51 protein-coding genes and 1 riboswitch are annotated in these 57,671 nt (G+C 53.2%); of the genes, 26 read left to right on the top strand and 25 right to left on the bottom strand.

Annotated elements, in window-relative coordinates:
* Positions 1-89: 89 nt before the first annotated feature.
* From ED901_RS20630 to gpmM, 3 genes are all read right to left on the bottom strand, one after another.
* Positions 90-1,070 carry a divergent polysaccharide deacetylase family protein gene (locus tag ED901_RS20630; RefSeq protein ID WP_122097088.1) on the bottom strand — a complete coding sequence of 327 codons (981 nt, stop codon included), beginning with the start codon at positions 1,068-1,070 and terminating at the stop codon, positions 90-92.
* A gap of 2 nt (positions 1,071-1,072) precedes the next feature.
* Positions 1,073-2,338, bottom strand: a complete 1,266-nt coding sequence (gene envC, locus ED901_RS20625; RefSeq protein WP_240994014.1) for a murein hydrolase activator EnvC — start codon at positions 2,336-2,338, stop codon at positions 1,073-1,075.
* Positions 2,339-2,510: 172 nt separating this feature from the next.
* Positions 2,511-4,055 carry a 2,3-bisphosphoglycerate-independent phosphoglycerate mutase gene (gene gpmM / locus ED901_RS20620; protein WP_122097086.1) on the bottom strand — a complete coding sequence of 515 codons (1,545 nt, stop codon included), beginning with the start codon at positions 4,053-4,055 and terminating at the stop codon, positions 2,511-2,513.
* A 303-nt stretch (positions 4,056-4,358) separates the two neighbouring features.
* Here gpmM and ED901_RS20615 point away from each other — a divergent pair, with 303 nt between their 5' ends.
* From ED901_RS20615 to cysE, 5 genes are all read left to right on the top strand, one after another.
* Positions 4,359-4,790: a rhodanese-like domain-containing protein gene (locus ED901_RS20615; RefSeq protein ID WP_056774527.1), complete on the top strand. Its 432-nt coding sequence runs from the start codon at positions 4,359-4,361 to the stop codon at positions 4,788-4,790.
* Positions 4,791-4,843: 53 nt separating this feature from the next.
* Positions 4,844-5,095 carry a glutaredoxin 3 gene (gene grxC, locus ED901_RS20610; protein ID WP_056774530.1) on the top strand — a complete coding sequence of 84 codons (252 nt, stop codon included), beginning with the start codon at positions 4,844-4,846 and terminating at the stop codon, positions 5,093-5,095.
* Positions 5,096-5,153: 58 nt separating this feature from the next.
* A complete protein-coding gene (secB, locus tag ED901_RS20605; protein WP_056774533.1) occupies positions 5,154-5,624 on the top strand; it encodes a protein-export chaperone SecB in 471 nt (156 codons plus the stop codon).
* On the top strand, positions 5,624-6,643 hold the full coding sequence (gpsA, locus tag ED901_RS20600) for an NAD(P)H-dependent glycerol-3-phosphate dehydrogenase (protein WP_056774536.1): 1,020 nt from the start codon (positions 5,624-5,626) through the stop codon (positions 6,641-6,643). The genes secB and gpsA overlap by 1 nt, the downstream gene beginning before the upstream one ends.
* Positions 6,644-6,732: 89 nt before the next feature.
* Entirely contained in the window at positions 6,733-7,554 is an 822-nt protein-coding gene (gene cysE, locus ED901_RS20595) for a serine O-acetyltransferase (protein ID WP_056774538.1), read from the top strand.
* Positions 7,555-7,603: 49 nt separating this feature from the next.
* Here the strand turns inward: cysE and trmL are convergent, their stop codons facing one another.
* Genes trmL through cpxR form a run of 3 tightly spaced genes read right to left on the bottom strand, consistent with a single transcriptional unit; the run spans position 7,604 to position 10,183 of the window.
* Positions 7,604-8,077 (bottom strand): tRNA (uridine(34)/cytosine(34)/5-carboxymethylaminomethyluridine(34)-2'-O)-methyltransferase TrmL, encoded by a 474-nt coding sequence (gene trmL, locus ED901_RS20590; RefSeq protein WP_122097085.1) that lies wholly within the window; start codon positions 8,075-8,077, stop codon positions 7,604-7,606.
* A 37-nt stretch (positions 8,078-8,114) separates the two neighbouring features.
* Positions 8,115-9,485 carry an envelope stress sensor histidine kinase CpxA gene (gene cpxA, locus ED901_RS20585; RefSeq protein ID WP_056774544.1) on the bottom strand — a complete coding sequence of 457 codons (1,371 nt, stop codon included), beginning with the start codon at positions 9,483-9,485 and terminating at the stop codon, positions 8,115-8,117.
* Positions 9,482-10,183, bottom strand: a complete 702-nt coding sequence (gene cpxR, locus ED901_RS20580; RefSeq protein ID WP_056774547.1) for an envelope stress response regulator transcription factor CpxR — start codon at positions 10,181-10,183, stop codon at positions 9,482-9,484. Before cpxR ends, cpxA begins: the two co-directional genes overlap by 4 nt.
* 151 nt (positions 10,184-10,334) lie before the next feature.
* Here cpxR and cpxP point away from each other — a divergent pair, with 151 nt between their 5' ends.
* From cpxP to ED901_RS20565, 3 genes are all read left to right on the top strand, one after another.
* Positions 10,335-10,844: a cell-envelope stress modulator CpxP gene (gene cpxP, locus ED901_RS20575; RefSeq protein ID WP_056774550.1), complete on the top strand. Its 510-nt coding sequence runs from the start codon at positions 10,335-10,337 to the stop codon at positions 10,842-10,844.
* A 345-nt stretch (positions 10,845-11,189) separates the two neighbouring features.
* On the top strand, positions 11,190-12,176 hold the full coding sequence (gene pfkA / locus ED901_RS20570; protein ID WP_056774553.1) for a 6-phosphofructokinase: 987 nt from the start codon (positions 11,190-11,192) through the stop codon (positions 12,174-12,176).
* Between the two features lie 187 nt (positions 12,177-12,363).
* The gene (locus ED901_RS20565; RefSeq protein WP_056774555.1) at positions 12,364-13,353 is read left to right on the top strand and encodes a sulfate ABC transporter substrate-binding protein; all 990 of its coding nucleotides are present in this window, start codon (positions 12,364-12,366) and stop codon (positions 13,351-13,353) included.
* Between the two features lie 72 nt (positions 13,354-13,425).
* Here ED901_RS20565 and tpiA read toward each other — a convergent pair whose 3' ends face one another.
* Both tpiA and ED901_RS20555 read right to left on the bottom strand, forming a co-directional pair.
* Positions 13,426-14,193 (bottom strand): triose-phosphate isomerase, encoded by a 768-nt coding sequence (gene tpiA / locus ED901_RS20560; protein ID WP_122097084.1) that lies wholly within the window; start codon positions 14,191-14,193, stop codon positions 13,426-13,428.
* 127 nt (positions 14,194-14,320) lie between these two features.
* Positions 14,321-14,929 carry a DUF1454 family protein gene (locus tag ED901_RS20555; RefSeq protein WP_056774560.1) on the bottom strand — a complete coding sequence of 203 codons (609 nt, stop codon included), beginning with the start codon at positions 14,927-14,929 and terminating at the stop codon, positions 14,321-14,323.
* A 158-nt stretch (positions 14,930-15,087) separates the two neighbouring features.
* Between ED901_RS20555 and ED901_RS20550 the strand changes: the two genes are divergently transcribed.
* Entirely contained in the window at positions 15,088-15,510 is a 423-nt protein-coding gene (locus ED901_RS20550) for a DUF805 domain-containing protein (RefSeq protein WP_056774563.1), read from the top strand.
* A gap of 14 nt (positions 15,511-15,524) precedes the next feature.
* Here ED901_RS20550 and fpr read toward each other — a convergent pair whose 3' ends face one another.
* Entirely contained in the window at positions 15,525-16,271 is a 747-nt protein-coding gene (gene fpr, locus ED901_RS20545) for a ferredoxin--NADP(+) reductase (protein ID WP_122097083.1), read from the bottom strand.
* A gap of 297 nt (positions 16,272-16,568) precedes the next feature.
* Between fpr and emrD the strand changes: the two genes are divergently transcribed.
* A complete protein-coding gene (emrD, locus tag ED901_RS20540) occupies positions 16,569-17,762 on the top strand; it encodes a multidrug efflux MFS transporter EmrD (protein ID WP_122097082.1) in 1,194 nt (397 codons plus the stop codon).
* Positions 17,763-17,825: 63 nt separating this feature from the next.
* On the opposite strand, the gene glpX is transcribed toward emrD, so the two are convergent.
* The 3 genes from glpX to ED901_RS20525 all read right to left on the bottom strand — a co-directional run bounded on the left by glpX (position 17,826) and on the right by ED901_RS20525 (position 21,396).
* Entirely contained in the window at positions 17,826-18,836 is a 1,011-nt protein-coding gene (gene glpX, locus ED901_RS20535; protein WP_122097081.1) for a class II fructose-bisphosphatase, read from the bottom strand.
* 142 nt (positions 18,837-18,978) lie between these two features.
* Positions 18,979-20,502 (bottom strand): glycerol kinase GlpK, encoded by a 1,524-nt coding sequence (gene glpK / locus ED901_RS20530; RefSeq protein ID WP_056774575.1) that lies wholly within the window; start codon positions 20,500-20,502, stop codon positions 18,979-18,981.
* 45 nt (positions 20,503-20,547) lie between these two features.
* The gene (locus tag ED901_RS20525) at positions 20,548-21,396 is read right to left on the bottom strand and encodes an MIP/aquaporin family protein (protein WP_056774579.1); all 849 of its coding nucleotides are present in this window, start codon (positions 21,394-21,396) and stop codon (positions 20,548-20,550) included.
* Between the two features lie 587 nt (positions 21,397-21,983).
* Here ED901_RS20525 and zapB point away from each other — a divergent pair.
* On the top strand, positions 21,984-22,223 hold the full coding sequence (gene zapB / locus ED901_RS20520) for a cell division protein ZapB (RefSeq protein WP_056774584.1): 240 nt from the start codon (positions 21,984-21,986) through the stop codon (positions 22,221-22,223).
* Positions 22,224-22,286: 63 nt separating this feature from the next.
* On the opposite strand, the gene rraA is transcribed toward zapB, so the two are convergent.
* The 7 genes from rraA to priA form a co-directional block, all read right to left on the bottom strand.
* Positions 22,287-22,772, bottom strand: coding sequence for a ribonuclease E activity regulator RraA (rraA, locus tag ED901_RS20515; RefSeq protein WP_056774588.1), 486 nt, complete (start codon positions 22,770-22,772; stop codon positions 22,287-22,289).
* 120 nt (positions 22,773-22,892) lie between these two features.
* Positions 22,893-23,819, bottom strand: a complete 927-nt coding sequence (locus tag ED901_RS20510) for a 1,4-dihydroxy-2-naphthoate polyprenyltransferase (protein WP_122097080.1) — start codon at positions 23,817-23,819, stop codon at positions 22,893-22,895.
* A 98-nt stretch (positions 23,820-23,917) separates the two neighbouring features.
* Positions 23,918-25,252, bottom strand: coding sequence for an HslU--HslV peptidase ATPase subunit (gene hslU / locus ED901_RS20505; protein WP_056774596.1), 1,335 nt, complete (start codon positions 25,250-25,252; stop codon positions 23,918-23,920).
* Between the two features lie 12 nt (positions 25,253-25,264).
* Complete coding sequence (gene hslV, locus ED901_RS20500; protein ID WP_056774599.1) at positions 25,265-25,795, bottom strand: ATP-dependent protease subunit HslV; 531 nt, start codon at positions 25,793-25,795, stop codon at positions 25,265-25,267.
* A 115-nt stretch (positions 25,796-25,910) separates the two neighbouring features.
* Complete coding sequence (ftsN, locus tag ED901_RS20495) at positions 25,911-26,867, bottom strand: cell division protein FtsN (protein ID WP_122097079.1); 957 nt, start codon at positions 26,865-26,867, stop codon at positions 25,911-25,913.
* Positions 26,868-26,969: 102 nt separating this feature from the next.
* On the bottom strand, positions 26,970-27,998 hold the full coding sequence (gene cytR, locus ED901_RS20490; RefSeq protein ID WP_056774605.1) for a DNA-binding transcriptional regulator CytR: 1,029 nt from the start codon (positions 27,996-27,998) through the stop codon (positions 26,970-26,972).
* 194 nt (positions 27,999-28,192) lie between these two features.
* Positions 28,193-30,388: a primosomal protein N' gene (gene priA / locus ED901_RS20485; RefSeq protein ID WP_122097078.1), complete on the bottom strand. Its 2,196-nt coding sequence runs from the start codon at positions 30,386-30,388 to the stop codon at positions 28,193-28,195.
* Positions 30,389-30,590: 202 nt separating this feature from the next.
* On the opposite strand from priA, the gene rpmE reads away from it, so the two are divergent.
* The gene (gene rpmE / locus ED901_RS20480; protein WP_072158085.1) at positions 30,591-30,803 is read left to right on the top strand and encodes a 50S ribosomal protein L31; all 213 of its coding nucleotides are present in this window, start codon (positions 30,591-30,593) and stop codon (positions 30,801-30,803) included.
* Between the two features lie 168 nt (positions 30,804-30,971).
* On the opposite strand, the gene metJ is transcribed toward rpmE, so the two are convergent.
* Positions 30,972-31,289, bottom strand: a complete 318-nt coding sequence (metJ, locus tag ED901_RS20475; protein WP_004392248.1) for a met regulon transcriptional regulator MetJ — start codon at positions 31,287-31,289, stop codon at positions 30,972-30,974.
* A gap of 339 nt (positions 31,290-31,628) precedes the next feature.
* Between metJ and metB the strand changes: the two genes are divergently transcribed.
* The 3 genes from metB to metF all read left to right on the top strand — a co-directional run bounded on the left by metB (position 31,629) and on the right by metF (position 36,383).
* A complete protein-coding gene (gene metB, locus ED901_RS20465; RefSeq protein ID WP_056774610.1) occupies positions 31,629-32,789 on the top strand; it encodes a cystathionine gamma-synthase in 1,161 nt (386 codons plus the stop codon).
* Between the two features lie 2 nt (positions 32,790-32,791).
* Positions 32,792-35,227, top strand: a complete 2,436-nt coding sequence (locus ED901_RS20460; RefSeq protein ID WP_056774613.1) for a bifunctional aspartate kinase/homoserine dehydrogenase II — start codon at positions 32,792-32,794, stop codon at positions 35,225-35,227.
* A 247-nt stretch (positions 35,228-35,474) separates the two neighbouring features.
* Entirely contained in the window at positions 35,475-36,383 is a 909-nt protein-coding gene (gene metF, locus ED901_RS20455; protein ID WP_056774615.1) for a methylenetetrahydrofolate reductase, read from the top strand.
* 73 nt (positions 36,384-36,456) lie between these two features.
* Here the strand turns inward: metF and ppc are convergent, their stop codons facing one another.
* Both ppc and argE read right to left on the bottom strand, forming a co-directional pair.
* Positions 36,457-39,102: a phosphoenolpyruvate carboxylase gene (ppc, locus tag ED901_RS20450; protein ID WP_122097076.1), complete on the bottom strand. Its 2,646-nt coding sequence runs from the start codon at positions 39,100-39,102 to the stop codon at positions 36,457-36,459.
* Between the two features lie 301 nt (positions 39,103-39,403).
* On the bottom strand, positions 39,404-40,555 hold the full coding sequence (gene argE / locus ED901_RS20445) for an acetylornithine deacetylase (protein WP_122097075.1): 1,152 nt from the start codon (positions 40,553-40,555) through the stop codon (positions 39,404-39,406).
* A 224-nt stretch (positions 40,556-40,779) separates the two neighbouring features.
* On the opposite strand from argE, the gene argC reads away from it, so the two are divergent.
* From argC to argH, 4 genes are all read left to right on the top strand, one after another.
* Positions 40,780-41,784: an N-acetyl-gamma-glutamyl-phosphate reductase gene (gene argC, locus ED901_RS20440; protein WP_056774624.1), complete on the top strand. Its 1,005-nt coding sequence runs from the start codon at positions 40,780-40,782 to the stop codon at positions 41,782-41,784.
* A gap of 131 nt (positions 41,785-41,915) precedes the next feature.
* Entirely contained in the window at positions 41,916-42,689 is a 774-nt protein-coding gene (gene argB, locus ED901_RS20435; RefSeq protein WP_122097074.1) for an acetylglutamate kinase, read from the top strand.
* 59 nt (positions 42,690-42,748) lie between these two features.
* Positions 42,749-43,972, top strand: coding sequence for an argininosuccinate synthase (locus ED901_RS20430; RefSeq protein WP_056774630.1), 1,224 nt, complete (start codon positions 42,749-42,751; stop codon positions 43,970-43,972).
* 74 nt (positions 43,973-44,046) lie between these two features.
* Positions 44,047-45,423, top strand: a complete 1,377-nt coding sequence (argH, locus tag ED901_RS20425; protein ID WP_056774633.1) for an argininosuccinate lyase — start codon at positions 44,047-44,049, stop codon at positions 45,421-45,423.
* 146 nt (positions 45,424-45,569) lie between these two features.
* Here argH and ED901_RS20420 read toward each other — a convergent pair whose 3' ends face one another.
* Positions 45,570-46,331 (bottom strand): glutathione peroxidase, encoded by a 762-nt coding sequence (locus ED901_RS20420; protein ID WP_056774638.1) that lies wholly within the window; start codon positions 46,329-46,331, stop codon positions 45,570-45,572.
* A gap of 160 nt (positions 46,332-46,491) precedes the next feature.
* Between ED901_RS20420 and oxyR the strand changes: the two genes are divergently transcribed.
* Positions 46,492-47,415, top strand: a complete 924-nt coding sequence (oxyR, locus tag ED901_RS20415) for a DNA-binding transcriptional regulator OxyR (RefSeq protein WP_056774641.1) — start codon at positions 46,492-46,494, stop codon at positions 47,413-47,415.
* On the opposite strand, the gene sthA is transcribed toward oxyR, so the two are convergent.
* Positions 47,398-48,798, bottom strand: a complete 1,401-nt coding sequence (gene sthA, locus ED901_RS20410; protein WP_056774645.1) for a Si-specific NAD(P)(+) transhydrogenase — start codon at positions 48,796-48,798, stop codon at positions 47,398-47,400. The genes oxyR and sthA overlap by 18 nt on opposite strands.
* A gap of 212 nt (positions 48,799-49,010) precedes the next feature.
* Between sthA and fabR the strand changes: the two genes are divergently transcribed.
* The 4 genes from fabR to ED901_RS20390 all read left to right on the top strand — a co-directional run bounded on the left by fabR (position 49,011) and on the right by ED901_RS20390 (position 53,087).
* Positions 49,011-49,679: an HTH-type transcriptional repressor FabR gene (fabR, locus tag ED901_RS20405; RefSeq protein ID WP_162997919.1), complete on the top strand. Its 669-nt coding sequence runs from the start codon at positions 49,011-49,013 to the stop codon at positions 49,677-49,679.
* Positions 49,663-50,019 carry a YijD family membrane protein gene (locus ED901_RS20400; protein WP_056774653.1) on the top strand — a complete coding sequence of 119 codons (357 nt, stop codon included), beginning with the start codon at positions 49,663-49,665 and terminating at the stop codon, positions 50,017-50,019. Before fabR ends, ED901_RS20400 begins: the two co-directional genes overlap by 17 nt.
* A gap of 316 nt (positions 50,020-50,335) precedes the next feature.
* Positions 50,336-51,922, top strand: coding sequence for an MFS transporter (locus ED901_RS20395; protein WP_122097072.1), 1,587 nt, complete (start codon positions 50,336-50,338; stop codon positions 51,920-51,922).
* A 25-nt stretch (positions 51,923-51,947) separates the two neighbouring features.
* Positions 51,948-53,087 (top strand): glycoside hydrolase family 105 protein, encoded by a 1,140-nt coding sequence (locus ED901_RS20390; protein WP_056774662.1) that lies wholly within the window; start codon positions 51,948-51,950, stop codon positions 53,085-53,087.
* Between the two features lie 75 nt (positions 53,088-53,162).
* Here the strand turns inward: ED901_RS20390 and trmA are convergent, their stop codons facing one another.
* Positions 53,163-54,263, bottom strand: a complete 1,101-nt coding sequence (gene trmA / locus ED901_RS20385) for a tRNA (uridine(54)-C5)-methyltransferase TrmA (protein ID WP_056774666.1) — start codon at positions 54,261-54,263, stop codon at positions 53,163-53,165.
* A 131-nt stretch (positions 54,264-54,394) separates the two neighbouring features.
* Positions 54,395-54,663, top strand: a riboswitch (cobalamin riboswitch).
* Between the two features lie 70 nt (positions 54,664-54,733).
* Here trmA and btuB point away from each other — a divergent pair.
* Complete coding sequence (gene btuB, locus ED901_RS20380) at positions 54,734-56,614, top strand: TonB-dependent vitamin B12 receptor BtuB (protein WP_122097071.1); 1,881 nt, start codon at positions 54,734-54,736, stop codon at positions 56,612-56,614.
* Positions 56,559-57,440: a glutamate racemase gene (gene murI, locus ED901_RS20375; RefSeq protein WP_056774671.1), complete on the top strand. Its 882-nt coding sequence runs from the start codon at positions 56,559-56,561 to the stop codon at positions 57,438-57,440. The genes btuB and murI overlap by 56 nt, the downstream gene beginning before the upstream one ends.
* Positions 57,441-57,671 lie beyond the last annotated feature (231 nt).

Raw genomic sequence — 57,671 nt, 5'->3', positions numbered from 1 at the left:
GCGCCCATTATAAGGGGCAAATTCTTTAAGCTCTACCTATTTGCTTTTAGGCGCTATGAGCTTGCTTATCAATACGTTGCGTACGTGTTTTATTTCTTCGCCTCGGGTGTGGTGTCGGCATGCGGCTCAACCGGTGCCGATCCCACAGACGTGGTCAAAATATGATACTGACGTTCAACGAATACCACAGCCGGTAATGTTGCCAGGCTTTCACCGATAACTTTAAACATCGTGTCTGCGTAAATTTGCGGAGCAGGCTGTTTCACACGGCACACGCTGATGCCTTTGCTCGCGGATTTTACCGGTGTCGATTTCGGCGGTTTACCCGCTGATGATGAGCTGTGCACCGGCTCGTTAAGTAACTCACTTGGCCGAACCAGAACAATATCGGAAGGCAAATTCGGCAGCATTTGTTGCAGCACTTTTACTGTCGCCGGATGAGGATGCCCGATGGCAATAGCATAGCCATTCTTACGTGCCAGCTGAATGGCGCGTTCAAACTGACGGCGGATCTCGCCCTCATTTTGCACATCATCCAGAAAGACATTGCGCTTGATGACTTTCACGCGCGTTCCCTGAGCCGCATTGACCGACTGGGTATTGCCGATAGTCATGCTATCGAGAAAAAACAGATTGTGGGCGTTCATCGCCTGCATGACATTGTCCATGCCGCTGCGGCTTGAGGTCATCGCGCTGCCCATATGGTTATTGATGCCGATGGCGTAGGGAATATTGCGGATGGCCTGATCAACGATACGTTTGACCTCAGCCGCGCTCATTGACGGCGTGAGGGTATCCTTTTCCAGCGGTTGCTTACTGAGCGGCGCCATCGGCAGGTGAATGAGGATCTCACGTCCCTGCTGATGGGCTTTGTTCATCATCATTTGCGAATCAGGGGCATTGGGGAAAATGGCGACGGATACCGCTTTTGGCATCTGAAGTACCTGGTTTTCCTCATGCTGGCGATAACCAAAGTCATCGATCAGGATGGATAATTTCGCTGCCTGAACCTGACAAACGAATAACGCAGTACCACAGAGGGCAACTAAAACGGACTTTTTGTATCGCAATGCTATCTTCCCAACCACGGCTGTGGATTAACGGCCTGGCCCTGACGACGAATTTCAAAATACAGCGATGGCTGGCCTTGTCCGCCGCTGTTCCCTACTTTGGCAATAGCCTGACCGGTTTTCACCTGGTCGCCTACGCTGACCAGCGCATCCTGGTTGTATCCGTACAAACTCATATCGCCCCTGCCGTGATCAATGACCACAACCAGACCATAGCCTTGTAACCAGTCTGCCAGAATGACGCGGCCTTCAGCGATCGCCCGGACATCACTGCCTTCACGCGCTGAAATCACGATGCCTTTCCAGCGTAGTTCACCCTGTAACTGTTCGCCGAAACGGTGTATCAACGAACCATTCACCGGCCACATATTCTGGCCTGATGGCCTGCCCAACCCGCCCGTACGCGCCATGAGTGATTGCTCGCTTTGGGTAGGTTTATAGGTTGACCCTTTTTTCTTCGCCTGCTGCTCTTTGGCCCTGACCGCTGCGGCCTCACGTGCTTCTTTTTCTGCACGGGCTTTTGCCGCACGTTCAGCGGCGGCAATTTTGTTTTGCAGACTGGATTCGTTGGCGCGCAGCTCAGTCAGGCTATGTTCATCTTTTTGCAAAGAGGATTCCAGCGCCGTCAGCGTTTTCTTACGTGCTAATCGAGCTTGCTCCAGCTTTTGCTGTTGGGTTTGCTGCTCGCCTAACAGGCTTTTCTGTTGGGTTTGTTTGGATTGCAGAGAAACCCGCTGTTCTCCAAGCGTGGTGCGCGTCTGCTTCAGTTCTTCGATGCTCTTCTGCCGGGCTTCGTTCAGGTAGCCGAAATACGCCAGGATCCGCTCGCTGCGTTCACTCTCTTCACTGCTGAGTAGGAGTTGCAGACCTTTATGCTGGCCCACACGAAAAGCGGAATCGAGCTGTTTGGCGAGGATGGCTTCCTGGGTTTTTTGCTGTTTCTGCAACTTGTCGATAGACGCCGTCAGCCCGGAGATCTCTTTACCGAGCGTGGTTAGCGTGGATTGCGTGCCGCGAAGTTCGCTGCTGGCTGAAGCAATGGTTTTTTCCTGCGCCTGCAATTGTTGCAGCAATGTGCCGCGTTGCAGTTTCTGCTGCTTAACGCTTTTTTCTTTTTCTGCGATGTTTTGCTGAATGGTTTTGAGCTGATCTTTATTGTCATCAGCGTGGGCATTCAGGGAAAGCGTCAGTAATGAGGCACAGAGTAATAAGGCTGAAGATGGGAAGGCGGATGCGCCCTTGTCCGAAGCGGAAAGGCGATTTCTCATCAGGCTGAAATGAATGAATTTGCTCAAACTTTTTTCCGCTTGTCGACCGTGGATGATAGACAATATGGCTGTCCCTGGCCGTATCGTAACACTAATCAACCGGCTGATGCACAAACAAAAAAGGCGTACCAGCCTGAGCTGATACGCCTGTGTTTCAGCGTTTTTTCGGAAATTAACGCGCGATAAACAGCGGCTTGCCGCTCATTTCTGGCGGAATCTCCATTCCCATCAGTGAGAGCATGGTCGGTGCGATATCAGACAGTTTACCGCCTTCCACTGCCACTGCGTTGCCACCCACATAAATCAGTGGAACCGGCAGGCTGGTGTGCGCGGTGTGCGCCTGACCGGTCGCGGGATCACGCATTTGCTCTGCGTTACCGTGGTCAGCGGTGATCAGCAATTGGCCGCCGACGGCTTTCACTGCATCAACAACCTGAGCGACGCATTTATCCAGCGTTTCGACCGCATTGACTGCCGCCTCGTATACACCGGTATGGCCGACCATATCGCCATTCGGGTAGTTACAAATAATGGCGTCGTACTTACCGCTGGCGATGGCGCCGAGCAGTTTGTCTGTCAGTTCAGCAGAGCTCATTTCCGGTTGTAAATCATAGGTGGCGACGTTCGGTGATTTCACCAGAATACGGTCTTCACCCGTAAACGCATCTTCCATCCCGCCATTAAAGAAGAAGGTGACGTGGGCGTATTTTTCGGTTTCGGAGATGCGTAGTTGCGTTTTGTCATGCGCCATCAGCCATTCGCCCAGGGTGTTTTTCAGTGACGCCGGTGGGTAGGCGCAGGCAGCATCAATGTCAGCGGCATATTCGGTCAGCATCACGAAATCACCGAAGTTAATCACTTTTTCGCGGGTAAAACCGTCGAAGTCCGGGCTGATAAAGGCGCGGGTAATTTCACGTGCACGGTCAGCACGGAAGTTCATGAAGATCATCGCATCGCCATCGTTGATGGCTGCGGTTTCTTCACCGGCTGTTTGCAGGACGGTAGGTTTCACGAATTCATCATTTTCATCGCGGGCATACGCAGCTTGCAGGCCTGCTAACGCGGTATCGGCGGTGAACGCGCCGTTTGCCTGTGTCATCAGGTCATAGGCTAGTTGTACGCGATCCCAGCGGTTATCACGATCCATGGCGTAGTAACGGCCAATAAGAGAGGCGATACGGCCAGTGCCGATTTCAGCGAATTTTTCAGAGAAGCGTTTTAAAGCGGATTCTGCGCTGCGCGGCGGTGTATCACGGCCATCGAGGAATGCATGCAGATAAATCGCTTTTGCGCCGCGACGGTTTGCCAGTTCAATCATCGCCATGATGTGGTCTTCATGGCTGTGCACGCCGCCTGCAGACAGCAGACCCATGATGTGGACGGCTTTGCCCGCGCTGACGGCGCGATCAACAGCGGCAGTCAGTACGCTATTATTAAAGAAATCGCCTTCTTTGATCTCTTTATCAAGGCGGGTCAGGTCCTGATACACAATGCGACCCGCGCCTAAATTGACATGGCCGACTTCAGAATTACCCATCTGGCCGTCAGGCAGGCCAACGTCCAGGCCGGAGGCGGCGATCAGTGTATGAGGCTGGGTCGCCCACAGAGAATCCATCACCGGTGTTTTGGCATTCAGAATGGCGTTGTCTTGTTGCTCTTCACGATGGCCGTAACCATCAAGAATCACCAGAACCATCGGTTTTTTGTTGCTCGACATGTCAATTGACCTCAGTTTGAAAGATGAAATGCTCAATAGCCTCGCCGGCTCAACAGGGGAAACGGGCGCGGCTATGGAGATTTACGCGGGCTGATTTTACCTCAGCGGGAAAGGTGAATAGCCGTGAGAGATCAAAGATGGGGTGAGGTGAGGGTTAACTTTCGCCATAAAGGCGTGCTAATTTCTCGGGATGTGCCGCAGATTGTGGCATTAGCCCGCGCATACTGGCTGTATTTGCTCCGACGCGCAGGTATACTCTGAAGCCTTGAATTTTCCCCCAACTGACGGGAGTTGCTACACCCCATGCAAGATATTATGCCATTCATCAGTGCGCATCCGGTTCTCAGCCTGGCGTGGGTTGCGTTACTGATTGCAGTAATTGTGACCACCTTTAAAACACGTTTTTCTAAAGTGAAAGAGATCACCCGTGGTGAAGCAACCCGCCTGATCAACAAAGAAGATGCCGTCGTTGTCGATGTGCGTACGCGTGAAGAGTTCCGCAAAGGCCACATCGCCACCTCTTTAAATGTGCTGACCACAGACATTAAAAGCAACAATCTGGGTGAGCTGACAAAACACAAAGCACAGCCGGTCATCGTGGTGTGTGCAACGGGCCAAACTTCCCGTACTGCAGCTGAAGGCCTGATCGCCGCCGGTTTTGAGCGTGTGTTCACGTTGAAAGAAGGCATCAGCGGCTGGAGCGGTGAAAACCTGCCACTGGCGCGCGGTAAGTAAGATCTCAGCCCAATCGCAACGGCATTAAAATCTACGACTTAGAGGTGGAACACATGGCTAAAATTGAAATCTACACCAAGGCAACCTGTCCTTATTGCCATCGTGCGAAAGCTTTGCTGAACAGCAAGGGCGCTTCATTCGATGAAATTGCCATTGATGGCGATGCAGATAAACGTGAAAAAATGATCGCCCGTAGCGGTCGTTCCACCGTTCCTCAGATTTTTATCGATGGACAGCACGTTGGCGGTTGCGATGATTTACATGCACTTGATGCACGCGGTGGCCTTGACCCGTTGCTGGGTTAATTTGGCGGCAGCGTAGTTAAGTGTTTAAAAGGACTATTAACTCAAGGGTACTACTCACATGTCAGAACAAAACAACACCGAGATGGCTTTCCAGATCCAACGTATTTACACCAAAGACATCTCTTTCGAAGCGCCAAATGCACCTCAGGTTTTCCAGCAAGACTGGCAACCAGAAGTGAAACTGGATCTTGATACCGCATCCAGCCAGCTGGCTGAAGGCGTGTACGAAGTGGTATTGCGTGTAACAGTAACTTCTTCACTGGGCGACGAAACGGCGTTCCTGTGCGAAGTTCAGCAAGGCGGTATCTTCAGCATCTCCGGTATTGATGGCAACCAGATGGCACATTGCCTGGGCGCATATTGCCCGAACATCCTGTTCCCGTATGCCCGTGAGTGCATCACCAGCCTGGTTTCCCGCGGTACCTTCCCGCAACTGAATCTGGCACCTGTTAACTTCGACGCGCTGTTCATGAACTATCTGCAACAGCAAGCTGAAACCGAAGGTGCTGAACCACATCAGGATGCCTGATGAAAACCGTCAATGCGTCAATGACTGTAATCGGTGCCGGATCGTACGGCACCGCTTTAGCAATTACTCTTGCCAGAAATGGCCATCCCGTTGTGCTGTGGGGACACAATCCCGACCACATCAACGCCTTACAACGTGCCCGTTGTAATCAGGAATTCCTTCCTGATGTCCCTTTCCCTGACAATTTACTGCTTGAGACTGATCTGTCCGTCGCGTTAGCGGCCAGCCGTAATGTGCTGGTTGTTGTGCCGAGCCATGTGTTTGGTGATGTGCTGCGTCAGCTGAAACCACATCTGCGCCCTGATGCGCGAGTCGTGTGGGCGACGAAAGGTCTTGAAGCAGAAACCGGTCGGTTGTTGCAGGATGTCGCACGTGAAGAGCTGGGTGATGCTATTCCGTTAGCGGTTGTCTCTGGCCCAACCTTCGCCAAAGAACTGGCGGCGGGTATGCCAACGGCAATTTCTCTGGCGGCGACCGATGCCAGTTTTGCCGAAGATTTACAGCAGTTGCTGCATTGCGGCAAAAGCTTCCGTGTCTACAGCAACCCTGATTTTATCGGTGTGCAGCTGGGCGGGGCGATTAAAAACGTGATTGCCATCGGAGCCGGGATGTCTGACGGTATTGGCTTTGGTGCCAATGCCAGAACGGCATTAATCACCCGTGGTCTGGCGGAGATGACGCGTTTAGGTTCCGCTTTAGGCGCCGATCCTGCCACCTTTATGGGCATGGCAGGTTTAGGTGATTTGGTGTTAACCTGCACAGACAATCAGTCCCGCAACCGCCGTTTCGGCATTATGCTGGGGCAAGGCAAGGATGTTCAGACCGCTCAGGACACCATCGGCCAGGTTGTTGAAGGTTACCGCAATACCAAAGAAGTACGGGCTCTGGCGCAACGTAATAACGTTGAAATGCCGATCACGGAACAGATTTATCAGGTGCTTTACTGCGGTAAAGATGCCCGTGAGGCCGCAATCAGTTTACTTGCCCGTGCGAGCAAGGACGAAAAACACAGCCACTGACAGGCGAATGAGAAGAATAGCCACCTTGTTGGTGTTCCCGACAGGGCGGCTTTTTATTATCCGAACTTGCAAAGTCGTAAGGAACAGTGATGTCGTTAGAAGAATTAGAGCTGGTCTGGAATAACATTAAATCAGAGGCGCGAGCACTGGCTGAGTGTGAACCTATGCTGGCGAGCTTCTTCCACGCGACGTTACTTAAGCATGAAACCTTGGGTGGCGCGCTGAGCTACATCCTTGCCAACAAGCTGGGTAACCCGATCATGCCTGCGATGGCGATCCGTGAAGTTGTCGAAGAAGCCTATCGCAACGATGAACAAATGATCCTTTCTGCCGCGCGCGACATCCTGGCGGTGCATCAGCGCGATGCCGCCGTCGACAAATATTCCACCCCGCTGCTTTACCTGAAAGGGTTCCATGCGTTGCAGGCCTACCGCATCGGCAACTGGCTGTGGAAGCAGGACCGCAAAGCGCTGGCGATATATTTCCAGAATCAAATTTCCGTTTCCTTTGGCGTGGATATCCACCCGGCGGCACGCATTGGTTGCGGCATCATGCTCGACCATGCCACCGGGATTGTGATTGGTGAAACTGCCGTGGTAGAAAATGACGTTTCGATTCTGCAATCGGTCACACTCGGCGGTACCGGTAAAACTTGCGGCGACCGCCACCCGAAAATTCGTGAAGGTGTGATGATTGGCGCAGGCGCGAAAATTCTCGGTAACATTGAAGTTGGCGTGGGTGCAAAAATCGGCGCGGGGTCAGTGGTATTGCAGTCAGTACCCGCACACACCACCGCAGCAGGTGTGCCGGCACGCATCGTCGGCAGGCCGGAGAGCGAACGTCCTTCAATGGATATGGATCAGCACTTTAACGGTATTGTGCAGGGTTTCGAATTCGGAGATGGGATCTGACACTTTGATGGCATGCCTCTGCATGCCATTCTCTTCTCTTACCGCCGCGTTATTCCTTCAGTAATGCGCCAGGGTATCCCAGCTGGCGCCACGCTTCATACACCACCACCGAAACGGCATTCGACAGATTCATGCTGCGGCTTTCTGCCAGCATTGGAATGCGGATTTTATGTCGGGCGGGCAGGTTATCTAAGATATATGCCGGAAGGCCGCGGGTTTCGGGGCCGAACACCAAAAAATCATTGTCCTGATAGCTGACGGCGCTGTGCGCGGGCGTACCTTTGGTGGTCAGTGCAAACAGGCGTCGTGGATTTTCGCTGCTGAGGAAGGCGTCGTAATTCGCATGATGTTTGATATTGGCGAATTCGTGGTAATCCAGCCCGGCACGGCGCAGACGCTTATCGTCCCAGCCGAAACCCAGGGGTTCGATGAGATGAAGCTGACAGCCGGTATTGGCACAAAGGCGGATAATGTTGCCGGTATTTGGCGGGATTTCTGGTTCAAATAAAACGATGTTAAGCATGCGTCCCCCTGATAGAGGGACGCAGAATAGCAGAAACTTAACGCTGGTGCAGTGGCAGCCAGATAATCAGTCTCAGTCCACCCAACGGGCTGTCTTCCGCCCTGACCTTACCACGGTGCTGCTGAACGGCCGTATCGACGATAGCCAGGCCAAGCCCGGTACCGCCAGACTCGCGATCCCGCGCTTCATCAGTGCGATAGAACGGACGGAAAATCTGTTCACGGTCGGTTTCACTGACGCCAGGCCCATCATCGTCTACGGTGATGGTGATCCCGTCACTGTCGTGGGCGAAATTCAGTGCGATATGGTGATGTGAATAACGCAGGGCGTTACGCACGATGTTCTCCAGTGCACTGTCGAGAGCAGCCGCATTACCGATGAGTTTCCACGGACCCGGAGGTGACGTTACCTCCAGCGTTTTGCCCATTTGCTCGGCTTCAAACTGCGCATCGTCAATCACGCCAGCCCACAATTCATTGGCTTTCAGCGTTTCACGGGACAACTCATTCTTATGCTGACTGCGTGAAAGCACCAGTAAGTCATTGATCATGCTATCAAGACGCTGTGCTTCGTTTTCGATGCGTTGCAGCTCTTTACCTTCACCGTGACGACGGCGCATCAGTGCAGTAGCCAGTTGCAGACGCGTCAGAGGTGTTCGCAGCTCATGCGAGATGTCTGAAATCAGGCGTTGCTGTGCCGTCACCATGCGTTCGAGCGCACTCACCATCTGATTAAAGCTGGCGCCGGTAGCGAGGAATTCCTGCGGTCCGGCTTCAAGCTCCGGATGCTGTTTCAGATTTCCCCGCGCCACGTCGTCTGCCGCATTTTTCAGCTTACGTGCCGGTTTTGCCAGACTCCACGCCAGCCAAAGCAGCAGCGGGGCGCTTATCAGCATGGTCACGATGAGCAGCAACAGTGGGCGGTCGAACATCAGGTTGATGAAATCAGACTGAGAACTGCTGGCCGGACGCATCAGATAGAGCTGGTAATTGTCTTCGCCGTCCCGAACTGAGAACGGGCCAACCATTTCAACACGACCGTATTTTTTCTTTTTCGGACGATCTGAGTTATCAGACTGACCGATAAAGTTACGCACAATCTGCATTTCATTGCGTTGTGCGCCTATCACACGACCTTCGCTGGTGACCAGCAGCAAACGCTGGCCGGGCGGAGCCCACTTATCAATTGCGCGAAACAATCTGCGCCACCACATCAAATCATTTGCCGGATCGTTCACCAGCTCAGCTTCGACGTGTTGTTCAATCATCAGGCCTTGCCGTTGTTCGTTATCGAGCAACGGCGTTATCTGGCGTGAATCGAGTTTCGGCACCATCAGTACCAACATTAACACCAGGGCTAATGTGAACCAGAAAATGGCAAAAATGCGTGCCGTAAGGCTGTTTATCATGAAGCAGAAACCATCAGATAGCCGCGTCCGCGCAAGGTTTTAAACCACGGATGTCCGTCCTGACGGTCGGGCAATTTACGGCGCAAATTCGAGATATGCATGTCAATCGCGCGGTCAAACGGCGTCAGACGTTTACCCAGCACTTCCTGACTCAGATGTTCACGGGAAACCACCTGGCCGAGATGTTTTGCCAGTAAATACAACAGGGTAAATTCGGTACCCGTTAAGTCCAGCGCCTCACCATCGAAGCTGGCTTCCTGACGCCCCGGGTTAAGTTGCAGGCCATCCACTTCCAGCGTAGGGGAACCGTTGTTCTCATTGGTTTGCTGTTGTTCACTCCAGTTGGAACGACGCAACATCGCCCGAATGCGGGCAACCAGTTCACGGTCATTAAACGGTTTTGGCAGATAGTCATCGGCACCCAGTTCGAGGCCAAGAACACGGTCTAATTCACTGCCGCGAGCGGTTAACATAATCACCGGCGTCTGATGGCGCTGGCGTAATTCTTTAAGGGTTTCAATGCCGTTTTTCTTCGGCATCATGACGTCAAGCAACAGCAGATCGATGGTGTTATCAACTTTCTCTAATGCCTGCTCACCATCGTGAGCAACCACAACATTAAAGCCTTCCATTTCGAGCAATTCTTTCAAAAGTGAAGTCAGTTCACGGTCATCATCAACTAACAAAATTTTATTCATTGTATTTACCTCTAGACGCAAAATACGTCATCAATTGCCGCTATTCCATGACTTTACGTACTTTTACAAGCACTGACGCTTGTTTGCAGCAGCAGGTTTAGACTGCTTTTCAATGATTCGCGATAAGCGATAAAGACTTTAGGAGTGTGTGATGTTTAAGGCAGCTTCACTGGGTTTGGCCACGCTACTGACACTGGGTTCAGGTGTCGCTTTAGCAGAGGGTGCAAAACCGATGTCGGCGATGCCAGCAGAACATAATAGCACGATGTTGGAGAAGCCTCAGGATCGCAACACCATGTTTGATGGTGTAAATCTGACGGAGCAGCAACGACAGCAAATGCGTGACCTCATGCACCAGGCGCGTAAAGATTTGCCTGATATTAATGTAGAACAGTTAGAAACAATGCACCGACTGGTTACCGCTGAGAAATTCGATCAGCAGGCTGTTCGGGCGCAAGCCGAATTGATGGCTCAGGAGCAGGTGGATCGACAGGTTGAAATGGCCCGCATCCGCAATCAGATGTTTAATCTGCTGACGCCTGAGCAAAAAAACGTATTGAACCAGAAACACGAGCAGCGCATTAAACAAATGCAAATGCAGTTATCTGGCTTACAACCCTCTTCTGCCCAGAAGACGAGTAGTACCAGCACGACCGAGTAAGATCCCTGTTTTTCCTTGCCATAGACACCATCCCTGTCTTCCCCCATCGAAAGGTGGGGTTTTTTTTGTCCTGAGTTTGCCCTCTTTCTCATAAAGCTGAATTAACAAGCTGGAAATCTGTCTGTAACGAACGGGAAATATGTTGTAAAAGCCGTATGAATCAGTAAATTGCGAAGTACAGAGCGTTGTAAGCGAGTTCTTGCTGACTTGAATCAATTCAGCTCCGGTGTTTTGTTATACTATAGGCTCAAACGCTAATAAGCCCTTTGGCTGCATAAATTAAATTCGCCCAACAGGCAGGCTCAAAATTCTTAAGAAATTGCATCTACAAGTTCAGAGGTAGTCATGATCAAAAAAATTGGTGTACTGACAAGCGGTGGCGATGCCCCAGGCATGAATGCTGCGATCCGTGGCGTTGTGCGTGCGGCTTTATCGGCAGATTTGGAAGTTTTCGGTATTGAAGATGGCTACCTCGGCATGTATGAAAACCGCATGAGAAAACTGGACCGCTATAGCGTGTCAGATATGATCAACCGCGGTGGTACTTTCCTGGGTTCTGCGCGTTTCCCTGAGTTCCGTGATCCGGACATGCGTAAAGTTGCCCTGCAGAATATGAAAGATCGCGGTATCGACGGCCTGGTGGTGATCGGGGGTGATGGCTCCTACGCAGGTGCAGACCTGCTGACGAAAGAAGGCGGCATTCGTTGCATCGGCCTGCCAGGAACTATCGATAACGACGTAGCGGGTACTGACTACACTATCGGTTTCTTCACTGCGCTGGGTACTGTGGTAGAAGCGATTGACCGCCTGCGTGATACCTCCTCTTCACATCAGCGTATTTCTATTGTGGAAGTGATGGGCCGTTATTGCGGTGACCTGACTCTGGCAGCTGCCATTGCCGGTGGTTGCGAGTTTATCGCTATTCCTGAAGTTGAATTCAAACGTGATGATCTGGTTGCTGAAATTAAAGCCGGTATCGCGAAAGGTAAAAAGCACGCCATCGTTGCTATCACTGAAAAGTTAGATGATATCGATGAGCTGGCTAAATACATCGAGAAAGAAACCTGTCGTGAAACGCGTGGCACCGTATTGGGCCATATCCAGCGTGGTGGTGCGCCAGTCGCTTACGACCGTATCCTGGCTTCCCGCATGGGCGCTTATGCCGTCGACCTGCTGTTGGAAGAAGGCCGTGACTACACCCATGGCGGTTTCTGCGTCGGTGTTGAAAACGAGAAAATGGTTCATGAATTAATCTCTGTGTGTATTTCCCCAGAGAACAAGAAAAGTAAATTCAAAGAAGACTGGTACGACACAGCGAAAAAACTGTTCTAAAACAGAATGTTAATTGTGTGAAAGAGCCTCCTTAACGGGAGGTTTTTTTTGACCTGCTTTCTGGTTATTCCATAAAGTAATAGTAAAAAACCTTTTATTCTTTATTCGTTTTCTTTTTCTCTGGCAGGCTCTCTTCATCAGACCAAACAAATGAAATTCATAGAAACTACTTCTGGGAGAGAGTGCGATGCGTAAATGGGGTGCAGGCCTGGCTTTACTGCTGGTAGCAACAGGGGCGATTGCCAAAGACATTCAGATTCTGAACGTGTCGTACGATCCAACCCGCGAATTCTATGAGCAATACAATAAAGCCTTCAGCAAATACTGGCTGGGAAAAACCGGCGACACGGTCACAGTACGCCAGTCTCACGGCGGCTCAGGCAAGCAGGCTACCTCAGTCATCAATGGTATTGAAGCAGACGTTGTGACCCTGGCACTAGCCTATGATGTTGATGCGATTGCTGAACGTGGTCGCATCGACAAGAACTGGATCACCCGGTTGCCGGATAACTCCGCGCCTTACACCTCCACCATTGTGTTCCTGGTGCGTAAGGGCAACCCGAAACAAATTCATGACTGGAATGATTTGATCAAACCGGGCGTGTCAGTGATTACGCCGAACCCTAAAACGTCAGGCGGCGCACGCTGGAACTATCTGGCTGCGTGGGGTTATGCCCTGCATCACAACAATAATGACAAAGCCAAAGCGCAGGACTTTGTGAAAGCGCTGTATAAAAACGTCGAAGTGCTGGATTCCGGCGCCCGTGGCGCAACCAACACTTTCGTTGAGCGCGGTATCGGTGATGTGCTGATCGCATGGGAAAACGAAGCGCTGCTGGCGACCAAGGAAGTCGGCAAAGACAAGTTTGAAATTGTGACACCGAGTGAATCAATCCTGGCTGAACCTACAGTTTCTGTGGTGGATAAAGTGGTCGACAAGCGTGACAGTCGCACCGTAGCGGACGCTTATCTGAAATACCTGTATTCACCGGAAGGCCAAACTATCGCGGCGGAAAATTATTATCGTCCACGTGATCCTGAAGTAGAGAAAAAGTTTGCGTCTGAATTCCCTAAACTGAAGCTGTTCACCATTGATCAGGTTGCAGGCACCTGGGCTCAGGCACAGAAAGAACACTTCGCGACTGACGGGATTTTCGACCAAATCTCTAAGCGTTAATGCCGACGCAGTAAATTCAGGCAATAAAAAACCCCGGCGTGCCGGGGTTTTTTGTGCGCGAAAGAAACAGGCTTACGCTTGTTTAGCTTCAGCCGCCGCTTTAACGATCACAGCGAAAGCATCTGCTTTCAGTGACGCGCCGCCAACCAGTGCACCGTCGATGTCTGGCTGAGTGAACAGTTCTGCCGCGTTAGCCGCGTTAACAGAACCGCCGTACTGGATGATCACTTGTTCAGCAACCGCAGCGTCTTGTTTTGCAACGTGGTCACGGATGAACTTGTGTACAGCCTGAGCCTGGGCAGGCGTGGCTGATTTGCCGGTACCGATCGCCCATACGGGTTCGTAAGCGATAACCGCACCTTCGAACGCTTTTGCGCCCAGGGTGGTCAGAACGGCGTCCAGCTGTTTAGCGCAAACGGCTTCAGTCTGACCTGCTTCGTTTTCTGCTTCAGTTTCGCCGATGCACAGAACAGGGATCAGGCCAGCGTCTTTCAGCACGCCGAATTTCTTGGCGATGAACTCATCGCTTTCTTTGTGGTAAGTGCGGCGTTCTGAGTGACCGATGATGATGTATTTCGCACCGATATCTTTCAGCATGTCGGCAGAGATTTCACCGGTGAATGCGCCGGACAGGTTAGCGTCAACGTTCTGAGCGCCCAACGCAATGCGGCTGCCAGCCAGAGCGTGTTTAGCCTGTGACAGGTAAACTTCTGGTGGAGCAATCGCAACGCCACAACCTTCGACCGTGCTCAGTTCAGTGCGCAGAGCAGCAATCAGTTCGTTAACCATGTGGGTGCTACCGTTAAGCTTCCAGTTACCCATCACTAATGGATGTCGCATGTTTTTTCCTCCAAAAGGGGACGCGAATGTCGATTAAAATTTCTGCCAAACAAGCAGATTACCTGTGCAACAGTATAGAGATCATTGAAGATAAAGGCTTTGCTTTTCGTCATTAAAAACCGTCATCTCATGGCTCAGCCAGGGCCAGCTTGACCGGCTCAACGGCAAACGTCAGGCCTTTTTCGCCATTATCCGAAACCACAAAACGGACCGCGCCAACTTCCTGCTGATAAAACTGCTGGCCTTTCCCTTTTTGGATCAACGACGCCACTTTTGCCACGCTTTGCTCTGTCGAAAGGGTGGCATCGAACTGGCGCATCAGGTTAGCCATATAGCTCATCGCCAGAGTGCGGGCGGCCTTTTCTTCTGCCCCCTGGATAGGAAGATAAGTGATTTGCAGCGTTTTGATTTTACCGGTGCCTTTTTCCAGTGCAGTAGAGGCATACAGATTTTCATTAATTTTACTGGCCGCGCGGGTCAGAGGGCTGTTGGCCGCTTTTTCATTTATCGAGCGGAATTCACCAATCTGTTGCGTTGGATTGGCTTCATTGTACTTTGCCCGAAAGTTGATCAGGGTTGTTTCGAACGTCGGGGCGCCGGCCAAAAGGTAAGGTGCTTTCGGCATCTCTTCTGCGCCAGAATGTTCAGCGGGCGGATCGGCAAGGGCAATGTTCGGGCCTGCGAGCGTCAGCAAAACCGGTAGCGCCAGAGATAAAATGGATTTTGCAGCATTCATAGTATTTTTCTTATCCTCTCTGTATAGACCGATTAAAGCGGGGATCAGGGGGTAATGTCAAAAGGAGACCGTAAACATTCTCATGGCGGCGATCGCTGGGTTACACTCGCTCCGGCTTCACTTTTTACTCCCATTGTCTTCTACGGAACTGATTGTCAATGACGTTACAGCACGCACTGTTTTCTTTTAATGGCCGCATGGGCCGACGGGATTTTTGGCTCTGGATGGTCAGCTGGCTGATTCTGATGGCGGCAGATTTTTTCTTTGCTGCACAGGGATGGGTCACCTATCAGTCCGCCGGATTTGCACTGGTGGTTTTACTGTGGCCGACCGCCGCTGTGCTGGTGAAAAGGTTGCACGACCGTAATAAATCGGCGTGGTGGGCGCTGCTGTTTGTGCTGGCATGGATGCTGGTGGCCGGAAACTGGGCGGCAGCGATGCCGCAGACATGGAGCTGGGTATTAGGCCGTCTGGCGCCTTCGGTGATTTTCATTATGCTGATCGTCGACTGTGGCGCTTTCGTGGGGACGCCGGGCACAAATCGCTTTGGCCCGGAGCCGGACGAGGTCAAATTCAAATAACGTTGCGGCGAAACCTACCAGTAATGTTCGCTGGTCATATGGCCCGGTTTACGTTTCAGGTGTTTGCGCATGCCCCGGGTATCTTTCAGAACCTGCTGGGTATCGCGCACCATCTGAGGATTTCCGCACAGCATAACGTGGCAGTCTTCCGCTGACATTTTCAGGCCAACGGCTTCCTCGAGCGCACCGCTTTCAATCAGTGCCGGTACACGGCCAGACAGTGAACCTGAGATTTCTTCGCGGCTGACGACGGTTTGAATGCGCAGTTTGCCTTCATAACGGCGTTGTAGTTCCTGCATCAGAGGCAAATAGCTGAGATCGGCGGAGAAACGCGCAGCGTGAACCAGAACGATGTGCTTAAAGCGTTCCAGCCCCTGGCCCTCCTGCAAAATGGACAGATACGGCCCGATGGCGGTGCCGGTGGCCAGCATCCAAAGCTGGTCACATTCCGGTACTTCATCAATCACGAAAAATCCTGCGGCCTCTTTGGTGATCTGAATCTCGTCGCCGGGCTGCATGACGTGCAGTTTAGGGCTGAGCTTCCCTTCCGGCACGTTGACCAGATAGAACTCCAAATCAGCGCTGGAAGGGGGATTTACATAGGAATAGGCGCGCTGTACCCGCTCACCGTCTATCTCCAGAGAGAGTTTCGCAAACTGACCTGCGGTAAAAGGATCGGCTGGCGCATTGACCGTGATGCTGAACAAATTATCCGTCCAGTGCTCAACTTTTGTGACTTTTCCCGTGACCCAGTCAGCCATAAAAACTCCCGTCTTTTTTGATTACCGAATGTAGGTGCTGATTTTATTTCAATTTTTTCCGATCCCTTATCGGTTAAATGTTATCAGCCTGTTCCTCTGCCGTTATCTGCTGTCGAAATTCGTACACTGTGCGTTACACCAGTGGCTCCCCTTGCTGCCAGCCGTTGCACCGGAGAGTTTGCCGCAACACTCGCTTATTCATCTTAATTTGTTAACTTATGCGCCGCCGTAAGATAAACGGATTTACCGGTTATTTATTCTGCACTTTCCCTACTCCATTTGATAATGAACTGAAAAATGAAAAATCTGGAAAACATTCACCTGCTGGTAATGTTGATTTTGCTGGTGGCCGTCGGTCAGATGGCGCAAACCATTTATGTGCCGAATATCGCCGATATGGCCACCAGCCTGTCGGTTAAACCCGGTGCGGTGCAGCGGGTGATGGCCGCGTATCTGATCACCTACGGGGCTTCGCAGCTGGTCTATGGGCCATTGTCAGACAACATTGGTCGCAAGCCGGTGATCCTGGCCGGGTTGATGGTTTTTCTGGTGGGTGCCGCGGGCGCGATGATGTCCTCCAGCCTCAATATGCTGATCGTGGCCAGTGCGGTGCAGGGAATGGGAACTGGTGTAGCGGGCGTCATGGCGCGGACAATGCCGCGTGACCTTTACAGTGGTGGGGCGTTACGCCACGCCAACAGTTTGCTGAATATGGGGATTCTTATCAGCCCGTTGCTTGCGCCGGTGATTGGTGGCGCGCTGTCTGCATGGTTAGGCTGGCGCGCCAGCTTTGGTTTTCTGCTGATGCTTTGCGCAGGCGTTGCATTTTCAATGTACCGCTGGTTGCCGGAAACCCGTCCTGAATTCACTGCTGACCATCAGCCTCGTAAAATGCTCAGCAGTCTGCGCTTGCTGCTGGCGGACGGTAACTTCAGTCGTTATCTGGTGATGCTGGTGGGTGCGCTGGCCGGTGTGGCGGTGTTTGAGGCCAGCTGTGGCGTGCTGATGGGCGGCGTTCTCGGGCTGAGCGGCGTCATGGTCAGTATTCTGTTTATTCTGCCGATCCCGGCGGCATTTTTTGGCGCCTGGTATGCCGGTCGCTCTGAGAAAAGTTTCCAGCAGCTCATGTGGCATTCTGTGATCAGCTGTCTGCTGGCGGGCCTGACGATGTGGATCCCCGGCTGGCTGGGCATCATGAACATCTGGACGCTGATCGTTCCGGCCTCCTTGTTCTTCTTTGGTGCAGGGATGTTATTCCCGCTGGCGACCACCGGCGCGATGGAGCCTTTCCCGTATCTCGCCGGTGCGGCTGGTGCGCTGGTGGGCGGATTACAAAATATGGGATCGGGGCTGGTGGCATGGTTATCGGCGATGTTGCCGCAAACCGGTCAGTTCAGTCTGGGGTTGCTGATGTTTGCGATGTCGTTACTGATTTTGCTGTGCTGGTGGCCGATGTCGAATCGTCTTCAGGAGCAAGGGCATAGGGTTTAAGCCTCTCCTCAGGTGAAAAAAAAGCAGAGCCAGGTGCTCTGCTTTTGCCTTTCTTGTCTCGCGTCAGATGATAAACGCGTGCAATGCGGCGTCTTTACGGTCGAGATAATGCGTCGAACGTATACGACGGATGGTGCGGGATTTACCCCGGATCAGCAGCGTTTCGGTCGTCGCCATATTTCCCTGACGGCTGATGCCTTCCAGCAGATCACCTTTGGTAATGCCGGTCGCAGAAAAAATCACGTTGTCATTACGCGCCATATCATCCAGCTGCAGCACTTTGCCTGCTTCAATGCCCATCCCCTGACAGCGTGTCAGCTCTTCTTCGCCAATGCGGCGGTTTTCCAGGGTATCGCCTTTCACGTCATGGCGTGCCAGTAAGCGGCCCTGCATGTCACCGTCCAGCGCGCGGATCACCGCGGCGGAAATCACCCCTTCCGGCGCGCCGCCGATGCCATACAACACATCAACTTCACTGTCGGGCATGCAGGTGAGAATAGTGGCTGCCACATCGCCGTCCGGGAAGGCAAAAACCCGTACTCCGGCCGCCAGCATTTCTCGAATCGCCTCGTCGTGACGCGGTTTCGCCAGCACGGCTACGGTCAGCTCGGTCAGCGGTTTGTTCAGCGCGCGGGCAACATTTGCGAGGTTTTCCGCCAGCGTCAGATCCAGATTAATCGCGCCTTTTGCGCCGGGCCCGACGGCGATTTTTTCCATGTACATATCCGGCGCATTGAGGAACGAGCCTTTATCGCCGACGGCCAGAACGGCCAGTGCATTGGATTGCCCCATTGCCGTCATGCGGGTACCTTCAATAGGATCGACGGCGATATCCACGGCATCGCCGCGGCCTGTTCCGACTTTTTCGCCGATATACAGCATTGGCGCTTCGTCAATTTCCCCTTCGCCAATCACGATGGTGCCATCGATATCGACGTTATTAAGCATGATGCGCATCGCCTGAACGGCGGCGTTGTCAGCGAGGTTTTTATCGCCACGGCCAAGCCATTTATACCCAGCCAGGGCGGCCGCTTCGGTCACGCGGGAGAACTCGATTGCTAATTCACGTTTCATTGGAAAGCCTGTAGGAAGAAAAAAGAGATCGGTGAGGCAAAGGCTCATCTGTGCGGGGGATTTTAGCACAATGGGAAAGGCGCATAAAAAAACTCCCCGGCGGGGAGTTTTTTAAGACGGTGTTGGCGAAAAAAGGCGGCGATTACTCGTCGTGATCTTCCCATGAACGAACGCGTGCCACGGCTTTTTGCCAGCCTTTGTAGCGTACATTACGTTCTGTGGTTTCAATGCTTGGGCGGAATTCACGTTCGATGGTCGCTTTGCTGCGCACTTCATCCAGATCGTTCCAGAAACCGACGGCCAGCCCGGCAAGGAAAGCAGAACCCAGCGCGGTGACTTCCAGAACGGCAGGGCGCTCAACGCGGGTACCGAGAATGTCTGACTGGAATTGCATCAGGAAGTTGTTCGCTACCGCACCGCCATCCACGCGCAGAGACTGCAGGCGGGTACCGGAATCAGCCTGCATGGCATCAAGCACGTCACGCGTCTGATAGGCGATAGATTCCAGCGTTGCACGGATGATGTGGTTGCTATTTGCACCACGGCTCAGACCGAAGATCGCGCCACGGGCATACGGGTCCCAGTAAGGGGCGCCAAGGCCGGTGAAGGCAGGCACCACATACACGCCGTTGGTGTCTTTCACTTTGCTGGCGAAATATTCTGAGTCTGTGGCATCGCTGATCAGTTTCAGTTCGTCGCGCAGCCACTGAATGGAGGCACCCCCGACGAATACCGCACCTTCCAGCGCATAGTTCACTTCGCCTCGCGGACCACAGGCAATCGTCGTCAGCAGGCCATTTTTGGAGGTTACCGCTTCTGTGCCGGTGTTCATCAGCAGGAAGCAGCCAGTACCATAGGTATTTTTCGCCATACCCGGTTGTACGCACAGCTGACCATACAGCGCGGCCTGCTGGTCACCGGCGATACCGGCGATAGGAATACGCGTACCGCCTTTACCCCCGATGTTGGTCTGACCGTAAATTTCAGAAGAAGGGCGAACTTCCGGCAACATGGCGCGCGGAATATCCAGCACTTCCAGCATACGTTCATCCCATTCAAGATTATGAATGTTGAACATCATGGTACGCGAGGCGTTAGTGTAATCAGTAACGTGAACACGTCCCTGAGTCATTTTCCACACCAGCCAGGTATCCACGGTGCCGAACAACAGTTCGCCGCGTGCAGCGCGTTCACGGGAACCTTCAACGTGGTCGAGGATCCATTTCAGTTTGGTACCAGAGAAGTACGGGTCAACCACCAGACCGGTGTTATGACGGATGTACTCTTCCATCCCGTCTTTCTTCAGCTTTTCACAGATGTCAGCAGTACGACGGCATTGCCACACAATCGCGTTATAAATCGGCTTGCCGGTTTCTTTTTCCCACACGATGGTGGTTTCACGCTGGTTGGTGATACCGATACCGGCGATCTGATCGGAGTTGATGTCGGCTTTCGCCAGCACTTCCACCAGCACCGAGCTTTGGGAAGACCAGATTTCCATCGGGTCATGTTCCACCCAGCCGGATTTCGGGTAGATCTGGGTGAATTCGCGCTGTGAAACGCTGACGATGTTGGCATCGTGATCCAGAACTACGGCGCGTGAGCTGGTTGTACCCTGATCAAGTGCGACGATGTATTTTTTTTCGTGAGTCGTATCTGCTGACATAATTTTCATCCTGCGAATAAGTTAGCTTTGGAACAGTTTAGCCGATCAGGCTTTACGCTGTTTGGAAGGCTGAGGCGCTTTTTCATCTGCAATATCATTGATCTGATGTGGCAGATGACGACCAATCAACGCTTTGTACGCGATGGCACCGAGTGAAGCGCCGAGCAGCGGGCCAAAAATCGGAACCAGGAAGTAAGGAATATCACGTGCACCGGTGAAGGCGACTTTGCCCCAGCCAGCGAAGTAAGCGAACACTTTCGGACCGAAATCACGCGCAGGGTTCAGTGCGAAGCCGGTTAACGGACCCATTGAAGCACCGATAACCGCGATCAGAATACCGATCAGCAGCGGAGCCAGCGGGCCGCGTGGAATGCCGTTGCCGTCATCCGTCAGGCCGAGGATCAACGCCATCAGAATGGCAGTGATCACCGTTTCAACCAGGAAGGCCTGCAGTACGCTGATGTGCGGGTTTGGATAGGTGGAGAAGATACCGGCCAGATCCAGACTTTCGACACTGCCGCGCACCATATTATGGCTTTGCTCGAAATCGAAGAACAGGTTGTAGTAAAGACCGTAGACCAGCGCTGCGGCACAGAAGGCACCGGCGACCTGCGCCACGATGTATGGCAGAACTTTGCGTCCTTCAAAGTTTGCAAACAAACATAACGCGACGGTCACCGCCGGGTTCAGGTGTGCGCCTGAAATCGCTGCGGTCAGGTAGATGGCCATTGCCACACCCAGACCCCAGATAATGCTAATTTCCCACTGGCCAAAGGTAGCACCGGCCAGTTTCATTGCTGCGACACAACCCGCACCAAAGAAAATGATAAGCCCGGTACCCAGAAACTCAGCGATGCACTGACCTTTTAATGTGGAACTCATGGTTTGGCTCATAGTTGGATCCTGCTAAGGATGATGTTAATGGTTAGTTATAGTTTTTCTGTTATGCGTACGTGAACGTAATCGGATTTTGCCGTTCATCATTAAATGAGAACGTAATGTGAATTTATCGTTAACGAGCATAAACGAGAAATAGCGAAATCAATTTTTGTGTGTTGTGTCATAAAAATGAGCGATTTCGCGTGTTGAAAGGTCCTGCCGACCGGTAAAAAGCCCACGCCGTGACATTCCCGTGAAGGCTGTGAAGCTAAACGCGCATGTCGGATGGCGCTCAGGGTATTCGGTATTCGCTGACATTTCTGGAGGGTGACTCTGCTTTTTAAGCATTTCCTGATACTCAGCCTGTGAAAATTGCAACAGACTGCGTGCAGAGAGGGGTTCTTGGTAGACAGGGCAAGGCTGGCTACATACAATCACTCGTTAAGACACCCGCCGTTTTTTTGAAATCCCGGTGAAGTTCAAACGTTATTGCGATTTGAATTTATTATAGAAATCGGCGAAGTGCAGGAATTTTTGAGCCGTGTCCGGACGATGCGGCAGAACATAAGATGTGCGCCTTGCGAACATAAGGGGACCGAAAAATGTCATTTGAAGTATTTGAGAAACTAGAAGCTAAAGTTCAGCAAGCGATCGATACCATTACTCTGTTGCAGATGGAAATCGAAGAACTGAAAGAGCAAAACAACACCTTGTCTCATGAAGTTCAGCAGGCGAGTGGTAATCACGAGTCGCTGGTGCGCGAAAACGCACAGCTGAAAGAAGAGCAACACGTCTGGCAGGATCGTCTGCGTGCACTGTTGGGAAAAATGGAAGAAGTCTAACGGCTTCATTTTCCAAATAAAAAAGGACGCCCAGGCGTCCTTTTTTGTTGCTGTAAGCGAAGGTTATTCGATATCGAGCGGGTCTTCTGACAGGATGATACCGGTGTTATCAGCATACAAGTGGTCGCCGGAGAAGAAGGTCACGCCGCCGAAATTAACACGAATGTCGCTTTCGCCGATCCCCTCACTGCCTGCGCCAGCCGGAATGGCCGCCATAGCCTGAATGCCAAGGTCGAGCTCTTCCAGGTCATCCACCTGACGAACTGCACCGTAAATCAAAATGCCTTCCCATTCGTTTTGCAATGCCTGACGTGCCAGACCGGCATCAAGTAATGCACGACGAACAGAACCGCCGCCATCGACCACCAACACGCGGCCACGACCATTCTCTTCCAGCAGGTCATAAAGCAAGCCATTGTCTTCGAAACACTTCACTGTCGTGATTTGCCCGCCAAATGAAGTACGGCCACCAAAGTTGGAGAACAGGGGTTCGACAACATTCACTTCTTCATGGTAGATATCGCAAAGTTCGGAAGTATCGTATTTCATAGGATTTCATCTGGTTGCTGCATGAACGTTCAGTATATCCCTTATCGGCGGATGTTGGCAAAATCATCAATTGTTAAATGTGAAAAGTGACCCGATTAGCGCACGCCCGGCCACTTTTCTTCAATTCAGTAACAGACCCACTGCAAACAATACGTTAGTCAGTAACGCAGCTTTTACCATGTGCTCCAGCAGAGGGCGTACTTCCATTGAGGTTTTTGCGCGATTCACCCGGCGGATATGGATTGCCAGCACCGGTAAGGCCAGAAGAAACAGCCAGCCGGTCCAGTGATGCAGATAAACGGCAGAGAATACCGCCAGACAAATTGCGGCGGCAATCAGAATCACCGTGTGATAACGACGCGCATTGACCGGCCCCAGACGGACGGCCAGCGTGTTCTTGCCATTGGCGCTGTCGGTGTCGATATCACGCAGGTTGTTAATGTTGAGCACCGCAGTGGAGAGCAGGCCGGTCGCCGTCGCTGGCAGCATCACAATCCAGTCGAAGTATCCCGCCTGCAAATAGAACGTACCGGCAACGCTTATCCAGCCAAAGAAAATCAGCACCGAAATATCACCGAGGCCCATATAACCGTAAGGGCGCGTCCCCACGGTATAGGTGATTGCCGCGCCAATCGACAGCAGCCCGAGGATCAGAAAACCGACAACGTCGCTGGGTTTATGACAGGCCACGGCGATCAGCGCGACGCCACAAATAATGGTCAGCGCGATGGTGAGCATAATCGCGTGTTTCATTTGTGAGGCGGTAATCATCCCTTTTTGCATGCCGCGCAACGGCCCGACGCGATCAGGCGTATCGCTGCCTTTTTCGGCATCGCCATAATCATTCGCCAGATTGGACAGGATTTGCAGACACCCGGCGGTGAGCAGCGCCAGCAACGCCGTCAGCGGATGGAAAACGCCTTGCAGGCTGGCAATGGCCGAACCCATCACGATAGAGGCAAAAGCCAGAGGCAGCGTTTTGGGACGCAGGCTTTCGAGCCAGGCGCGGGCGGGCGTCGTCGGAGTGCAGGGAGTCATAGTGCTCATAGATGGATTCGCTCAGGTGAACAAGTCAGTCCGAAATCTAAAAAAAATCAGGGAGGCAAACGCCTCCCTGAAGATCACTTTCGGAACGTATGAGCAAATTATAAGATAAAACGGCTCAGATCTTCATCAGCTACCAGCTGATCAAGATGGCTTCTAACATAATCTGCATCAATGTTTATGGAAATACCGTTGCTTTCGCTCGCGTCGTAAGAGATATCTTCCATCAGACGCTCAAGAACCGTATGCAAACGACGGGCACCAATGTTTTCGGTGGTTTCGTTGACCTGCCATGCGGCTTCGGCGATACGGCGGATACCGTCAGCGGTGAAATCAATGGTGACGCCTTCGGTCGCCATCAATGCTTTGTACTGATGAGTCAGCGAAGCACTCGGTTCGGTCAGAATGCGTTCGAAGTCTTCAGTCGACAGCGCCTGCAGTTCAACGCGAATAGGCAGACGCCCCTGCAGTTCAGGGATCAAATCTGACGGGCTGGCAGTCTGGAACGCACCGGAAGCGATAAACAGGATGTGATCTGTTTTCACCATGCCGTGTTTGGTAGAGACTGTACAGCCTTCCACCAGCGGCAGCAGGTCGCGCTGAACACCTTCGCGGGAAACATCCGGGCCGGAGCTCTGGCCGCCGCGTTTACAGATTTTGTCGATCTCATCGATAAACACAATACCGTGCTGCTCGACGGCTTCGATCGCCTGTTCTTTCAGATCTTCCGGATTCACCAGTTTTGCCGCTTCTTCTTCAACCAACAGCTTGTAGGCTTCTTTGATTTTCAGTTTGCGCGGTTTTTGTTTCTGCCCGGCCATGTTCTGGAACATGGACTGAAGCTGGTTCGTCATCTCTTCCATGCCCGGCGGAGACATGATTTCCACGCCCACAGGACCGGAAGCCAGACTGATTTCAATTTCTTTGTCGTCGAGCTGGCCTTCACGCAGTTTTTTGCGGAAATTCTGGCGCGCGGCAGAAGGTTCCTGCGTTTCGTCTGCCTGGCCCCAGTTGTTTTTTGCCGGCGGGATCAGCACATCCAGAATACGTTCTTCGGCCAGTTCTTCGGCGCGGAAACGGTTCTTTTCGATGGATTGCAGACGCACCATTTTCACGGCGGAGTCGGTCAAATCGCGGATAATAGAATCCACTTCTTTACCGACATAACCGACCTCGGTGAATTTGGTCGCTTCGACTTTGATGAACGGTGCGTTCGCCAGTTTCGCCAGACGGCGGGCGATTTCGGTTTTACCCACACCGGTCGGACCGATCATCAGAATGTTTTTCGGGGTGACTTCATGGCGCAGCGCTTCGTCGAGCTGCATGCGACGCCAGCGGTTACGCAGGGCAATGGCCACGGCACGTTTCGCTTTGTCCTGGCCAATGATGTAGCTGTCTAGTTCGCTGACGATCTCGCGCGGGGTCATCTCAGACATAATTTTCGATCCTTACGCTTTAGAAGACAATTCTTCGATGGTGTGGAATTGGTTGGTGTAGATGCAGATGTCACCGGCGATACTCAGCGATTTTTCCACGATGTCGCGGGCGCCCAGCTCTGAGTTTTCCAGCAGTGCGCGGGCTGCTGCCTGTGCATAAGGGCCACCGGAACCAATGGCGATCAGATCGTTTTCTGGCTGAATAACATCACCGTTGCCGCTGATGATAAGCGACGCGTTTTCATCGGCGACGGCCAGCAGCGCTTCCAGACGGCGCAGCATACGGTCGGTACGCCAGTCTTTCGCCAGTTCTACGGCCGCTTTCACCAGATGACCCTGATGCATTTCCAGCTTGCGCTCGAACAGTTCAAACAGCGTGAACGCATCCGCTGTACCGCCAGCAAAGCCCGCGATCACTTTATCGTTATACAGGCGACGTACTTTTTTTACGTTGCCCTTCATGACGGTATTTCCCAATGTGGCCTGGCCATCACCACCGATAACGACCTTGCCGTTGCGGCGTACACTTACAATTGTTGTCACGAGCGGTTCCTCGTTGCAGACGGGAAAGATCCCCGCAGGCTTGTGGGACACGCTGGGTGTCTCACAAGCTTACGAGGCATATTGAAAGTATAGATTGGGGAAGGATTACGGGTTTTCAACCCCCGGTTGCGAGGGGAATGCAACCGGAGATGCCTGCGTTCTTCAGGCGGGCTAAGGTGCTGTCGGCACCGGAACGATTGTTATAAGGGCCGATCACCACACGATTCCAGCCACCGCCGGTCGTGATACGGCCTTCAAAACCTTCAAAGGCCAGCTTCGCACGCTGAGATTCTGCCTGCTCGGTGCCGTGGAAAGAACCGCACTGAACCATAAAGCGCTGGGTCTTTTCCTGCTCTTTAGGTTTCTCCGGCGTCACCTGTGTGATGGCGGCCGGTTGCTGTGTTTTAGGCTGTTCTTTCACGGTTTCTTTCGGCACAGGTTTAGGTTTCTGCTGTACCGGTTGTGTCTGAGCCTGAGCCTGAGCCTGAGGTGCGCGTACTGGCTGCGTTTGCGGCGTGTACGCAGGTTGTTGCTGAACCTGGCGCGGCTGAGTCTGCACCGGCTGTTGCTGTGCATAGGTCGGTTGCTGCTGTTGCTGAACCTGACGCTGCGCAGGTGCCGTCGGCGTACGCGTGACCTGATTTGGATCGTTATACGGCACTTCAGACAGCTGTGTCGGCGTCTGGCGCATATCGGCCTGCATTTGCTCAAGCAACTGGCGCTGTTCCGGCGTCAGCTGAGTTTTGGATTCCACCTGACCACCCGCCGTCGGTTCTGTGGGCGTGGTCACACCCATCTGGCGGTTTTCCAGTTCTTTAATATAACGCCAGCGTTCTTCAGGCTTAGGAGGCAATCCGTTACCCGGACGGACAGGATGCGTTGGCACCACGACCGCTTCTTCATGCTTATTGTGAGCAATAAAATAGAGGCCACCGACAAACACCACCAGCACCGCAACGGCTAACACCACCATGGTTTTGGAGATCGTTGTGGAATTGCGTTTTTTACTCCGGCTGGTACTTTTCCGCCGCGCTCCTGAGCGCCCACGGCTTACATAGTCTTTCTGTGCCACTATCGTTTCGCTGTGTCGTGATGATTAAAGAAGAAGTGCGTCATGTTACTTAACCCTGAACATTTACTGAAATTAAAACTTCATGGTGGGATAAAAAATGACTCACGCTTTGGGCGCCGCAGTACTTTCACGCACGATGAGTTCGCTGTCGAGCAGCAGTGAACCGTTTTGTACCGGATTTCCCTGCAACTGCTCGAGTAATAATAACATGGCCTGACGACCCAGCTGGAACCTTGGCTGCGCCACGGTGGTCAGCGGAGGATCGGTGAACTGGCTGGCCTTGATGTCATCGAAGCCGACAATCGACAGATCTTGCGGAATACGCAGCCCCATTTTCTTTGCCTGGAACATGGCGCCAATCGCCATCACATCGTTGTGACAGAAAATCGCCGTCGGCGGTGTCGGCAGTGACATCAGCTCTGTCAGCGCCAGCGCGCCTGATTCATAGCTGAAATCACCATGAACGGTCAGAGCGCTCTCGACGCTCATGCCATTACGACGCAACGCCTGAATATAACCTTGTGAACGGTACTGGCACAGCGGCATATGTTTCGGCCCGGCGATACAGGCAATGCGCTGATGACCCAGCTTCAGAAGATAATGTACGGCTTCAAATGCGGCAGTCAGGTTATCAATGTGAACGGTCGGCAGTTCAAGTTCCGGGGCAAATTCATTGGCCATCACCATCGGCGGCAAATTTCGCTGTTCTTCTTTACTGGCATCGAAAGGTAAATCCGAGCCGAGCAGAAGCATGCCGTCAATCTGTTTGGTGATGATCAGATTGATGAAGGTTTTTTCTTGCTGGTTCTGGTGAGCGCAATCGCCGATCAACACCAGATAGCCACTTTGCGCGGCGGTGCGTTCGATCCCCTGGATCAAATCTGCAAAAAACGGATCGCAGATGTCCGGGACGATCACCAGAATGGTGCGTGATTCATTGCGTTTTAAATTGCGCGACATGGCATGGGGCGAATAGCCCACGGCCATGACGGCCTGATCCACTTTCTGACGGGTGGAAGCGGAAACTTTTTCCGGATTCATTAACGCGCGGGATACCGTTGCTGTTGAAACGCCTGCCTGTTCAGCCACATCTTTCATTGTCGCGGCGGGTAATTCTTTCTTGTGCTCCAACGCATCTCTCCTTGCAACTGCATCAAACGGACACGACAACATCAACATTCCTCACCTGCTACCCCTGCGTGCTGTGTAGCTCATCACATTCTAAACAGAATGTGAGTAGGATTTGTTACCTAATTTGCATTAAAAGTGTGATGCAGATGCTTTTTTTCGATCCACCCCGCAGAAAAACCGGGGCTACCTGCGGATTAGCTGTCAATCGGATCCACATCCAGCGTCCATTTCACTTTTCTGGCCTGAGGAAGGCTGGTGATAAGTGGCTGAGAACTCTTGATCAGATGCTGTAAAACCCGGCGGGAAGGGTGCTGCAATAACAGCTGCCAGCGGAAGCGCCCGTTACGTTTGGCGGCGAGCGCCGGAACCGGCCCCAAAATCCACAGCGAATCATCTTTCAGGGGGCTGGATTCCAGAAGATTACGTAACTGCTGGAGGAACAGCGCCGATTGCTGATTATCATGATCTTCAGAGCGAATCAGAATATGGCTGGTATAAGGCGGCAGGAAGACGCTTTTACGCTCAGCAAGCGTCTGCCTGGCAAATTCGTCGTAGCCTTTTTGCAACAGAACCTGCAACAGCGGGTGTTCAGGATGATGAGTTTGCAGCACCACTTCGCCCTGTTTACCGGCGCGTCCTGCGCGTCCTGAAACCTGCGTATAGAGCTGGGCAAATCGCTCGGCAGAACGGAAATCCGCTGAGAACAGCGCGCCGTCGACGTCTAATAAAGACACCAGTGTGACGTCCGGGAAGTGATGCCCTTTCGCCAGCATTTGCGTACCGATAAGAATACGTGCACCGCCGCGATGGATTTCATTCAGATGCAGTTCCAGCGAGCCTTTACGGCTGGTGGTATCGCGGTCGATACGGGTGATGGGCGTATCGGGAAAGAGCGGGGCCAGCTCATTTTCCAGCTGTTCCGTACCGACGCCCACCGAAACCAATTGCGTCGAGCCGCAGTGTGGGCACTGGTGCGGCACCGCACGCTGGCTGTCGCAATGGTGGCAGCGTAACTGCCGCTGGTTCTGGTGGATCGTGTAATAGTGGTCGCAGCGCTGACATTCGGCAATCCAGCCGCATTCATGGCACAGCAGCGCTGGTGCATAGCCACGGCGATTGAGAAACAGCATCACCTGATTATCGGCTTTCAGATGCTCATGCATCTTTTGGATCAGCGGCTGCGATAACCCGACTTTCAGCTGCATTCCTTTCAGATCGAGCAAATTCTGGCGGGCGAGTTTGGCGTTACCGGCACGTTTGGTCAGTTTCAGCTGGCGATATTTCCCCAACTCGACGTTGTGCAACGTTTCCAGCGCCGGTGTGGCCGAGCCCATGATAATCGGAATATTTTCGGCATGGGCACGGTAGACCGCCAGATCACGGGCGTGATAGCGCCAGCCCTCCTGCTGCTTATAAGAGCTGTCGTGTTCTTCATCAATAATGATCACCCCTAGGCGGGCGAAAGGCGTAAATAAAGAAGAACGCGTGCCGATGACGATCCCCGCTTCACCGTTACGTGCACGCAGCCAGACGGCAAGACGTTCGCTGTCATTGAGGCCGGAATGCAGGACATCAACCGGCGCACTGAAACGCTCCCTGAAGCGGGCAATAGTCTGCGGCGTCAGGCCGATTTCCGGCACCATCACCAGCGCCTGCCGGCCCTGTTCGAGAATATTTTCCAGCACGCTGAGATACACTTCGGTTTTGCCCGAACCCGTCACCCCGGCCAGCAGCCAGGCGGAAAACTGCTGATCTTCGCTGCGGATAGCACCGACGGCAGTGGCCTGCTCGGTGTTAAGCCGCAAACGCTCGCCCACGACTGAAAAATCTTTGCGCCAGTCCGCTGCATCGGGCGCGATACTGCGTAAATCGGTCAGCCCTTTGGCGCGCAATGCCTGCAATGCGGTATCCGTGAGATCAAGATCGGCGACCTGATGGCGATACACCGGCTTTTGCATCAGCGCGGCCATCGCCTGTTGCTGCTTTGGCGCACGTTTCAGGCTGTCGAGCGGGGTCGCGCGGCCCTGTTCAGTGGCAAACCACTGCCACAACGGCGTCAGTTCAGCGGGTTTTCCCTGGCGCAATAATACCGGCAGCGCGTGGAACAGCACTTCACCAATCGGAAAATGGTAATAGTCGGCAGCCCAGAACAGAATGCGCCACAGGTCGGGAGTAAAGAGGCTGGTACGGTCGAGGACCTCACGCACCGGTTTCAGCTTCTCCAGGCCAAACTCGCTGGAATCGCTGATCTTCGTGACAATGCCAATTGCATCGCGTTTACCAAAAGGCACACTGACCCGGCAACCCTGCGTGACCTGCATGTCGGGCGGCAATAAATAATCAAAAGTACGGGCAAGCGGAACAGGTAAAGCAACGTGGGCAACAGGCATCGGGGGTCCAGACTTTAAAAAAATGACGAGATAGTGTACACTGAGTCCTTCGAAATGCATGAACATGATTGCGCGGTTCTCAGAGATTCTGTATGATTCGCCGCCTTTGGTGCATTTCGTACTCAAAGCCTATCATCCACTACGCGTGGTGTCTGACGGAACAGGGTTGGATAGCGACGCGGCCTTAAGAAGAGGTTTTCCCATGAAACAAGGTATTCACCCTAAATACGTAGAAATTACTGCAAACTGCTCATGCGGTAATGTTATCAAAACTCACTCAACTGTGGGTCACGATCTGAACCTGGACGTTTGTGGCGAATGTCACCCGTTCTACACTGGTAAGCAACGTGAAGTCGCTACCGGTGGCCGTGTTGACCGCTTCAACAAGCGTTTCAGCATGCCAAGCAGCAAGTAATATTGCTGGCTTGAGAGCAAAAAAAGGCGCCGATGGCGCCTTTTTTGTTGCCTGCCGTTTCACTTCCCGCCAGACAAACCTTCCTGATCACGACTCAGCGTTAATCATCACAGACACTGAAACCCGCACAATCGTCTGCACGGGCATGTTCAGCAGCGCTCAGCGCGATCAATATTCCCAGGTATCAGGATCCACACCCAGTTCACGCATCAGGATCTTCGCCGCTTCCGGGATTTCGTCACTGCGTTCTTTACGCAGGTCTTCGTCATTCGGTAAAGGCTGACCGGTAAAGGCGTGCAGGAAAGCCTCGCACAATAATTCACTGTTGGTCGCGTGACGCAGGTTATTCACCTGGCGACGAGTGCGTTCATCGGTGAGGATTTTGAGGACTTTCAGCGGAATGGATACCGTAATTTTCTTAACTTGTTCGCTTTTCTTACCGTGTTCAGCGTAAGGGCTGACATATTCGCCGTTCCACTCAGCCATGGGACACCTTAAATTTATCAAAAAATAAAATTCTGAAAACCCGGTGATTATGCCCGATTTTCACTGTTCTCACTAAATAAATGTCCGTATTTAACAGGGTTATCTCACGATTTTCCCCGTGGCATTCTTCATTTTGTCGCCTGACGCAGGGCCGTGACCGGTTACCTGTGCGTCCGGGATCGGCCAGACATTCGCATAACGCCATAATTTTAGCGGGTATTGCTCTGTTGCTCAATCTATACGCAAAGAAGTTTAGATGTCCAGATGTATTGACGTCTATAACTCCGGGCGTTACTCTTTGTCATCTCACCCTTCGCACATCGCAGGAAGAAAAAGACTATGACGCACAAGCAAGCCACCATTGCCGTGGGCAGTGGCCTGAACAATGATCAGCAATATGGTTGTGTAGTTCCGCCAATCTCGCTTTCCAGCACCTACAACTTTGAAGATTTCAATCAGCCAAGGGCCCACGATTATTCACGCCGCGGTAATCCGACGCGTGATATTGCGCAGCGTGCGCTGGCCGATCTGGAAGGCGGTGCGGGCGCGGTACTGACCAGCAGTGGCATGTCTGCGATTCATCTGGTGTGTACGGTCTTTTTGAAACCCGGCGATTTACTGCTGGCCCCGCACGATTGTTACGGCGGCAGCTACCGTTTGTTTGACAGCCTGAGTAAGCGCGGCGCGTATCGCGTGCTGTTTGTCGATCAGGGCGATCCGCAGGCGCTGGCTGACGCGCTGAAGGAAAAACCGGCGCTGGTGCTGATCGAATCGCCAAGCAACCCGCTGTTGCGTGTGGTGGATATCGAGGCTATTTGCGCCGCCTCGCACGCAGCGGGTGCGTTAACGGTGGTGGATAACACCTTCCTCAGCCCGGCGTTGCAGAACCCGTTGCAGCTTGGCGCGGATTTAGTCGTCCATTCTTGTACTAAATATCTTAACGGGCATTCTGATGTGGTCGCCGGTACGGTAATATCTAAGACCGCTGAACATGCGACTGAACTGGCCTGGTGGGCGAATAACATCGGCGTGACGGCAGCGGCCTTCGACAGTTATCTGTTGTTGCGTGGCCTGCGTACCTTAACGGTGCGCGTGAAGCAGCAGCAGGAAAATGCGCTGGCGATTGTTGCCTATTTACAGAAGCAAACGCAGGTCAAAAAGCTGTATCATCCGTCGCTGCCGGAAAACCAGGGGCATGATATTGCCCGCCGCCAGCAACGCGGTTTTGGTGCCATGATCAGTTTTGAATTTAAGGGTGATGAGGCGCAGCTGCGTCATTTCCTGAAAGAATTGAAGTTATTTACCCTCGCAGAATCCTTGGGAGGTGTCGAAAGCCTGATTTCTCATACCGCAACCATGACGCACGCGGGTATGGCGCCCGAAGCGCGTAAAGCCGCCGGGATTTCTGACAGCTTGCTCCGAATTTCTGTAGGTCTTGAAGACAGTGAAGATTTGATTGCTGATCTGGAACATGCATTCCAGTCAGTGGCAACGAGGTAAGTATGAATGCAATAGCGGTCGCAGCACCGGCGGGAAGCCGGCAGTTGCACAAATTTGGTGGCAGCAGTCTGGCCGACGTGAAATGTTATCTGCGCGTCGCAGGCATTATGGCCGAATACGCCAAACCGGGCGACATGATGGTTGTCTCGGCGGCGGGCAGCACCACTAACCAGCTGATCAGCTGGCTGAAGCTTAGCCAGACCGACAGGATTTCCGCGCATCAGGTCCAGCAGACGTTGCGCCGTTATCAGAGTGATTTGATTTCCGGCCTGCTGCCGCCGGAAATGGCCGAGCCGCTTATTGCTTCATTTATTCACGATCTCGAACGTCTGGCCGTGCTGCTCGACGGCAAGATCACCGATGCGATTTATGCCGAAGTGGTCGGCCACGGTGAAATCTGGTCTGCCCGACTGATGTCAGCGGTCTTGTGCAAACTCGAATTACCGGCAGCCTGGCTGGACGCGCGCGAATTCCTGCGTGCCGAACGCGCCGCGCAACCGCAGGTGGATGAAGGCCGTTCTTATCCGCTGCTGCAACAGCTTCTTGCACAACATCCTCAGCAATATCTGGTGGTCACCGGTTTTATCTCGCGCAATGACGCGGGGGAAACCGTGCTGCTTGGCCGTAACGGCAGCGACTATTCCGCCACACAAATCGGTGCACTGGCCGATGCCAGCCGCGTGACCATCTGGAGTGACGTCGCCGGTGTGTACAGTGCTGACCCGCGTAAGGTCAAAGATGCCTGTCTGCTGCCGTTGCTGCGTCTGGACGAAGCCAGCGAACTGGCGCGACTGGCCGCTCCGGTGCTACACACCCGCACTTTGCAGCCCGTTTCCGGCAGTGATATCGATTTGCAGCTGCGTTGCAGCTACCAGCCTGAGCAGGGCTCGACGCGTATTGAACGCGTGCTGGCGTCCGGCACCGGCGCGAAGATTGTCACCAGCCATGATGATATTTGCCTTATCGAAGTAGCGATCCCTTCCGGTCATGATTTTGGTCTGGCGCACAAAGACGTCGAGCTGTTGCTCAAGCGTGCGCAGGTCAAGCCATTGTGTACCGGTGTGCATCCCGACCGTAATTTACTGCAACTGTGCTACACCTCCGAAGTGGCGGGCAGTGCATTGCAGGTACTTGAAGAGGCGGCACTTCCGGGGCGTCTGACGCTGCGGGAAGGGCTGGCGCTGGTGGCGCTGGTCGGTGCGGGCGTGTGTAAAAATCCGCTGCACAGCCATCGTTTCTATCAGGAAATGAAAGATCAGCCGGTCGAATTTATCTGGCAGGCCGAAGACGGCATCAGCCTGGTGGCTGTTCTGCGCGTCGGTCCGACGGCGCACCTGATTCAGGGGCTGCACAAAACGCTGTTCCGCGCTGAAAAACAAATCGGTCTGATGCTGTTTGGTAAAGGCAATATCGGCTCGCGCTGGCTGGAGCTGTTTGCCCGTGAGCAAAAGAACATTTCTGCGCGCAGCGGTTTTGAATTTGTGCTGGCCGGTGTGGTGGACAGTAAACGCAGCCTGCTCAATTACGAAGGTCTGGACGCCAGTCGCGCGCTGGCCTTCTTTGATGACGAATCTCAGGCGCACGACGAAGAGTCGCTGTTCCTGTGGATGCGTGCGCACCCTTATGACGATCTGGTGGTGCTGGATGTGACAGCCAGCGCTGAACTGGCGGATCAGTATCTCGATTTCGCCAGCTACGGTTTCCACGTGATCAGCGCCAATAAGCTGGCGGGTGCGTCTGACAGCAATAAATACCGTCAGATCCGTGATGCGTTTTCCAAAACTGACAGCCATTGGTTGTACAACGCCACCGTCGGCGCGGGTTTACCGGTCAACCATACGGTGCGTGACTTACGCGAAAGCGGGGACAGTATTCTGGCGATCAGCGGCATTTTCTCCGGCACCTTATCCTGGTTGTTCCTGCAATTTGACGGCACGTTGCCTTTCACTGAACTGGTGGATTTGGCGTGGCAACAGGGGCTGACCGAGCCGGATCCGCGCGATGATTTATCCGGGCAGGACGTCATGCGCAAGCTGGTGATTCTGGCGCGTGAGGCGGGATATGACATCGAGCCGACGCAGGTTCGCGTTGAATCTCTGGTCCCGGCAGATTGTGCCACCGGCTCGGTCGATCAGTTCTTTGAAGATGGCGAGGCGCTGAATCAGCAGATGTTGCAACGTCTGGAAGCCGCCCGTGAAATGGGACTGGTGCTGCGCTACGTGGCGCGTTTCGATGCTAACGGCAAAGCACGCGTCGGCGTTGAAGCCGTGCGTGAAGACCATCCGCTGGCGTCTCTGCTGCCGTGCGATAACGTCTTTGCCATCGAAAGCCGCTGGTATCGCGACAATCCTCTGGTCATCCGCGGGCCGGGTGCCGGGCGTGACGTTACCGCAGGTGCGTTACAGTCAGACCTTAACCGCCTGACGCAACTTCTGTAATCCTTTGCTGCTTCCCCTCCCGGGAGGGGAAGCAGTGAAAAACCTCCACTTTTCCTCATCTTCCCCACAGCACCTTTTCACCAAAGTGAAATTCTTTCAGTTTGCGTGAAGATTAATCATCCTCTGCCATCATTTTAACGTTGACACCTTGTCCGCTTTCCGTCATTTTCTATCTATACGTTTAGACGTCCAAACGTCTATCATAACGAACCATAATAAAAACGCAGTGATCCATGAGGTAGTGTTTATGAGCTTTTTCCACGCAAACCAGCGCGAAGCGCTGAATCAAAACCTGGCAGAGTTGCAGGGTCAGATTAACGTCTCTTTCGAATTTTTCCCGCCACGAACCAGCGAGATGGAAGACACGTTGTGGAGCTCAATCGACCGCCTGAGCAGCCTCAAACCTAAGTTCGTTTCGGTGACTTACGGGGCAAACTCCGGTGAGCGCGACCGCACGCACAGCATCATCAAAGGCATTAAAGAACGCACCGGTCTGGAAGCGGCGCCGCACCTGACCTGTATTGATGCCAGCCGTGATGAACTGCGTCAGATTGCGCAGGATTACTGGCAGAGCGGTATCCGCCATATTGTGGCGCTGCGCGGGGATTTACCTGCTGGCGGCGGCAAGCCGGACATGTACGCGACCGATCTGGTGCATTTACTGAAAGAAGTCGGCGACTTTGATATCTCCGTCGCGGCTTATCCGGAAGTGCATCCCGAAGCCAAAAATGCGCAGTCTGATTTGATTAACCTGAAACGTAAAATTGACGCCGGTGCAAACCGCGCCATTACCCAGTTCTTTTTCGACGTGGAAAGTTACCTGCGTTTTCGCGACCGCTGCGCCGGGCAGGGCATTGATGTGGAGATCGTGCCGGGGATCCTGCCGGTTTCCAACTTCAAACAGCTGACCCGCTTTGCCACCATGACCAACGTGCGCGTGCCTCACTGGATGAACAGCATGTTTGAAGGGCTGGATGACGATGCCGAAACCCGCAAAATGGTCGGCGCGAATATCGCGATGGACATGGTAAAAATCCTCAGCCGCGAAGGGGTGAAAGACTTCCACTTCTATACCCTGAACCGTGCAGAAATGAGTTACGCGATTTGTCATACGCTGGGTGTGCGCCCTGAAGTGGCCGTACCGGTTCGCGCTTAATCTTTTTGCCCTGAACTGAATACAAAAAAACCCGCGAATTCGCGGGTTTTTGCTTTCATGCTTTTAGCAGCAACTAACCGGTATTACGCATACCTGCGGCCACGCCGGCAATTGTCACCATCAATGCCTGTTCGATGTTCGCATCCTGCTTGCCGTCTTTTTCCAGCTCGCGGGAACGGTGCAGCAGTTCAGCCTGCAGCACGTTCAGCGGATCGGTATAGACGTTACGCAGGGCGATAGATTCGGCAATCCACGGCAAATCTTCCATCAGATGATCGTCGTTGGAAATCGCCAGAATCACTTTGATGTCGCTGGCTAACTGATCACGCAATTGCTGACCGAGCGGCCACAACTCTTTTTCCACCAGGCGGTGATCGTAGTATTCGGCCAGCCACAGGTCAGCTTTCGCAAACACCATTTCCAGCATCCCGATACGGGTGGAGAAGAACGGCCAGTCGCGGCACATGGTTTCCAGCTCGTCACGTTTCCCGCCATCCACCACGGCCTGTAAACCGGCACCTGCGCCCAGCCAGGCTGGCAGCATCAGACGGTTTTGCGTCCAGGCGAAGATCCACGGAATGGCACGCAGGCTTTCAACGCCGCCGCTGGCTTTACGTTTCGCCGGGCGTGAACCCAGTGGCAGTTTCGCCAGTTCCTGCTCAGGCGTGGCGGCGCGGAAGTAAGGCACGAAATCTTTATTCTCACGCACGTAACCGCGGTACATCTTGCAGGAGACGTCAGACAGTTGCTCCATGATATCCACCCAGGCTTGTTTCGGCTCAGGCGGTGGCAACAGGTTGGCTTCCAGGATCGCAGAGGTATAAAGCGCCAGGCTGCTGATGGTGACTTCTGGCAAACCGAATTTGAAGCGGATCATTTCGCCTTGTTCGGTCACGCGCAGGCCGCCTTTCAGGCTGCCCGGAGGCTGAGACAACAACGCTGCCTGTGCCGGTGCGCCGCCACGGCCGATAGAACCGCCGCGTCCGTGGAACAGGGTCAGTGCGATACCGGCTTTTTCGCAGGTCTTGATCAGTGCATCCTGCGCGCGGTATTGCGCCCATGATGCCGCCATCACGCCCGCGTCTTTTGCGGAGTCGGAATAGCCAATCATCACCATCTGTTTGCCCTGAATGAAACCGCGATACCAGTCGATGCTCAGCAACTGCTTCATCACGTCGTCGGCGTTATTCAGGTCGTCGAGCGTTTCGAACAGCGGCGCGACAGGCATCGGGAACGGGCAACCGGCTTCTTTCAGCAGCAGATGCACCGCCAGCACGTCAGACGGCGTGCGCGCCATTGAGATGACATACGCCGCAATCGAGCCTTCCGGCGCTTCGGCGATGACCTGACAGGTATCCAGCACTTCTTTGGTATCGGCGCTCGGTTCCCAGTGACGCGGGACCAGCGGGCGCTGCGAATTCAGTTCGCGGATCAGGAAAGCCTGTTTGTCAGATTCCGACCAGCTCTCGTAATCGCCGAGCCCCAGATAACGGGTAATTTCGGCAATCGCATCAGTATGACGTGTACTTTCCTGACGCACGTCGATACGCACTAACGGCACGCCGAAGCAGCGCACGCGGCGCAGGGTGTCCAGCAACTGACCGTTAGCGATAATGCCCATGTTGCAGGCCTGCAGCGACTGATAGCAGGCGTACAGCGGCGCCCACAGCTGGTCGTTTTTTACCAGTAAATCGTGCGGACGCGTGACACGTTCGCCTTTCAGGCGTGCTTCCAGATAGACCTGAGTTGAGGTCAGCTGCGCGCGCAACTGCTTCATGATTTCACGGTACGGCTCAATGATGTCTTTACCGCCGGCCAGCTCGCGCAGCTCTGGCGTACATTCGGTCATCGACAGTTCCGACACCAGCACTGCGATGTCGCGCAGGAACAGGTCGGTGGCTTTCCAGCGGCTCAGCAGCAGAACGTGGCGGGTGATATCGGCGGTGACGTTCGGATTACCGTCGCGGTCACCCCCCATCCAGGAAGTGAAACGCACCGGCACGGCTTCCACCGGCATTTTATAATCCAGTGAGGTTTCCAGCTGTTCGTTCAGCTCGCGCAGGAAAGCCGGAACGCCTTCCCACAGGCTGTTTTCGACCACCGCAAAACCCCATTTCGCTTCATCAACCGGAGAAGGGCGGTTCTTGCGGATTTCGTCGGTGTGCCATGACTGCGCAATCAACTGACGCAGGCGGCGCATAATTTGTTTACGTTCGTAATCGGCCAGATCGTTGTGGTCGAGCTGTTTGAGGCAGTTATTCACTTCGACCAGTTTGTGGATCAGCGTACGGCGGGCGATTTCGGTCGGGTGCGCGGTCAGAACCAGTTCAATAGAAAGCTGGTCAACGGCATCGCGTAATTGCTGGTCAGAGAGATTCCTGGATTTCAGACGATCGAACAACAGCGCCAGCGCTTCAGGATTACTGGCGGCTTCGCCGTGCGGCGAAATGCTGTGATATTGCTCTGCCACGTTGGCTAAATTCAGGAACTGACTGAATGCGCGGGCAACCGGTAACAATTCATCATTAGAAAGATTTTGCAGCGTTGACAGTAATTCCTGACGATCCGCTTCGTTTCCGGCGCGGGAGGATTTCGACAGTTTACGGATTTGCTCAACGCGATCGAGGATATGTTCTCCCAACGTATCTTTGATCGTATCGCCCAGCAGTTTACCTAACGTACTGACATTACTTCGCATTGCGGAATATTGTTCGTTCATATCACCTCTGACCCGTTCTCTCGTTTAATTTTTATATTCTGTAAATAACTTTCACCCGTCAGGCATTCTTGCCCCGTTCACCCTGCCAACCTGGCCACACTTTTTAAAAGCAGCACTTGTTTTAACCCAAAAACCCCCGATCACTCACGTGAAAAATGGTCTTTTTGGCAATGTCGCTGAAATTTAATTACATCAGCGACGATATCAGTTTGGCTAATCCACGTTTGCTGACCTGATTTGTACAGTAGCAAAGGGCGCCCCTGAGCGCCCTGATTGTTTGTTCATCAACCCTGATTCAGGATCAGTGATAACAGAAGTGATGCACAACCTGAGTGATCAACTCGCGTGTCGGTTTAATGAACGCGGTATCGATATATTCATCTGGCTGATGTGCCTGATCGATTGAACCCGGCCCCAGCACCAGCGTCGGGCATAGCTCCTGAATAAAGGGAGCTTCCGTGCAGTAGTTAACGATCTCGGTTTCCACGCCCAGCAACTTCTCAACCACCTGCACCAGCGGATGATCCGGCGGGCATTCATATCCCGGGATCGGCGGATGCAGTTCCTCAACCACCAGACGGCCGGGCCAGCGCTGACTCACCGGCTCCAGCGCCTCATTTAGCAGGCCGTTGATTTCGGACAGCGTCAGGCCAGGTAACGGACGGATATCCATATGCATTTCGCAGCAGGCGCAAATACGGTTTGGCGCATCGCCGCCGTTGATGTAACCAAAATTCATGGTCGGGTACGGGATCACGAAACCACTGTGGTTGTAACGCGTTTTCAGGGTATTGCGCAGGGTCATTAAATGGGTAATCGACTCATGCATCAGTTCAATCGCGTTCACGCCGCGCGCCGGATCGCTGGAATGACCGGACTGGCCGGTGATACGAATGGCGTTTGATAAATGCCCTTTGTGCGCACGAACGGGCTTGAGTGACGTCGGTTCGCCGATGATGGCGCAGTCAGGACGGATTTTGGCATTTTGGGAAAAATAGCTCGCACCGGCCATGGTCGTTTCTTCATCGGCGGTCGCTAAGATATACAGCGGTTTAGTCAGTTTGGTGAGATCAACGTCGCGCAGTGAATCGAGGATAAAGGCGAAGAAACCTTTCATATCGGCGGTACCCAAACCGTAGAGCTTATTTTCATGCTCGGTCAGGGTGAAAGGATCGCGCGTCCAGCGGCCATCATCAAACGGCACGGTGTCGGTATGACCGGCCAGCAGTAAACCGCCAGCGCCTTCGCCAGTGCTGGCTAACATATTGAATTTGTTTCGGGTTCCCGGAACAGGTTGCACTTCAACCTTAAAGCCTAAATCGCCGAACCAGCCTGCCAGTAAGTTGATTAGCGTTTCATTGCTCTGGTCCAAAGCCGCATCGGTTGCGCTGATGGAAGGGGTTGCGATTAACGCCCGGTAGAGCTCAATAAAAGGAGGTAATTTCATCTTCACTGTTGACAGCCTTTAGTTAGGGTAGTATTCATATTCATGCAATAATTGTGAATAAAAATACAATAAGCCAGCGCGTAAGGAAACCGGAAAAAATTCCGCGTTAGTCAAAACGACACGGCTGAATCTCGCGGGTGAGCGGCGTACAACGCGGTGACCACCTGTTACCTGTTGAAGTCCCTGTATCGCAAAGCCATACAGATAAGTTGAGAAGGTGAACAGACCCTATGTTGAATACGCTGATTGTTGGTGCCACAGGCTATGCCGGAGCTGAACTCGCTGCTTACCTGAATCGCCACCCACATATGAACATAACCGGTTTAACGGTTTCAGCGCAAAGTGCAGATGCAGGAAAATTGCTTTCTGATTTGCATCCTCAATTAAAAGGTATTGTCGATCTGCCTGTTTTGCCGCTGACGGATGTAGCCGGTGCGGCAAAAGGTGTCGATGTCGTGTTTCTGGCGACCGCGCATGAAGTCAGCCACGATCTGGCGCCGCAGTTTCTGGCGGCCGGTTGTGTGGTGTTTGACCTGTCCGGGGCCTTTCGCGTCAGCAAACCTGAGTTTTACACCGAATTCTACGGCTTTGAGCATCAGCACCTCGATTTGCTCGACAGCGCCGTGTACGGCCTGGCCGAATGGCAGGCAGACAAACTGAAAGACGCGCAGCTGATTGCCGTGCCGGGTTGTTACCCGACGGCGTCACAGCTGGCGCTGAAACCACTTATCGAAAACGGTTTGCTCAATGACAGCCAGTGGCCGGTGATTAACGCGACCAGCGGCGTCAGCGGCGCAGGCCGTAAAGCCACGCTCGGCAACAGCTTCTGCGAAGTCAGCCTGCAACCTTACAAACTTTTCAGCCACCGTCATCAGCCTGAAATCGCAGAGCATCTCGGCGTGCCGGTCATTTTCACTCCGCATCTGGGTAACTTCCCGCGCGGTATTCTGGCGACCATCACCTGCCGTCTGAACGCGGGTGTGACGGAGCAGGACGTGGCGGAAGCCTTCCACAATGCGTATCACGATAAACCGCTGGTGCGTCTTTACACCAAAGGCGTTCCGGCGCTGAAAGACGTGGTCGGATTGCCGTTCTGTGACATTGGCTTTGCAGTGAAAGGTGAACATCTGATTGTGGTTGCGACGGAAGACAACGTGCTGAAAGGCGCGTCGGCGCAGGCGGTGCAGTGTATGAATATCCGTTTCGGTTTCCCTGAGACGCAATCACTGCTTTAACAATCAGTTAGATTGTCAGCAAACAGAAAACAACCGTCCCTGAGCGTTTATTCAGATGCGCAGGGATGTTAGATTAAATTAAACGTATTGTTATTAATTAACATAATCAACCGGTCGGGGCGTAAACAGCTATGAATCCGTTAGTCATCAAATTGGGTGGTGTGTTGCTGGATAATGAAGAAGCGCTTGAGCGTCTGTTCATGGCGGTCGTCGCTTATCGTCAGGATTATCAGCGCCCGCTGGTCATCGTCCACGGTGGCGGCTGCCTGGTGGATGAGCTGATGAAAAAGCTGAATCTGCCGGTGGTAAAGAAGGCCGGTCTGCGCGTCACGCCAGCCGACCAGATTGATATCATTACCGGTGCACTCGCCGGGAGCGCCAACAAAACGCTGCTGGCGTGGGCGGTCAAAAATCACATTAACGCGGTCGGCCTGTCTCTGGCCGACGGCGGTACGGTCAGTGTGACCCAGCTGGATGAATCTCTGGGCTTCGTCGGTAAAGCCGAAGCGGGTAATCCGGCGCTAATCACGACGCTGACCGATGCAGGCTATCTGCCGATTGTCAGCTCCATCGGCATCACCGCAACCGGTGAGCTGATGAACGTCAACGCCGACCAGGCGGCGACCGCGCTGGCCGCCACGCTGGGCGCAGATTTGATTCTGCTGTCAGACGTCAGCGGTATCCTCGACGGCAAAGGTCAGCGTATTCCTGAAATGAGCGCGGAACGTGCTGAACAGCTCATCGATCAGGGCATCATCACCGACGGCATGATCGTCAAAGTTCACGCTGCGCTGGACGCCGCACGTTCTCTCGGACGTCCGGTTGATATCGCCAGCTGGCGTCACGCCGAGCAATTGCCGGCACTGTTTAACGGCGTCGCGATCGGAACACGCATTCTGGCGTAGTTCACTATCGACACGTTTAAAACCCATTGGATTAATTGAATTTTTTGAAGGAAATCATCATGGCAGCAACTCAAGGCATTAAGAAAATTGTTCTGGCTTACTCCGGCGGTCTGGACACCTCAGCGATCATTCCATGGCTGAAAGAAAACTATGGCGACTGCGAAGTGGTCGCGTTCGTGGCTGATATCGGTCAGGAACGTGCCGATCTGGAAGGCATCGAACAAAAAGCGCTGCGTACCGGTGCATCTGAATGCCACGTGGTTGACCTGCGTGAAGAGTTCATCAAAGACTACGTGTATCCGGTGCTGAAATCCGGCGCACTGTACGAAGGCAGCTACCTGCTGGGCACGTCAATGGCGCGTCCGTTGATCGCCAAAGCTCAGGTTGAACTGGCGCTGAAAGTGGGTGCTGATGCCCTGTGCCACGGCGCGACCGGTAAAGGTAACGACCAGGTGCGTTTCGAAACGACGTACACCGCGCTGGCACCACAGCTGAAAGTGGTCGCTCCGTGGCGTGAGTGGGACTTACGTTCCCGTGAAGCGCTGCTGGATTACCTGAAAGAACGTAATATCCCGACCACCGCGTCTCTCGAAAAAATCTACAGCCGTGACGAAAACGCATGGCACATTTCCACCGAAGGCGGCGTGCTGGAAAGCCCGTGGAATGCAGCAAACAAAGATTGCTGGGCATGGACTGTTGCGCCGGAAGACGCACCGGATCAGGCTGAAACGGTGACCGTGAAAGTGGCTAAAGGTGAAGTTGTTGCCGTTAACGGCGTCGAACTGAGCCCGTTCCAGTGCCTTGAAGCGCTGAACGTACTGGGTGTGAAACACGGCATTGGTCGTATCGATATCGTGGAAAACCGTCTGGTGGGCATTAAATCCCGCGGTTGCTACGAAACGCCAGGAGGCACCATCATGATGGCTGCGCTGCGTGGCGTTGAGCAACTGGTGCTGGATCGCGACAGCTTCAAATGGCGTGAGCAGCTCGGCCACGAAATGTCCTACGTGGTGTACGATGGTCGCTGGTTCGCACCGCTGCGTGAATCAATTCAGGCAGCCACGGATTCCCTGGCGCAAGACGTAAACGGTGAAGTGGTGATCAAACTCTACAAAGGCACTGCGACAGCGATTCAGAAACAATCGCCAAACAGCATGTATTCGGAAGAGTTCGCGACCTTCGGCGAAGACGAAGTGTACGATCACAGCCACGCGGGCGGCTTCATCCGTCTGTTCTCTCTGTCTTCACGCATTCGTGCTTTGAACGAAAAGAAAAAACAATAAGCGCAGGGTTTGTCGGATTGATAACAGGGCGCAGCATGCTGCGCCCTTTTGCATAACATTTCAGGAGCAGGAAAATGGCACTTTGGGGCGGACGTTTTACACAGGCAGCAGATCAACGGTTTAAAGAACTGAATGACTCACTGCGTTTTGACTACCGGCTGGCAGAGCAGGATATCGTGGGCTCAGTGGCCTGGTCCAAAGCGCTGGTGACCGTCAACGTTTTAACGGCTGACGAGCAGATCCAGCTGGAAGACGCGCTGACTGTGCTGCTGGAAGAAGTCCGTGCCAATCCCCGCGCTATTTTAGCCAGCGATGCCGAAGACATTCACAGCTGGGTCGAAGGGAAACTGATCGACAAAGTCGGTAATCTTGGCAAAAAACTGCATACCGGCCGCAGCCGTAACGATCAGGTCGCGACCGACATCAAACTGTGGTGCAAAGCGCAGGTGGTTGAACTGGGCGAGGCGCTGCATCATTTACAGCAGGCGCTGGTCGCCACGGCAGAAGCCAATCAGGACGCCGTGATGCCGGGTTATACCCACCTGCAACGCGCCCAGCCGGTGACCTTTGCGCACTGGTGCATGGCGTACGTGGAAATGCTGGCGCGTGATGAAAGCCGCCTGAAAGATACCCTGACCCGTCTGGACGTCAGCCCGCTGGGTTGTGGCGCACTGGCCGGTACCGCGTATCCGATGGATCGCGAACAACTGGCTGGCTGGTTAGGTTTTGCATCAGCAACCCGTAACAGCCTCGACAGCGTGTCTGACCGCGACCACGTGCTGGAACTGCTTTCTAACGCGGCCATCAGCATGGTGCATCTTTCCCGTTTCGCCGAAGACCTGATCTTCTTCAACACCGGTGAAGCGGCGTTTATCGATTTGTCCGACCGCGTGACGTCGGGTTCCTCCCTGATGCCGCAGAAGAAAAACCCGGACGCGCTGGAACTGATCCGTGGCAAATGTGGCCGCGTGCAGGGTGCGCTGACCGGCATGATGATGACCATGAAAGGTCTGCCGCTGGCGTACAACAAAGACATGCAGGAGGATAAAGAAGGGCTGTTCGACGCGCTCGACACCTGGATGGATTGCCTGAACATGGCATCGCTGGTGTTGGACGGTATTCAGGTGAAACGCCCGCGTGCCAAAGAAGCTGCGCAGCAAGGCTATGCCAACTCCACCGAACTGGCGGATTATCTGGTCGCCAAAGGCGTTCCGTTCCGCGAGGCGCACCATATTGTGGGTGAAGCGGTCGTCGAAGCGATTCATCAGGGCAAAGCGCTGGAAGAATTGCCGCTGGCAGATTTGCAGAAATTCAGCAGCACGATCGGCGATGACGTTTACGCCATTCTCGAACTGCAATCCTGCCTCGACAAACGTGCCGCCAAAGGCGGTGTTTCTCCGCAGCAGGTCGCGCTGGCGATTGCTGATGCGAAAGCGCGTTTGGGCTTGTAAACCTGAGCATCTTCCCCTCTGAAGGGAAGATGCAATAAAAAAAGGCGGACCCAGGGTCCGCCGAAAGTTCACGTAGTCATACTTGCTTATTGTTGGTAATGCAGGGATTTCTTGTCTTACTTCTTACAATCAATGGCTGTCGAAAATTATTGTGCCACGGCACACACTTCTTCCGTTTCTGAATGGAGGTAAACCTCCAGGTCGTCACTTCCCCCGATGTGGCGTCCACCGATAAAGACTTGCGGCACGGTCGCACGGCCGGTCACGGCGCGCAGGCTGACGGTAGTGGCGTCTTTACCTAATACAATTTCTTCGTACTGAATACCGCGTTCCTGCAACATCTGTTTGGCTTTGGCACAGAACGGACAGCCCGGTTTAGTGAACACGGAGACGGATTCCTGCACTTTATATTCTGGTGCCAGGTATTTCAGCATGGTGTCAGCATCAGACACTTCAAACGGGTCGCCCGGTTTGTTTGGCTCAACGAACATTTTCTCGACCACGCCGTTACGAACCAGCATGGAATAACGCCATGAACGCGGACCGAAACCTAAATCGGCTTTCTCGACCAGCATGTTCATTCCTTTGGTGAATTCACCGTTACCGTCCGGAATGAAGGTAATGTTGGCGGCGCTTTGTTCCGCTTTCCACGCGTTCATCACAAAGGTGTCATTCACGGAAACGCACAGAATGCTGTCTACGCCGTGGCTTTTGAACACCGGAGCCAGTTCGTTGTAACGTGGCAGATGGCTGGAAGAACAGGTCGGGGTAAAGGCACCCGGCAGTGAAAAGAGAATCACTGTTTTATTTTTAAACAGCTCGTCAGTGGTGAGATCTACCCATTTGTCGCCCTGACGGGTATGAAAAGTAACGTGTGGAACCTGCTTCCCTTCCTGGCTTGCAAACATGAATAACCTCTTAATTAATCTATGAAATGGATAATTTTTACGGCGGTGCCGTTTCGATGGGGGGCATTATTAACGATTGTGGTTGATAGATATAATCGTTGGTTGCTATCTTATCTATCGTTAACGGCTATCGCATTGCCTATGAGGGATTGGGGGAAAAATGAACATTCGTGATTTAGAGTATCTGGTAGCACTGGCTGAGTTCCGCCACTTCCGCCGCGCCGCAGATTCCTGCCACGTCAGTCAGCCTACGCTGAGCGGGCAAATCCGTAAGCTTGAAGATGAGCTTGGCGTCATGTTGCTGGAAAGAACCAGCCGTAAAGTGCTGTTCACTCAGGCCGGTTTATTACTTGTCGATCAGGCCCGCACGGTCTTGCGTGAAGTGAAAGTGCTCAAAGAGATGGCGAGTCAGCAGGGGGAAGCGATGTCAGGGCCAATGCACATTGGTCTTATCCCGACTGTCGGGCCGTATCTGCTGCCGCAAATTATCCCTACCCTGCACAAAACCTTTCCAAAGCTGGAGATGTACCTGCACGAAGCGCAAACCCATCAGTTGCTGGCGCAACTCGACAGCGGGAAGCTCGACTGTGCCATTCTGGCGCTGGTAAAAGAGAGCGAAGCGTTTATCGAAGTGCCGCTGTTTGACGAGCCGATGAAGCTGGCGATCTACGACGATCATCCGTGGGCATCCCGCGATCGCGTGGCGATGGCCGATCTGGCGGGTGAAAAATTGCTGATGCTGGAAGACGGCCACTGTCTGCGTGATCAGGCACTCGGATTCTGCTTCCAGGCGGGTGCCGATGAAGATACCCACTTCCGCGCCACCAGTCTGGAAACTCTGCGAAACATGGTGGCGGCAGGAAGCGGGATTACGCTGCTGCCTTCACTGGCCGTACCGCGTGAGCGCAGCCGTGATGGGGTGACTTATCTGACGTGTGACAAACCGGAACCGCGCCGTACGATTGCGCTGGTTTATCGTCCCGGTTCGCCACTGCGCGGGCGTTACGAACAGCTGGCCGAAGCCATTAAAGAACACATGCAGGCTTACTGGGATAGCGCCGCCGCGTTAAAAAAGGCGGTTTAATCCGTTAAGTGCTGCCACGCGATAGGCTTCTGCCATGGTCGGATAGTTGAAGGTAGTATTGACGAAATACTCGATAGTATTACCTTCGCCTTTCTGTTCCATGATGGCCTGTCCGATGTGGATGATTTCAGCCGCACGCTCACCGAAACAGTGAATACCAAGGATTTCCTTGGTTTCACGGTGGAACAGTAATTTCAGGCTGCCCACGTTCATCCCGGCGATTTGTGCACGGGCCAGATGTTTGAACTGTGCACGGCCTACTTCGTACGGCACTTTCATCGACGTCAGTTCCTGCTCGGTTTTACCCACCGAACTGATCTCCGGAATGGTGTAAATGCCGGTCGGAATGTTTTCGATCAGATGTACTTTGGCTTCGCCCTGGATCATCGCCTGTGCGGCAATGCGCCCCTGATCGTAAGCCGCGGAGGCCAGACTTGGGTAACCAATCACATCACCGACGGCATAAATATGCGACAGTGCGGTCTGATACATGCTGTTCACTTTCAGCAGACCACGACTGTCAGCTTCCAGACCGATGTTTTCCAGACCGAGCTTGTCGGTGTTGCCGGTGCGTCCGTTAGCGTAAAGCAGGGCGTCGGCTTTCACTTTCTTACCGGATTTCAGGTGCATGATCACACCATCTTCCACGCCTTCAATCTTCTCGAACTCTTCGTTGTGGCGGATTACGACGCCGTTATTCCAGAAGTGATAAGAAAGCGCGTCTGACATTTCCTGATCGAGGAATGACAGCAGGCGATCACGGGTGTTGATCAGATCCACTTTGACGTTCAGACCGCGGAAGATCGACGCATATTCGCAGCCGATAACACCCGCACCGTAGATAATGACGTGGCGGGGCTCATGGCTGAGTTCGAGGATTAAATCGCTGTCATAAATGCGCGGATGACCAAAATCGACGTTGGCCGGGCGGTAAGGGCGCGAGCCACAGGCGATGACGATGTTATCAGCGGTAATCTGTTCATGCGTGCCGTCGGCGTAGCGGATGCTGATGGTATTGGCATCGACAAAACTGGCGTCGCCGGAAAACAGCTGGCACTGGTTTCTTTCATAGAAACCCTGGCGCATACGGGTTTGCTGGTTAATGACAGAATCCGCATGGCGCAAGATATCCGGGAAACTGGAGCTCATTGTGCGGGAATTATCGCTGTAGAGCGGATTTTGGTTAAATTCGATGATTCTGCTGACGGCGTGACGCAGTGCTTTGGAAGGGATGGTGCCCCAGTGTGTACAACCGCCACCGACGTTGTTATAGCGTTCGATGACAGCAACTCTGGCGCCTTGTTTAACCAGTCCCATCGCGGCGCCTTCTCCGCCAGGGCCTGAGCCAATGATGATGGCATCAAAATGTGAGTGCTGTTGCATTGTTCGAAACCTATTTTTATACAAAATCACAACGAGAAAGTAACATATTACACCTATTCACCCCACATGCGGTTGTCATTTAATGGGAATGTTGCAACATTCAGACCCACTTTATGCTGTGGTTTCTATGACTCGGACCGATAAAAATTTTGGTATAGTGAAACGAAATCGGGCGAACAACTAAAAAGAAGAACACTATCCGGATGAAGGTTATGGGAGTCAGAGCACAACAAAAAGAGCGTACGCGTCGCACGCTGATTGAGGCGGCTTTTAGCCAGCTCAGCGCCGAGCGTAGCTTTGCCAGTCTGAGTTTACGCGAGGTTTCGCGTGAAGCAGGCATTGCACCGACGTCCTTTTACCGGCACTTCCGGGATGTGGATGAGCTGGGGCTCACGATGGTCGATGAGAGCGGTCTGATGCTACGACAGCTGATGCGTCAGGCGCGTCAGCGTATCGCCAAGGGCGGCAGCGTGATCCGCACCTCTGTCTCCACGTTTATGGAGTTTATCGGCAACAACCCCAACGCCTTCCGTCTGTTACTGCGTGAACGTTCCGGGACGTCGTCGGCGTTTCGTGCCGCCGTCGCCCGTGAAATTCAGCATTTCATTGCGGAACTTGCCGACTATCTGCAACTCGAAAACCATATGCCGCGCAGTTTTACCGAAGCGCAGGCTGAAGCCATGGTCATCATCGTGTTTAACGCCGGCGCGGAAGCGCTGGATGTCGACCTCGCACAGCGCCGCCAGCTTGAAGAACGTCTGGTGCTGCAACTGCGAATGATTTCCAAAGGCGCATATTACTGGTATCGCCGTCAGCAGGAACGCACGGCGGTCACGTCGATTAATAAGACCCGAGGTATAGAAGATGACCGAACAAGCTAACCAGGATAATGGCACTCTGGTTTTAGCATTGATTGCCGGGCTGTCGATCAGCGGCACGTTTGATGCATTGTTTAGCGCCGTCGTCGCGTTTTCGATTTTCCCGATTATTGCTCTGGTGTTAGCGGTGTACTGTTTGCACGTTCGCTATCACAAAGGTGAAATGCCAAAAGGGTTGCCGGTACTGTCCGCGGCCTGTTTCCTGCTTGGCCTGCTGCTGTACAGCACAATCGTTCGTGCGGAATACCCTGAATTGGGTTCAAACTTTCTGCCGTCGCTGATCTGCGTTGTACTGGTATTCTGGATTGGGCTGAAGCTGAAAAAGCGCAAGTCATCGACGTAAACACCGCCAAAGTTTCACCGTCTTCTAAGGCAATCCACGGATTGCCTTTTTATCTTTCACCTCGCGTCATTCCCTTTCCCGCCTGACAATTCCAGGCTCATTTAATGAACTGTCATTTCATTAATATCAAACCCATGTTCAATATTTAGATGTAGATCGCCCACTTCTTCATTTCTTTGCCATAAAGTGCATCCGGGTGGCAAAAACCAAAAGGTTTTCACACTGTCTCCTCGCTAATTTGAATCATGGCCGGACGAAGTCGTTTCGTTCGCATTCAGCCTAGGCCTAAAAGTGATTTAACAGGGGCAAGACGGCAATGAAAACACGTAAGATCGGATTCTTTACCTACATCGCTTATGGTTCCGGCGATTTTCTCGGTGCGGGTACCACTGCACTGACCGCAGCCTGGCTGCTGTATTTCTACACCACGTTTTGCGGGCTTTCGCCCATCCAGGCGACTTTCATTTTCGCCACCGCGCGCGTGGCCGATGCGGTGCTCAGTCCGCTGATGGGTTATCTCACGGATAACTTCGGCAACACCTGGCTCGGCAAGCGCTTTGGGCGTCGTAAGTTCTTTATTCTGCTCGGTATTCCCTGCGTCTTCAGCTACAGCTTTATGTGGGTGGGCGACATGGGATACGTCTATTATCTGCTGACTTATCTGCTGTTCGATATCGTCTACACCATGATTCTGGTGCCGTATGAAACACTGGTGCCGGAAATGACCGATGATTTCAAACAGAAAACCAAATTCTCAGGGGCGCGTATCGCGCTGGCACAGTTGTCGGCCATCCTCGCCGCCTTCCTGCCGGGTATTTTGTTGCAGCATTTCGGCAAAGATAACGCCATCTCTTTCTTCTATTCGAGTCTGGTCTTCGCGGTGATTTGTTCACTGGTGCTGACGCTGGTGTATTTCTTTACCTGGGAACGCCCGGAAGAGCTTAAATCCGAAGCAACGAAAAAAATCGAGCGCGAACGTCAGCAACTGACGCTGGCACAAAGCCTGAAACGCCTGAAAGTCGAATTGTCTTCGACGCTGCGCATCAAGATTTTCCGCCAGCATCTCGGGCTTTATCTTGGGGGTTACATCGCGCAGGACGTGTTTAACGCCGTGTTCACTTATTACGTGGTGTTCGTTCTGATGCAAAGCGCCTCCGTGGCCTCAAACCTGATGGGCATGATGGCGATTCTGCAATTTGTGGCGGTTATCGGGATGATCCCGTTGTGTATCCGCTTCGGACCTGCGCCGTCTTATCGTCTGGCTGTGACGCTGTTCGGGCTGGCCGCGATTTCTTACGGCGGTCTGTACTACGCCGGTATGAATGATTCGATGTCACTGTTGTTGCTGATTTCCGCGCTGGCCGGTCTGGGACGTGGCGGTATCAACTATGTGCCGTGGAATATCTACACCTATATCGCTGACGTGGATGAAACCATCACCGGCCAGCGCCGTGAAGGGATTTTCGCTGGCGTCATGACGCTGACCCGCAAAGCCTCTCAGGCCGGTGCCGTTATGCTGGTAGGGATAATTCTGCAACTGGCCGGGTTTGTTTCCGGACAGAGCCAGCAGGTACCTGCTGTCGGCCACACCATTCTGGGTGTGCTGGTGATCGGTTCACTGCTGATGCTCAGCATGGGCTTTATCATTTCATTGTTCTTCCGCCTGAATCAGAAAACGCACGGCGTACTGACCCGCGAAACGCACAAAATGCGTGAAGCCAACCGCATCGTGCCGGAGCAAATCACACCGCAAGACCGCGCCACCGTCGAAATGCTGACAGGGATGAAATACGAATCTCTGTGGGGCAATAACAATATCGGTTATCTGCATCGCAATAACCCGCCACCTGAAAAACTGACCCGTGAAAATACCGCTGAAATGCCGGTTCAGGGACGTTTGTAAAATTTTGAATTCACAGGAGAACGCCATGAAAGTTTTTGAAGTTAAACACAGTGCCTTGCTGCGACAGCCTGAACATTTCATTTCACGTAATGAACTGAAAGCGCTGATCCACAACGTGACCAACAATCTGGTGAATATCGAAGATAAAACCGGGGAATTCCTGTTGCGCCTCGACGATGGCCGCGTGATTGACACCAAAGGCTGGGCAGGCTGGGAATGGACGCACGGTATCGGGCTTTACGGGATTTATCAGTATTATCAGCAGACCGGCGACGAAAAAATGCGCGCGGTAATCGACGACTGGTTTACGGCCCGCCTGGCAGAAGGCACGCCGACCAAAAACGTCAATACCATGAGTCCGTTCCTGACGCTGGCGTATCGCTATGAGGAAACCGGCAATGAAGCCTGGCGCCCTTATCTGGAACGCTGGGCGGAATGGGTGATGCATGAAATGCCGCGCACTGACAAAGGCGCAATGCAGCACATCGTTTATAACAACGAAAACCATCAGCAGATGTGGGATGACACGCTGATGATGAGCGTGCTGCCGCTGGCAAAAATCGGCAAATTGCTCGACCGTCCCGAGTATGTTGAAGAGGCGACGTACCAGTTTTTGGTTCACGTGCAATATCTGATGGATCGTGAAACCGGCCTGTGGTTCCACGGCTGGACCTTCGACGGTCATCATAACTTTGCGCAGGCCCGTTGGGCGCGCGGCAACAGCTGGCTGACGATTGCCATTCCGGAATTCCTCGAACTGGTGGATTTACCGGAGAACAACGCGACACGCCGCTATTTGTTACAGGTGCTGGAAAGCCAGGTCAGCGCGCTGGCGAAATGTCAGGACGACAGCGGCTTATGGCATACGCTGCTCGACGATCCGCAGTCCTATCTGGAGAGTTCGGCCACTGCCGGTTTTGCGTACGGTATTTTGAAGGCGGTGCGTAAACGTTATATCGATGCGTCTTATGCGCCGGTGGCGGAGAAAGCCATTCAGGGGGTGATCAAACACATCAATCCGGCCGGGGAACTGACGCAAACCTCATTCGGCACGGCGATGGGCAATGATCTCGATTTCTACCGTGAAATAGCTCTGACCTCAATGCCTTACGGGCAGGCGATGGCGATCCTTTGCCTGTCAGAATATCTGCGCGTCTATTTGTAATACTGACGGTCTTAGAACGACAGAAATAAAAACGGGCACGCCGAGGTGCCCGTTTTGCATTTCAGTTTCCCGTGATCAGATTTTTTCCAGCAGTACGCCGGATTCCATATGGTGGGTGTACGGGAACTGATCAAACAGTGCGAGACGCGTCACTCGGTGCGTTTTGCTCAGCGTTTCCAGATTCGCGCACAGCGTTTCCGGATTGCAGGAGATGTAAAGAATACGGTCGTAGCCTGCCACCATCTTCACTGTTTCATCATCCAGCCCGCTGCGTGGTGGATCGACAAAAATGGTGTTGCACTCGTATCCGCTTAAATCGACATCCTGCAAGCGACGGAATTCGCGCACGCCGTTCAGCGCCTGTGTGAAATCTTCGGCCGCCATGCGGATGATCTGCACGTTATCAATATGGTTTGCTGCAATGTTGAATTGCGCGGCGGCGACGGAAGGCTTGGCGATTTCAGTCGCCAGCACGCGGCGGAAGTTGCGGGCCAGAGCCAGCGAAAAGTTGCCGTTACCGCAATACAACTCCAGCAAATCGCCGGTCGAGTTTTCTGTGGCCTTCAGCGCCCATTCCAGCATCTGAATATTCATCTCAGCGTTTGGCTGCGTGAAGCTGTTTTCCACCTGACGGTAAATCATATCGCGGCCCGCTACCGGCAGAACCTCATCGATATAATCCTGATCGAGCATGATTTTGGTTTTCGCGGCTCGGCCAATCAGCTGGATATCAAACCCATCTGCGCGTAGCTGGTCGCGCAGGGCGGTCGCCGCCTGCTGCCATTCGTCATCAAGCTTACGGTGGTACAGCAGCGAGGCAATGATTTTGCCGCTGCGGGTTGAGAGATAGTCGATCTGGAAGATCTTACGGCGCAATGCCGGATCTTGCTTAACAGCCGAGATCAGCACCGGCATCAGGCGGTTAATCAGCTCACTGGCTGCCGGGAACTGGTCCACGCGCACGCGGGCTTTGGTCTGCTGATCAAACATAATGTGGTACAGGTCGCCCTCATCGTGCCAGACGCGAAATTCCGCGCGCATCCGATAATGGCTGACCGGTGAACGGAACACGTCAACCTGCGGCGCATGAAAAGGCGACATCATCGCCGTGAGACGTGCGGTCTTTTCCGCCAGCTGGTCGTCGTATTGTTCAATGGGCAGGTTTTCAGGCGTCATCGTTTATCTCGTCTAACTGGGGTAAATGGGCGTACTTTGCGGGGGATTTTAGGGAATGCCACTGCAAAGTCCAGCCTTGTGTGGTTTTGAGTCCTCCGGGGATACGGATGTCTGGATTTCCAAATAGGTTGATCGTAGGATTGCCGTTCGGCCTCATGACTGAGTTAAAAGGGAATCCGGTGTGAATCCGGAACTGGCGCGCAGCGGTATGGGGAATTCACGGCGATCGCATTTTTGATGATGCAGACACTGTTTCTTCTTTCTCTTTCTCTCTTTATATAAAGAAGAGAAGAGGAAATGGGAAGTCATCGCCCGGTGCGGGTATGTTCAATTCATTAGACGTAATTAATGAGCCTGCAAATCCTAAGTCCGAAGACCTGCCGATGTTACGTCGCATTAATCATCGTCGTCGCGAAATAACGCCGGTGATCCTCTGCGGCATCCGCCAATTAAGTTTGGATGCTCGATTCATGACAATTAAAAAGCACGTGCTGTTGACGGCATTATCCGTCACGGCTTTTTCAGGGTGGGCGCAAGACAGCACTTCCACAAACAGCAGCAGCGATAACCTGGTCGTCACGGCTAACCGTTTTCCACAACCCGTCTCTTCGGTGCTGGCATCGGCTGACGTGGTGACGCGTGAAGATATCGACAGATGGCAGTCAACTTCCGTCGCCGATGTATTACGGCGTTTACCGGGTGTCGATATCGCGCAAAACGGCGGTATGGGGCAGCAGACCTCTTTATTCGTTCGTGGTACCAACTCCAGCCACACCCTGGTATTAATCGACGGTGTGCGTCTTAATCAGGCCGGTATTTCTGGCGCGGCTGATATTAGCCAAATTCCCCTCTCGCTGGTTCAGCGTATTGAATTCATACGCGGGCCGCGTTCTGCCGTGTACGGTTCGGATGCCATCGGCGGTGTCGTCAATATTATTACCACGCGTGATAAATTAGGGACGACATTGACAGCCGGTATGGGATCTAACGGCTATCAGACCTATGACGGCTCAACTCAGCAGAAACTGGGTGAGAGTACGGTTCTGACACTGGCGGGTAACTATACCTACACCAGGGGCACCGACGTGGTCGCCAACTTACCGGATAACTATGGCAACCCGCGTCAGCCAGACCGCGATGGTTTCATGAGCAAAACGATTTGGGCCGGGCTTGAGCACCAGTTCAATGAGCAGTTCAGTGGTTTTGCCCGCGCTTACGGTTTTGATAACAGAACCGCTTATGACGGCACCTACAGCTATGCCGATCCGGCCCATTTTGATGCATTGCCGGATACGCGTCAGTTATACAGCCGCACCTACGACACCGGGTTACGTTTCCAGCAGGGTATCTACGCGACTGAGCTCAGCGGCAGTTACAGCAACACCAAAGATTATAACTACGATCCGAAATACGGCCCGTATTCCGCCTCGGCCACGCTTGATGATTCTGATCAGTACAACCTGCAGTGGGGAAACACATTCCAGGTGGGACAGGGCACCGTCAGCGCAGGGGCTGACTGGCAAAAACTCAGCACCCAGCCAGGCACCAACTACATTACCGACGGTTATACCCAGCGAAATACCGGTGTGTATGTCACAGCCCAACAGAAGGTGAGCGACTTCACTCTGGAAGGGGCAGTGCGTAATGATGATAACTCAGAGTTTGGCTCGCATGGCACCTGGCAAAGCAGTGCTGCCTGGGAGTTCATCGACGGATACCGTTTCATCGCATCCTATGGCACCGCTTTCAAAGCACCGAATTTTGGGCAACTCTACGGAAGCTTTGGCGGTAACCCGGACCTGAAACCCGAAGAAAGTAAAGAGTGGGAAGGGGCGCTGGAAGGTTTAACCGGCCCGCTTAGCTGGCGTTTGTCTGCGTACCGTAATGACATTGATCAGATGATCAGTTACTACAATCAGCAGCAAGGCTATTACAACGTTGATAAAGCAACGATCAAAGGGGTCGAATGGACCGGTAATTTCGACACCGGCCCTCTGCATCACAGTGTGACGCTTGAATATCTTGACCCAAGAAATGCTGAGACGAATGAGATCTTGCTGCGTCGTGCCAAACAGCAGGCGAAATATCAGCTGGACTGGACGGTGGCTGATTTTGACTGGTCTATCAATTATCAGTATCTGGGTGAACGCTACGACACTAACTTTAATACTAACGAGAATGTGAGACTCGGTGGCGTGAGTCTGTGGGATCTGGCGGTGTCATATCCTGTGACGTCACATCTGACCGTTCGTGGTAGAATTGCCAACCTCTTAGATAAAGATTACGAGACGGTTTATGGCTACGAAACACCAGGACGTGAATACTATCTCACTGGAAGCTATACCTTCTGATACAACTCAAGTTCCTGATCGCCCGACGGTGCTGGTTTTCGATTCCGGCGTCGGCGGGTTGTCGGTATATCACGAGGTCCGGCAGATGTTGCCGGACCTGCACTATATCTACGCTTTTGATAACGTCGCCTTCCCTTACGGCGAGAAATCCGAAGAGTTCATCGTCGAACGCGTGGTCGAGATTGTCACCGCGGTCGCGAAACGTCATCCCCTCTCTATTATCGTTATTGCCTGTAATACCGCGAGCACTGTCTCCCTGCCTGCATTGCGTGCCAAATTCAGCTGCCCGGTCGTCGGCGTTGTGCCCGCTATCAAACCCGCAGCTAAGTTGACGCGTAATGGCGTTGTCGGATTGCTGGCGACGCGGGCGACGGTACAACGTCCTTATACGCATGATCTGGTTGCACGGTTTGCGACAGACTGTCAGATTCTGATGCTGGGTTCGGCGGAGCTGGTTGAACTGGCCGAAGCGAAGCTACATGGCCAAGAGGTTGCCCTGACGGCGTTGAAGAAAATCCTCCATCCGTGGCTGCGTTTGCGCGAGCCGCCTGACACGGTGGTGTTAGGCTGTACGCATTTCCCGTTGCTTAGCGAAGAACTTGCACAGGTCTTACCCGACGGCACGCGCATGATCGATTCCGGTTCTGCCATTGCCCGCCGCGCGCACTGGCTCATTGAGACTTCACATGTGCCGATTCCACAGAAAAAAGCCGATGTAGAAATTGAGAGTGTTGCTTACTGCATGGCGATGACAATAGAAGCCCGAAGTTTACTGCCTGTTTTACAGTCATATGGCTTCAGAAGTATCCAGGAATTGCCGCTTTAAACGTCATTTGGTGAAAGAATCAGCGGTCGGAAAATTATTTGTATTTTAGGGGTTGCGGCCTTCTGAGAACTCCCTATAATGCGCCTCCACTGACCGGGAACAACGACTGAGAAGTCGCTCGGACAGGAAGAGAAAAAGATGAAAGTTCGAATGAATAATCTCTTGACTCTTCAGCGGGAAAACGTAATATACGCCTCCCGCGCCGCATAAGATTCCTTGCGAACCGCGGCA

This window comes from Rahnella sp. Larv3_ips (assembly GCF_003697865.1).
Taxonomy (GTDB): domain Bacteria; phylum Pseudomonadota; class Gammaproteobacteria; order Enterobacterales; family Enterobacteriaceae; genus Rahnella; species Rahnella rivi.
This window is presented reverse-complemented; position numbering and strand designations above follow the sequence as displayed.

What these genes read in the sequence shown, in the direction of transcription:
- ppc (WP_122097076.1), bottom strand. Translation starts at nt 39,102, where the DNA reads ATGAACGAACAATATTCCGCAATGCGAAGTAATGTCAGTACGTTAGGT.
- argH (WP_056774633.1), top strand. Translation starts at nt 44,047, where the DNA reads ATGGCACTTTGGGGCGGACGTTTTACACAGGCAGCAGATCAACGGTTT.
- cpxA (WP_056774544.1), bottom strand. Translation starts at nt 9,485, where the DNA reads ATGATAAACAGCCTTACGGCACGCATTTTTGCCATTTTCTGGTTCACA.
- ED901_RS20400 (WP_056774653.1), top strand. Translation starts at nt 49,663, where the DNA reads ATGACCGAACAAGCTAACCAGGATAATGGCACTCTGGTTTTAGCATTG.
- murI (WP_056774671.1), top strand. Translation starts at nt 56,559, where the DNA reads ATGGCTACGAAACACCAGGACGTGAATACTATCTCACTGGAAGCTATA.
- metJ (WP_004392248.1), bottom strand. Translation starts at nt 31,289, where the DNA reads ATGGCTGAGTGGAACGGCGAATATGTCAGCCCTTACGCTGAACACGGT.
- metF (WP_056774615.1), top strand. Translation starts at nt 35,475, where the DNA reads ATGAGCTTTTTCCACGCAAACCAGCGCGAAGCGCTGAATCAAAACCTG.
- tpiA (WP_122097084.1), bottom strand. Translation starts at nt 14,193, where the DNA reads ATGCGACATCCATTAGTGATGGGTAACTGGAAGCTTAACGGTAGCACC.
- gpmM (WP_122097086.1), bottom strand. Translation starts at nt 4,055, where the DNA reads ATGTCGAGCAACAAAAAACCGATGGTTCTGGTGATTCTTGATGGTTAC.
- emrD (WP_122097082.1), top strand. Translation starts at nt 16,569, where the DNA reads ATGAAAAATCTGGAAAACATTCACCTGCTGGTAATGTTGATTTTGCTG.
- ED901_RS20460 (WP_056774613.1), top strand. Translation starts at nt 32,792, where the DNA reads ATGAATGCAATAGCGGTCGCAGCACCGGCGGGAAGCCGGCAGTTGCAC.
- zapB (WP_056774584.1), top strand. Translation starts at nt 21,984, where the DNA reads ATGTCATTTGAAGTATTTGAGAAACTAGAAGCTAAAGTTCAGCAAGCG.
- glpX (WP_122097081.1), bottom strand. Translation starts at nt 18,836, where the DNA reads ATGAAACGTGAATTAGCAATCGAGTTCTCCCGCGTGACCGAAGCGGCC.
- ED901_RS20525 (WP_056774579.1), bottom strand. Translation starts at nt 21,396, where the DNA reads ATGAGCCAAACCATGAGTTCCACATTAAAAGGTCAGTGCATCGCTGAG.
- cpxR (WP_056774547.1), bottom strand. Translation starts at nt 10,183, where the DNA reads ATGAATAAAATTTTGTTAGTTGATGATGACCGTGAACTGACTTCACTT.
- rraA (WP_056774588.1), bottom strand. Translation starts at nt 22,772, where the DNA reads ATGAAATACGATACTTCCGAACTTTGCGATATCTACCATGAAGAAGTG.
- fabR (WP_162997919.1), top strand. Translation starts at nt 49,011, where the DNA reads ATGGGAGTCAGAGCACAACAAAAAGAGCGTACGCGTCGCACGCTGATT.
- trmL (WP_122097085.1), bottom strand. Translation starts at nt 8,077, where the DNA reads ATGCTTAACATCGTTTTATTTGAACCAGAAATCCCGCCAAATACCGGC.
- glpK (WP_056774575.1), bottom strand. Translation starts at nt 20,502, where the DNA reads ATGTCAGCAGATACGACTCACGAAAAAAAATACATCGTCGCACTTGAT.
- ED901_RS20550 (WP_056774563.1), top strand. Translation starts at nt 15,088, where the DNA reads ATGACGTTACAGCACGCACTGTTTTCTTTTAATGGCCGCATGGGCCGA.
- ED901_RS20395 (WP_122097072.1), top strand. Translation starts at nt 50,336, where the DNA reads ATGAAAACACGTAAGATCGGATTCTTTACCTACATCGCTTATGGTTCC.
- cysE (WP_056774538.1), top strand. Translation starts at nt 6,733, where the DNA reads ATGTCGTTAGAAGAATTAGAGCTGGTCTGGAATAACATTAAATCAGAG.
- oxyR (WP_056774641.1), top strand. Translation starts at nt 46,492, where the DNA reads ATGAACATTCGTGATTTAGAGTATCTGGTAGCACTGGCTGAGTTCCGC.
- argB (WP_122097074.1), top strand. Translation starts at nt 41,916, where the DNA reads ATGAATCCGTTAGTCATCAAATTGGGTGGTGTGTTGCTGGATAATGAA.
- grxC (WP_056774530.1), top strand. Translation starts at nt 4,844, where the DNA reads ATGGCTAAAATTGAAATCTACACCAAGGCAACCTGTCCTTATTGCCAT.
- ED901_RS20565 (WP_056774555.1), top strand. Translation starts at nt 12,364, where the DNA reads ATGCGTAAATGGGGTGCAGGCCTGGCTTTACTGCTGGTAGCAACAGGG.
- ED901_RS20555 (WP_056774560.1), bottom strand. Translation starts at nt 14,929, where the DNA reads ATGAATGCTGCAAAATCCATTTTATCTCTGGCGCTACCGGTTTTGCTG.
- argC (WP_056774624.1), top strand. Translation starts at nt 40,780, where the DNA reads ATGTTGAATACGCTGATTGTTGGTGCCACAGGCTATGCCGGAGCTGAA.
- sthA (WP_056774645.1), bottom strand. Translation starts at nt 48,798, where the DNA reads ATGCAACAGCACTCACATTTTGATGCCATCATCATTGGCTCAGGCCCT.
- fpr (WP_122097083.1), bottom strand. Translation starts at nt 16,271, where the DNA reads ATGGCTGACTGGGTCACGGGAAAAGTCACAAAAGTTGAGCACTGGACG.
- rpmE (WP_072158085.1), top strand. Translation starts at nt 30,591, where the DNA reads ATGAAACAAGGTATTCACCCTAAATACGTAGAAATTACTGCAAACTGC.
- trmA (WP_056774666.1), bottom strand. Translation starts at nt 54,263, where the DNA reads ATGACGCCTGAAAACCTGCCCATTGAACAATACGACGACCAGCTGGCG.
- metB (WP_056774610.1), top strand. Translation starts at nt 31,629, where the DNA reads ATGACGCACAAGCAAGCCACCATTGCCGTGGGCAGTGGCCTGAACAAT.
- btuB (WP_122097071.1), top strand. Translation starts at nt 54,734, where the DNA reads ATGACAATTAAAAAGCACGTGCTGTTGACGGCATTATCCGTCACGGCT.
- priA (WP_122097078.1), bottom strand. Translation starts at nt 30,388, where the DNA reads ATGCCTGTTGCCCACGTTGCTTTACCTGTTCCGCTTGCCCGTACTTTT.
- ED901_RS20430 (WP_056774630.1), top strand. Translation starts at nt 42,749, where the DNA reads ATGGCAGCAACTCAAGGCATTAAGAAAATTGTTCTGGCTTACTCCGGC.
- gpsA (WP_056774536.1), top strand. Translation starts at nt 5,624, where the DNA reads ATGAAAACCGTCAATGCGTCAATGACTGTAATCGGTGCCGGATCGTAC.
- ED901_RS20420 (WP_056774638.1), bottom strand. Translation starts at nt 46,331, where the DNA reads ATGTTTGCAAGCCAGGAAGGGAAGCAGGTTCCACACGTTACTTTTCAT.
- ED901_RS20615 (WP_056774527.1), top strand. Translation starts at nt 4,359, where the DNA reads ATGCAAGATATTATGCCATTCATCAGTGCGCATCCGGTTCTCAGCCTG.
- ED901_RS20390 (WP_056774662.1), top strand. Translation starts at nt 51,948, where the DNA reads ATGAAAGTTTTTGAAGTTAAACACAGTGCCTTGCTGCGACAGCCTGAA.
- envC (WP_240994014.1), bottom strand. Translation starts at nt 2,338, where the DNA reads ATGAGAAATCGCCTTTCCGCTTCGGACAAGGGCGCATCCGCCTTCCCA.
- pfkA (WP_056774553.1), top strand. Translation starts at nt 11,190, where the DNA reads ATGATCAAAAAAATTGGTGTACTGACAAGCGGTGGCGATGCCCCAGGC.
- ED901_RS20510 (WP_122097080.1), bottom strand. Translation starts at nt 23,819, where the DNA reads ATGAGCACTATGACTCCCTGCACTCCGACGACGCCCGCCCGCGCCTGG.
- secB (WP_056774533.1), top strand. Translation starts at nt 5,154, where the DNA reads ATGTCAGAACAAAACAACACCGAGATGGCTTTCCAGATCCAACGTATT.
- hslU (WP_056774596.1), bottom strand. Translation starts at nt 25,252, where the DNA reads ATGTCTGAGATGACCCCGCGCGAGATCGTCAGCGAACTAGACAGCTAC.
- cpxP (WP_056774550.1), top strand. Translation starts at nt 10,335, where the DNA reads ATGTTTAAGGCAGCTTCACTGGGTTTGGCCACGCTACTGACACTGGGT.